At 70.8% G+C, this 56,184-nt stretch carries 55 protein-coding genes; 41 read left to right on the top strand and 14 right to left on the bottom strand.

Annotation, left to right across the window (positions count from 1 at the left end; all coding sequences use genetic code 11):
* Positions 1-46: 46 nt before the first annotated feature.
* The 9 genes from LHJ74_RS06750 to LHJ74_RS06710 all read right to left on the bottom strand — a co-directional run bounded on the left by LHJ74_RS06750 (position 47) and on the right by LHJ74_RS06710 (position 11,260).
* On the bottom strand, positions 47-364 hold the full coding sequence (locus LHJ74_RS06750) for a DUF2087 domain-containing protein (RefSeq protein ID WP_260216629.1): 318 nt from the start codon (positions 362-364) through the stop codon (positions 47-49).
* A 13-nt stretch (positions 365-377) separates the two neighbouring features.
* Positions 378-1,196: an SAM-dependent methyltransferase gene (locus tag LHJ74_RS06745; RefSeq protein ID WP_260216628.1), complete on the bottom strand. Its 819-nt coding sequence runs from the start codon at positions 1,194-1,196 to the stop codon at positions 378-380.
* 52 nt (positions 1,197-1,248) lie between these two features.
* Positions 1,249-2,238, bottom strand: coding sequence for a Sco1979 family transcriptional regulator (locus LHJ74_RS06740; protein WP_260216627.1), 990 nt, complete (start codon positions 2,236-2,238; stop codon positions 1,249-1,251).
* 617 nt (positions 2,239-2,855) lie between these two features.
* The gene (locus LHJ74_RS06735) at positions 2,856-4,229 is read right to left on the bottom strand and encodes a protoporphyrinogen/coproporphyrinogen oxidase (protein ID WP_260216626.1); all 1,374 of its coding nucleotides are present in this window, start codon (positions 4,227-4,229) and stop codon (positions 2,856-2,858) included.
* 348 nt (positions 4,230-4,577) lie between these two features.
* On the bottom strand, positions 4,578-6,185 hold the full coding sequence (locus tag LHJ74_RS06730) for a class I adenylate-forming enzyme family protein (RefSeq protein WP_260216625.1): 1,608 nt from the start codon (positions 6,183-6,185) through the stop codon (positions 4,578-4,580).
* Between the two features lie 51 nt (positions 6,186-6,236).
* A complete protein-coding gene (locus tag LHJ74_RS06725; protein WP_260216624.1) occupies positions 6,237-7,304 on the bottom strand; it encodes a UbiA family prenyltransferase in 1,068 nt (355 codons plus the stop codon).
* On the bottom strand, positions 7,301-8,917 hold the full coding sequence (locus tag LHJ74_RS06720; RefSeq protein ID WP_260216623.1) for a class I adenylate-forming enzyme family protein: 1,617 nt from the start codon (positions 8,915-8,917) through the stop codon (positions 7,301-7,303). Before LHJ74_RS06720 ends, LHJ74_RS06725 begins: the two co-directional genes overlap by 4 nt.
* Before the next feature lie 19 nt (positions 8,918-8,936).
* Positions 8,937-10,112, bottom strand: coding sequence for a DegT/DnrJ/EryC1/StrS family aminotransferase (locus LHJ74_RS06715; protein ID WP_260216622.1), 1,176 nt, complete (start codon positions 10,110-10,112; stop codon positions 8,937-8,939).
* Complete coding sequence (locus LHJ74_RS06710) at positions 10,109-11,260, bottom strand: DegT/DnrJ/EryC1/StrS family aminotransferase (protein ID WP_311203268.1); 1,152 nt, start codon at positions 11,258-11,260, stop codon at positions 10,109-10,111. Before LHJ74_RS06710 ends, LHJ74_RS06715 begins: the two co-directional genes overlap by 4 nt.
* A gap of 244 nt (positions 11,261-11,504) precedes the next feature.
* Here LHJ74_RS06710 and LHJ74_RS06705 point away from each other — a divergent pair, with 244 nt between their 5' ends.
* The 27 genes from LHJ74_RS06705 to LHJ74_RS06575 all read left to right on the top strand — a co-directional run bounded on the left by LHJ74_RS06705 (position 11,505) and on the right by LHJ74_RS06575 (position 36,311).
* A complete protein-coding gene (locus LHJ74_RS06705; protein ID WP_260216620.1) occupies positions 11,505-12,863 on the top strand; it encodes a M20/M25/M40 family metallo-hydrolase in 1,359 nt (452 codons plus the stop codon).
* A 267-nt stretch (positions 12,864-13,130) separates the two neighbouring features.
* A complete protein-coding gene (rfbB, locus tag LHJ74_RS06700; protein ID WP_260216619.1) occupies positions 13,131-14,135 on the top strand; it encodes a dTDP-glucose 4,6-dehydratase in 1,005 nt (334 codons plus the stop codon).
* Complete coding sequence (locus LHJ74_RS06695; protein WP_311203267.1) at positions 14,057-15,436, top strand: beta-ketoacyl synthase N-terminal-like domain-containing protein; 1,380 nt, start codon at positions 14,057-14,059, stop codon at positions 15,434-15,436. The genes rfbB and LHJ74_RS06695 overlap by 79 nt, the downstream gene beginning before the upstream one ends.
* Positions 15,433-16,380, top strand: a complete 948-nt coding sequence (locus tag LHJ74_RS06690) for a beta-ketoacyl synthase N-terminal-like domain-containing protein (protein ID WP_260216617.1) — start codon at positions 15,433-15,435, stop codon at positions 16,378-16,380. Before LHJ74_RS06695 ends, LHJ74_RS06690 begins: the two co-directional genes overlap by 4 nt.
* A complete protein-coding gene (locus LHJ74_RS06685; protein WP_260216616.1) occupies positions 16,377-17,402 on the top strand; it encodes a recombinase family protein in 1,026 nt (341 codons plus the stop codon). Before LHJ74_RS06690 ends, LHJ74_RS06685 begins: the two co-directional genes overlap by 4 nt.
* A complete protein-coding gene (locus tag LHJ74_RS06680; RefSeq protein ID WP_260216615.1) occupies positions 17,302-17,553 on the top strand; it encodes an acyl carrier protein in 252 nt (83 codons plus the stop codon). Before LHJ74_RS06685 ends, LHJ74_RS06680 begins: the two co-directional genes overlap by 101 nt.
* A gap of 33 nt (positions 17,554-17,586) precedes the next feature.
* A complete protein-coding gene (locus LHJ74_RS06675; RefSeq protein WP_260216614.1) occupies positions 17,587-18,117 on the top strand; it encodes a hypothetical protein in 531 nt (176 codons plus the stop codon).
* On the top strand, positions 18,114-18,440 hold the full coding sequence (locus LHJ74_RS06670) for a DsrE family protein (protein WP_260216613.1): 327 nt from the start codon (positions 18,114-18,116) through the stop codon (positions 18,438-18,440). The genes LHJ74_RS06675 and LHJ74_RS06670 overlap by 4 nt, the downstream gene beginning before the upstream one ends.
* On the top strand, positions 18,440-18,850 hold the full coding sequence (locus tag LHJ74_RS06665; RefSeq protein ID WP_260216612.1) for a DsrE family protein: 411 nt from the start codon (positions 18,440-18,442) through the stop codon (positions 18,848-18,850). Before LHJ74_RS06670 ends, LHJ74_RS06665 begins: the two co-directional genes overlap by 1 nt.
* Complete coding sequence (locus tag LHJ74_RS06660) at positions 18,850-19,242, top strand: hypothetical protein (protein WP_260216611.1); 393 nt, start codon at positions 18,850-18,852, stop codon at positions 19,240-19,242. The genes LHJ74_RS06665 and LHJ74_RS06660 overlap by 1 nt, the downstream gene beginning before the upstream one ends.
* Entirely contained in the window at positions 19,239-20,252 is a 1,014-nt protein-coding gene (locus LHJ74_RS06655; RefSeq protein WP_260216610.1) for a hotdog family protein, read from the top strand. Before LHJ74_RS06660 ends, LHJ74_RS06655 begins: the two co-directional genes overlap by 4 nt.
* Before the next feature lie 142 nt (positions 20,253-20,394).
* The gene (locus LHJ74_RS06650) at positions 20,395-21,588 is read left to right on the top strand and encodes a nucleotide disphospho-sugar-binding domain-containing protein (protein ID WP_260216609.1); all 1,194 of its coding nucleotides are present in this window, start codon (positions 20,395-20,397) and stop codon (positions 21,586-21,588) included.
* A 33-nt stretch (positions 21,589-21,621) separates the two neighbouring features.
* Positions 21,622-23,205: an MFS transporter gene (locus tag LHJ74_RS06645; RefSeq protein ID WP_260216608.1), complete on the top strand. Its 1,584-nt coding sequence runs from the start codon at positions 21,622-21,624 to the stop codon at positions 23,203-23,205.
* A gap of 272 nt (positions 23,206-23,477) precedes the next feature.
* Positions 23,478-23,741 (top strand): acyl carrier protein, encoded by a 264-nt coding sequence (locus LHJ74_RS06640; RefSeq protein ID WP_260216607.1) that lies wholly within the window; start codon positions 23,478-23,480, stop codon positions 23,739-23,741.
* A gap of 5 nt (positions 23,742-23,746) precedes the next feature.
* Positions 23,747-24,952: a beta-ketoacyl-[acyl-carrier-protein] synthase family protein gene (locus LHJ74_RS06635; protein WP_260216606.1), complete on the top strand. Its 1,206-nt coding sequence runs from the start codon at positions 23,747-23,749 to the stop codon at positions 24,950-24,952.
* Positions 24,949-26,070: a beta-ketoacyl synthase N-terminal-like domain-containing protein gene (locus tag LHJ74_RS06630; protein ID WP_260216605.1), complete on the top strand. Its 1,122-nt coding sequence runs from the start codon at positions 24,949-24,951 to the stop codon at positions 26,068-26,070. Before LHJ74_RS06635 ends, LHJ74_RS06630 begins: the two co-directional genes overlap by 4 nt.
* Entirely contained in the window at positions 26,048-27,148 is a 1,101-nt protein-coding gene (locus LHJ74_RS06625) for a beta-ketoacyl synthase N-terminal-like domain-containing protein (protein WP_260216604.1), read from the top strand. Before LHJ74_RS06630 ends, LHJ74_RS06625 begins: the two co-directional genes overlap by 23 nt.
* On the top strand, positions 27,141-27,986 hold the full coding sequence (locus LHJ74_RS06620) for a beta-ketoacyl synthase N-terminal-like domain-containing protein (protein WP_260216603.1): 846 nt from the start codon (positions 27,141-27,143) through the stop codon (positions 27,984-27,986). Before LHJ74_RS06625 ends, LHJ74_RS06620 begins: the two co-directional genes overlap by 8 nt.
* Entirely contained in the window at positions 27,983-28,813 is an 831-nt protein-coding gene (locus LHJ74_RS06615) for an alpha/beta fold hydrolase (RefSeq protein ID WP_260216602.1), read from the top strand. Before LHJ74_RS06620 ends, LHJ74_RS06615 begins: the two co-directional genes overlap by 4 nt.
* Positions 28,810-29,757: a thioesterase family protein gene (locus LHJ74_RS06610; RefSeq protein WP_260216601.1), complete on the top strand. Its 948-nt coding sequence runs from the start codon at positions 28,810-28,812 to the stop codon at positions 29,755-29,757. The genes LHJ74_RS06615 and LHJ74_RS06610 overlap by 4 nt, the downstream gene beginning before the upstream one ends.
* Positions 29,754-30,464, top strand: coding sequence for a DsbA family protein (locus LHJ74_RS06605; RefSeq protein WP_260216600.1), 711 nt, complete (start codon positions 29,754-29,756; stop codon positions 30,462-30,464). The genes LHJ74_RS06610 and LHJ74_RS06605 overlap by 4 nt, the downstream gene beginning before the upstream one ends.
* The gene (fabG, locus tag LHJ74_RS06600) at positions 30,451-31,239 is read left to right on the top strand and encodes a 3-oxoacyl-[acyl-carrier-protein] reductase (protein WP_260216599.1); all 789 of its coding nucleotides are present in this window, start codon (positions 30,451-30,453) and stop codon (positions 31,237-31,239) included. Before LHJ74_RS06605 ends, fabG begins: the two co-directional genes overlap by 14 nt.
* Positions 31,236-32,234 carry an NAD-dependent epimerase/dehydratase family protein gene (locus LHJ74_RS06595; RefSeq protein WP_260216598.1) on the top strand — a complete coding sequence of 333 codons (999 nt, stop codon included), beginning with the start codon at positions 31,236-31,238 and terminating at the stop codon, positions 32,232-32,234. Before fabG ends, LHJ74_RS06595 begins: the two co-directional genes overlap by 4 nt.
* A complete protein-coding gene (locus LHJ74_RS06590) occupies positions 32,231-33,340 on the top strand; it encodes a DegT/DnrJ/EryC1/StrS family aminotransferase (protein WP_260216597.1) in 1,110 nt (369 codons plus the stop codon). The genes LHJ74_RS06595 and LHJ74_RS06590 overlap by 4 nt, the downstream gene beginning before the upstream one ends.
* A gap of 17 nt (positions 33,341-33,357) precedes the next feature.
* Entirely contained in the window at positions 33,358-33,969 is a 612-nt protein-coding gene (locus tag LHJ74_RS06585; protein ID WP_260216596.1) for a dTDP-4-dehydrorhamnose 3,5-epimerase family protein, read from the top strand.
* The gene (gene rfbA / locus LHJ74_RS06580; RefSeq protein WP_260216595.1) at positions 33,966-34,832 is read left to right on the top strand and encodes a glucose-1-phosphate thymidylyltransferase RfbA; all 867 of its coding nucleotides are present in this window, start codon (positions 33,966-33,968) and stop codon (positions 34,830-34,832) included. Before LHJ74_RS06585 ends, rfbA begins: the two co-directional genes overlap by 4 nt.
* Positions 34,833-34,835: 3 nt before the next feature.
* Positions 34,836-36,311 carry an NDP-hexose 2,3-dehydratase family protein gene (locus LHJ74_RS06575; RefSeq protein ID WP_260216594.1) on the top strand — a complete coding sequence of 492 codons (1,476 nt, stop codon included), beginning with the start codon at positions 34,836-34,838 and terminating at the stop codon, positions 36,309-36,311.
* 116 nt (positions 36,312-36,427) lie between these two features.
* On the opposite strand, the gene LHJ74_RS06570 is transcribed toward LHJ74_RS06575, so the two are convergent.
* Positions 36,428-37,690, bottom strand: a complete 1,263-nt coding sequence (locus LHJ74_RS06570) for a nucleotide sugar dehydrogenase (RefSeq protein ID WP_260216593.1) — start codon at positions 37,688-37,690, stop codon at positions 36,428-36,430.
* A 227-nt stretch (positions 37,691-37,917) separates the two neighbouring features.
* On the opposite strand from LHJ74_RS06570, the gene LHJ74_RS06565 reads away from it, so the two are divergent.
* The 5 genes from LHJ74_RS06565 (at position 37,918) to LHJ74_RS06545 (ending at position 42,847) form a co-directional block, all read left to right on the top strand.
* Positions 37,918-38,583: a PQ-loop repeat-containing protein gene (locus LHJ74_RS06565; protein ID WP_260216592.1), complete on the top strand. Its 666-nt coding sequence runs from the start codon at positions 37,918-37,920 to the stop codon at positions 38,581-38,583.
* 145 nt (positions 38,584-38,728) lie between these two features.
* On the top strand, positions 38,729-40,288 hold the full coding sequence (locus LHJ74_RS06560) for a DHA2 family efflux MFS transporter permease subunit (RefSeq protein ID WP_260216591.1): 1,560 nt from the start codon (positions 38,729-38,731) through the stop codon (positions 40,286-40,288).
* Positions 40,285-40,827 (top strand): ester cyclase, encoded by a 543-nt coding sequence (locus LHJ74_RS06555; RefSeq protein ID WP_260216590.1) that lies wholly within the window; start codon positions 40,285-40,287, stop codon positions 40,825-40,827. Before LHJ74_RS06560 ends, LHJ74_RS06555 begins: the two co-directional genes overlap by 4 nt.
* 26 nt (positions 40,828-40,853) lie before the next feature.
* On the top strand, positions 40,854-41,456 hold the full coding sequence (locus LHJ74_RS06550) for an ester cyclase (RefSeq protein ID WP_260216589.1): 603 nt from the start codon (positions 40,854-40,856) through the stop codon (positions 41,454-41,456).
* Positions 41,453-42,847, top strand: coding sequence for an FAD-binding oxidoreductase (locus LHJ74_RS06545; protein ID WP_260216588.1), 1,395 nt, complete (start codon positions 41,453-41,455; stop codon positions 42,845-42,847). The genes LHJ74_RS06550 and LHJ74_RS06545 overlap by 4 nt, the downstream gene beginning before the upstream one ends.
* Positions 42,848-42,920: 73 nt before the next feature.
* Here LHJ74_RS06545 and LHJ74_RS06540 read toward each other — a convergent pair whose 3' ends face one another.
* The 4 genes from LHJ74_RS06540 to LHJ74_RS06525 are packed head-to-tail and all read right to left on the bottom strand — an operon-like array spanning position 42,921 to position 47,063.
* Positions 42,921-43,934 carry a UbiA family prenyltransferase gene (locus tag LHJ74_RS06540; protein WP_260216587.1) on the bottom strand — a complete coding sequence of 338 codons (1,014 nt, stop codon included), beginning with the start codon at positions 43,932-43,934 and terminating at the stop codon, positions 42,921-42,923.
* A complete protein-coding gene (locus LHJ74_RS06535; RefSeq protein WP_260216586.1) occupies positions 43,931-44,749 on the bottom strand; it encodes a class I SAM-dependent methyltransferase in 819 nt (272 codons plus the stop codon). Before LHJ74_RS06535 ends, LHJ74_RS06540 begins: the two co-directional genes overlap by 4 nt.
* Positions 44,750-44,775: 26 nt before the next feature.
* Positions 44,776-45,894, bottom strand: coding sequence for a DegT/DnrJ/EryC1/StrS family aminotransferase (locus LHJ74_RS06530; protein ID WP_260216585.1), 1,119 nt, complete (start codon positions 45,892-45,894; stop codon positions 44,776-44,778).
* Positions 45,891-47,063 carry a DegT/DnrJ/EryC1/StrS family aminotransferase gene (locus LHJ74_RS06525; protein WP_375546679.1) on the bottom strand — a complete coding sequence of 391 codons (1,173 nt, stop codon included), beginning with the start codon at positions 47,061-47,063 and terminating at the stop codon, positions 45,891-45,893. Before LHJ74_RS06525 ends, LHJ74_RS06530 begins: the two co-directional genes overlap by 4 nt.
* A 414-nt stretch (positions 47,064-47,477) precedes the next feature.
* On the opposite strand from LHJ74_RS06525, the gene ispH reads away from it, so the two are divergent.
* From ispH to LHJ74_RS06480, 9 genes are all read left to right on the top strand, one after another.
* Positions 47,478-48,431, top strand: a complete 954-nt coding sequence (gene ispH, locus LHJ74_RS06520; protein WP_260216583.1) for a 4-hydroxy-3-methylbut-2-enyl diphosphate reductase — start codon at positions 47,478-47,480, stop codon at positions 48,429-48,431.
* Positions 48,428-49,516, top strand: coding sequence for a polyprenyl synthetase family protein (locus LHJ74_RS06515; protein ID WP_260216582.1), 1,089 nt, complete (start codon positions 48,428-48,430; stop codon positions 49,514-49,516). The genes ispH and LHJ74_RS06515 overlap by 4 nt, the downstream gene beginning before the upstream one ends.
* 22 nt (positions 49,517-49,538) lie before the next feature.
* Positions 49,539-50,597, top strand: coding sequence for a Gfo/Idh/MocA family protein (locus LHJ74_RS06510; protein ID WP_260216581.1), 1,059 nt, complete (start codon positions 49,539-49,541; stop codon positions 50,595-50,597).
* On the top strand, positions 50,587-51,504 hold the full coding sequence (locus tag LHJ74_RS06505; protein ID WP_260216580.1) for a sugar phosphate isomerase/epimerase family protein: 918 nt from the start codon (positions 50,587-50,589) through the stop codon (positions 51,502-51,504). The genes LHJ74_RS06510 and LHJ74_RS06505 overlap by 11 nt, the downstream gene beginning before the upstream one ends.
* Before the next feature lie 39 nt (positions 51,505-51,543).
* Positions 51,544-52,716, top strand: coding sequence for an Ldh family oxidoreductase (locus LHJ74_RS06500; protein ID WP_260216579.1), 1,173 nt, complete (start codon positions 51,544-51,546; stop codon positions 52,714-52,716).
* Positions 52,713-53,666, top strand: coding sequence for a Gfo/Idh/MocA family protein (locus LHJ74_RS06495; protein WP_260216578.1), 954 nt, complete (start codon positions 52,713-52,715; stop codon positions 53,664-53,666). The genes LHJ74_RS06500 and LHJ74_RS06495 overlap by 4 nt, the downstream gene beginning before the upstream one ends.
* Positions 53,663-54,121, top strand: a complete 459-nt coding sequence (locus LHJ74_RS06490; protein ID WP_260216577.1) for a DUF6917 domain-containing protein — start codon at positions 53,663-53,665, stop codon at positions 54,119-54,121. Before LHJ74_RS06495 ends, LHJ74_RS06490 begins: the two co-directional genes overlap by 4 nt.
* Before the next feature lie 2 nt (positions 54,122-54,123).
* Positions 54,124-56,025, top strand: a complete 1,902-nt coding sequence (dxs, locus tag LHJ74_RS06485) for a 1-deoxy-D-xylulose-5-phosphate synthase (protein ID WP_311203266.1) — start codon at positions 54,124-54,126, stop codon at positions 56,023-56,025.
* Positions 56,025-56,184, top strand: a 160-nt coding sequence (locus tag LHJ74_RS06480; RefSeq protein ID WP_511262217.1) for a flavodoxin-dependent (E)-4-hydroxy-3-methylbut-2-enyl-diphosphate synthase, incomplete at its 3' end; no start/stop codon positions are given. The genes dxs and LHJ74_RS06480, both read left to right, overlap by 1 nt.

The following is a 56,184-nucleotide window of genomic DNA, read 5'->3' as shown; positions in this document are numbered from 1 at the left end:
TCGTCGATCTTCCGCAAGCCCGCAGGAGCGCGCCGCTACGGCCGATTCAACAACGGAATTCGGCGCACTCTTCCCTGGGCGCACCGGCGTGTCGCGGTCGCCGGTAGCTGCTGCCGTCCTTGGTGCGGGCCAGCAGGCCCGAGGTGATCAGGTAGCGGCGCAGTGCCGCACAGTCCTCGTGCACCGTCAGCAGTGCCGTGTTGACCTCGGGCTCGCTGTAGGCGCGGTCCGGCTCGAACAGCGTCTCGGCGAGGTGCTTGAGCAGTTGCTCGCGGCGGGCGGTCTTCCGGGGGATCGCCGTCAGTCTTCCCTGGGAGAAGAGTGCGGCCACGCCCTGCGAACTGCTCGATCCGTTGTCGGCCATGGGCGGAAGCCTCTCAGCCGTCCGCCTCCGGGACAACGCGTTTTGCCAGGCCGCCGTAGAGGGCGATGCCGACGGAGGGGTCGGAGAGGTCCGCCGCCTCGGGGCGCCAGTGCGGGCAGGGCAGCACGCCGGGCTCGACCAGCTCCAGGCCGTCCAGGAACCCGGCGATCTGCTCGGGGCTGCGCAGCCGGTACGGGACGGCGCCGCTCTTGTTGTAGCCCTCGATGGCCGTGCGGTACGCCGGGTCGGTGTCCGCTCCGTCCCGGACGGCGAGGAAACTGCCGGGCGGCAGCTCAGCCATCAGCCGCCGTACGATCGACCGCGCCTCGCCGTAGTCCTCGACGTGCGCCAGGATGCCCATCAGCAGGACGGCTACCGGCTGTCCGGGATCGAGGGTCTTCCACGCCTCCCGCAGGATGCGCTCCGGGTCGTGGACGTCCGCGTCGACGTAGGCGGTACGGCCCTCGGGTGTGCTGGTGAGCAGGGCCTCGGCGTGGGCGAGGACCAGCGGGTCGTTGTCCACGTACACGATCCGTGCACGCGGCTCCAGCCGCTGGGCGACCTCGTGGGTGTTGTCGACCGTGGGGAGTCCGGTGCCGATGTCCAGGAACTGGGTGACCCGCTCCTCCCGGATCAGGTGCCCCACGACACGCCCGATGAAGTACCGCCCCACGCGGGCGAGATCCACGATCTCGGGAAAGGCCGCGCGGAATCGGTCACCGGCCTCCTCGTCCACGGGGAAGTGGTCCTTGCCGCCCAGCCAGTAGGTGAAGATACGGGCCGAGTGCGGCACAGTGCTGTCGATCTTCGGCACGGGGGTCTGGTCTGCCATGGGTTCTCTCCTGAGACGGACGGAGGCGCGGAGGTACGGCGAGTGAGGCCCGTCAGCCCCAGCCCTGTTCGCAGATGCCCCGCAGCAGTTCTCCCGTACGGGCCGGAGGTTCGGCCGTGGTGACGAGCCGGTCGATGACCTGCCGGTAGTACCTGATGTCCTCGGGGTCCTCCGGATAGTGGCCGTCGAGGAGTTGTTCGAGGTACACGCGGTCCGGCAGGCCCTGCTGCGGCATTCGCAGCAGTGCCACCGGGCCGCCCGCGGCGGAGTGGCCGCCGGCTGCGAAGGGGAGCACCTGGAGGGTGATGTGCGGGAGTTCGCTTACTGCGATGAGGTGTTCCAGTTGGTCACGCATGACCTGCGGGCCACCGATGGGGCGGCGCAGCGCGGCCTCGTCGATCACCGCCCACAGATGGGGCGGTCGCGGGCGGCGCAGTATCCGCTGCCGCCGGGCCCGCAGTTCGGCGCGGCGCCGCAACTGCCGGTCGGAGGCGTCTCCGTGGCCGAGCACGATCACGGCACGGGCGTACTCGGGCGTCTGCAGCAGTCCGGGGACGAACTGCACCTCGTAGCTGCGGATGAGGCCGGCGGCCTGCTCCAGCCCCAGGTAGCTGTGCAGCCAGCCCGGTGTGACGTCCCTGAACGGCGCCCACCAGCCTGGGGCGTTGGCCTGCTCGGCGAGCGAGAGCGCGGTGGAGCGGTCGGCGTCGTCGTGGACGTCGTACGCGGTGAGCAGGTCGCTGACATCGCGCGGGCGGAAGCTGGTCCGGCCGACTTCCATCAGGCCGAGGCGTGCGATCGGGAGGCGGATCGTCTCTGCGGCCTCTTCGAGGGTGAGGTACTGGGCTTCGCGGAGGCGGCGCAGCCGCTCTCCCAGCAGCAGCCGGGGCACCGAGTGCCCGGCATGCGCGGTGTCCGGGCCGGGCCCGGCCGCGGACAGTGACTCCGGTTGCGTTTCCGGCTCCGCCCTCCGCGCTGCCGCAGGTCCGGTCCACGGTTCGGTGCTGACGGATGGGTCGTCAGTGAGCCTGGTTATCCGCATGGTCCGTTCTCCGTCTGGCTTCGGCCGCTCCACGGTACGGCCTTTGCACGGTATTTCGCACCACTGCGAGGCCGCACTACTGGCGCCTTCGGATTCAGGATCCCCCGGTGAGCCCCTTCGCACACCCTCACGACCACTCCCTGTGGCGGGCGAGGTCGTCACGTGATCACCACTTGTCGCGGACCTCACCCGTCCCGGCAGCACACGGACTTCCGGGACGGGTGAGGAGTAGGGGGCACCCGCCCGCGCCAACAACGGGCGGGCGCCCCGCGGTTCGCGGGAGGGACGGCACGGGGACGGACGGCACGGGGACGGACGGCACGGGGACGGACGGCGCGGGGACGGACGGCGCGGCGCGGCCGACGGTGGTCGTGGTCGGGGCGAGGCCGCGGCCGGGACTGCGGCCCGCCGTCGTGGTGAGGACACGGCGGCCGCGCCGCATGGGGGTGGTGGGGGGACCTCCTGAGTCGTTCAGCCTGCCTCGCGGAGTGCGTGCCCTGGTCGACCCGCCGCTACTCGGGATCGTCCGGAAGTTCGCCGGTGTAGGTGAACCACCGTCTGCGCGTACCTTTCCGGCGTCCTCCGTGTGGCCGCCCCATCGCCCCTTGCCATCGCGGCTACCGCGCGCCGGTGATGCGGGCCACCGCCAGGTCCGCCGACTGGACCGCCGCCTCGCTCGTAGGGCGCTGGTAGACCCAGTCGCCCGCGTACTCGATGGTGCGCGCTGGCCGCCGCAGGAAGGCCGCCTGCTCGCTCGCGGACTCCGGTGTCGCCTCCGCCGCCGCGTACGGGAAGCGGTGCACCAGCGTGCTCCGGAGCGCCTTCCCGAAGCCGGGCAGGTACTTCTCGGCCCCCGGGAGCAGGGCCGAGAGGACGTCGGAGTCGGGGCGTTCCATCAGTTCGGCGGTGACTCGCGGTGTGGTGAGCAGGGTGACGAGCCCCTTGCCCGCCGGGGCGCGGTTGCCGGTCTTGTTGTGCTCCAGGGTGATGCCGCTGAGGGTGTCGTCCTCGCAGCTGGGGAGGAGCAGGGTGTAGGTGTGCGGGGTGATGCCCCGGCGGGCGAATTCCAGCGGCTTGTCCAGCAGGCAGGAGACGCGGATCATCGGCGCGTATCCGGCCGCGTCCACGAACGCCTTCTCGTCCTCCGGCATGGAGGGGTACAGCCGGCGTGCCTGCGGGGCGGGCAGGGCGAGCAGGACATGGCGGGCGGTGAGCCGGTCTCCGTCGGCGAAGACGAGCTCGGCCCCGGTCGCGAGTTCCTTGACCTCGCGCAGCTCCCGCCCGTAGGTGACGGAAACGCGTTCGGCGAGTTTGCGGGCCAGTGCGTCCATGCCGTCCCGGTAGGCCCGCCAGCCCATCAGACCGCGGGTGGCGATCATGGTGGAGAGCAGCGGCGCGGCGCAGGTGCGTTCCGGGTCCCAGCCCCAGGCGGTGCCGACGCCGGGCTGGAGCACATAGTCGGTGACCTCCTTGCCGTACGGACGGCCGAACTCGGCGACCGTCTGCACCCCCACCGGGGAGTCGGCGGGGCGGCGCACGTCGAACTTCTTCGCCTTGGGCAGCAGTCCCATGGTGGCGCGGGTGAGTGCCATGCTGCCGCGCATGGTGAGGCCGCCGCCGCTGAGCGAGCCGTACCAGTGGCCGACGCCGGGGTGGGCCTTGCCGCCGCGCCACAGTGAGACCAGGCTCTTGATCTTGACGACTTCGCCGGAGTCCATGCCCAGGTCGCGGATCAGCTGCCAGGTGGCCGCGTACCCGTGCTGGGAGAGGGTCTGGGTGCCGGCGTCGATGACATAGCCGTCCTGGCGGTGGGTGCGCATCCGGCCGCCGGGCTCGTCCTCGGACTCGAAGAGCTGGACGGTGCGTCCGGCCTCTTGCAGCCGGTAGGCGGCCGAGAGGCCGGAGATGCCGCCGCCGATGACGGCGACGTCCACATCGAGTGCACCGACGGCGTCGGGTGTGTCGGATGCGGCGGGATCGAGCTCGGTCATGGGTTGTCCCTAGGGTCTCTCGTTTGGATCTTGCTGGATCAGTGAGCGGGGTCTGGTGCCGTAGATCGCAAGGCGGAGAAGGGAGTCAACGCGGAGCGTTCCCGACCGACGACAACGCGGCGAGGTTCGCGTGCCGGGGCACGCGAACCCGGCACTAGGGCGTACTGCGAAAGTAGCGCCGGCCGCCCGGAGGGCGGGTCTCGCGAGGTCCGGTGCGTGCGATCGCAAGGCAGACGGAGGAGAGCGCAGCGGGCTGCGCCGACGACGGACAACGCAGCGAGCGTGCGTGCCGGACCCCGCGAGACAGGCGGGACTTCTCCAACACGCCCCAGGCCCAACGACAGTCCCTCAAGTCCACTGGCCGGTGCTGAGGGTGGACGCGTTGTCGAGGTAGCGGCTGCGCAGGACGTTGCGCGGGATCTTGCCGGAGCCGATCCTGGGCATCTCGTCGTAGGTCATCACGATGGGCTCCGCGAGTGGCGGCAGGTCGGCGACCGCGGCTCGCCACTCCTCCGGGTCGAGGGTGCCGTCGTCGGTGCACAGGAAGGGGACCGGACTGCCGTCCGGCCTGCTCAGCACGGCGGCCTCGCGGACGGCGGGGATGCGGTCCGGCAGTACGTCCTCCAGTTCGATGCAGCTCATGTCGGGAACGCTGTCGACCTCGCGGTCCATCAGCACGAACGCGCCGGACCGGGTCTTCACGCCCCAGTCCCCGGTGTTCCACCACTTGCCGGAGACCTTCGCCTTCCAGCGGTCCAGTTCGCCCAGGTAGGTGAGGCAGTGCCCGGAGGTCTGGGTCATCAGGAGCCCCGGTTCACCGGTCTTGGCGTCCTTCATGGTGTCCGGGTTGACCACCTTCAGCTTGGTGATGCCGGGCATCGGCCGCATGTGGCGGGTGCTCGGATGCCGGGAGCCCGCCTCCCCCAGCGACTGGCGGGTCACCAGCTTCGTTGCCATCGGGCCGGTCTCGGACTGACCGTAGCCGTGCAGCCACACCGCCGTACGCACCTTGGTGGCGTTGAGGAACTTGCGCATCGTCGCCGGGTGGGAGGCGTCGAAGGTGTTCAGGAAGAGCCGGGTGCGGGCGAAGACGGTGTCGGGGCCGGAGGTGATGTCCTCCCAGATCTGGTAGGTGCTGGGCAGTGCCTCCACATAGGTGGGCATGTGCGGGCGCAGCACCCGCTCCGCGATCGCCGGGTCGGAGTCGGCGATGATGATCTGCTTGGCCGGGGCGAGCCGCAGCATGCCGCCGGCCCAGGGAATGCAGCGCATGTGCGCGAACGCGGTGGCGTGGCAGGCCACATCGTGGCGGGTGGCGCCCGCGATGGGCAGCCGTACGGCCTCGATCTTCCCCATTCCCTGCAGGATCGTACGGGCCGAGTGCACGACCAGCTTCGGCGTTCCGGTGGTGCCGGAGCTGTGCGAGATGAACATCGGCTGCTGGTCGGTACGGACCCGGGCGGGCGGTACGGGGGCGCCGCGCAGGTCGTCCAGCGGGGTTGCCGACTTGGCCGGGCCGTCCAGGCAGATCGTCCGGGGCACCAGACCGGCCAGGTCCACGCCGCTCTCGTCGGCGGCGGCCAGGATGTCCGTCTCGGTGATGAGCAGCGCGGCGTCCAGCCGCCGCAACAGCACCGCCAGGACTTCGGGTTCGGCCATACCGGAGAGCTGGGCCGGGATGGCGCCGATGCGGGCGGCGGCGGCGGAGAGCAGCACGTAGTCGAAGTGGTTCTGCTTGCACAGGGCGACGCGGTCGCCCGCGCGGACGCCGGCCGCGTGCAGCCAGCCGGAGGCCTCCCGGACGAGAGTGGCCAACGAGTCGATGTCGTGGGCGACTCCGCTGTCCGGTGCGATGTCGAACGGCCGGTTCAGAAAGAACTTGGTGGGCTGCCTGCGGTCTGCGTAGGTCTCGAAGATCGCGCCAAGACCCGGTAGGTCCCGGACCAGTCTGGACATGTGTGTCTCTCCTTAATCGTGGCCCGTGCTCTCAGGGACGAGCCCGTGCTCTCAGGGGACGAGGTTGATGAGCAGCAGGAGCAGGACGCCCGTGCGCTGGATGTGCACACCGCGTCTGCGGGCGAGCAGAGGGTTGTCGCTGCGGACGAAGCCGCTGTACTGCCGCACCCGGAGTGCGACCAGCGGGGCCAGCACCACCGCGAACCACCACGGCGTCAGGCCGACGGCGGACGAACCCAGGATCAGGACGATGTCGACGGCGGTGAGCGTGCCGATGAACGCCTTGTTGACCGGCGCGGACACGGTCGCGGCGATGGTGCGGCGGCCGACGGCGCGGTCGCCGTCCACGTCAGCGCTGTTGGAGTAGGCGGAGACCAGGATCGGCCACATGCCGAAGAGCGCGACCTGCACCATCACCGATCCGCCCAGTCCCCCGGTGAGCAGCCCGTAGGGCACCGCGACGTACAGCATCGGGCAGCCCGCGATGACCAGTTCACCGAAGCCGTGATAGCTGAGGTTCAGGCCCCAGGAGTACTGCACGCTCATCGCCAGCGCGACCGGTGCGAGCAGCACCGCCCACAGCGGGCGGTGCGGGGCGACGGCTACGGCCGCCGTCCACATCAGCGAGCCCCACACCAGGCCGCCCCAGGCGAAGACGCTGGCCTGCCGAAGGGTGAGGGTGCCCGCGAGGAGCGGCTTGCGGTCCAGCTTGCGCAGCCCGTCCGCCGCCGCGTAGTTGGCCGCGTCGCTGCCGTCCTTGTAGCCGGTGATGTCGTCGAAGGCCATCACCGCGGCCAGCACTCCGGCGAGCCCGGCGAGGAACAGGCCGAGGGTGGCCAGCTCCACGCCGCCCAGGCGCAGTTCGGTGGCCAGCAGGGTCCATACCAGCGGGACGCAGAGGTAGAAGTCGAACATGTCCAGCTTGGCCAGCCGCCCGTAGGCGGCGAGCCTGGCCCGCAGGCCGGGCCGGGCCGCCGGACCGGTCTGCGGTGCCGGGTTCGGGGGTGCCGGACTGCGGTATTCGGTGTCTGTCCGGGATTCGGTGTCTGTCCGGGATTCGGTGTCTGTCAGGGATGCCGCGTCGGTCAGGGGCGCCGGGTCGGTGAATCCTCTGCTCATGTCCAGCGACCCGTCCCGTAGGTGTCGTCGCTGCCGAGCAGGCTGCTGCGCAGCTCGTGCCGTCGCACCTTCCAGGTGCCGGTGCGCGGGAACTCGTCCCAGCCGATGAGGATCGGCTCCTCCATCGCGGGCAGGTCGCCGGTGGCGCGCGCCCAGTCCGAGGGCCGCAGTTCACCGTCGTAGGTGGCGATGACGGGCACCGGGCGGCGGCCCTGCGAGGAGAGGATGATGATCTCGGTGGCCCGCTCCAGCCGGTCCAGCAGCACGCTCTCCAGCTCGATGCCGCTCATGCCGGGGATGGTGTCGACCTCCCGGTCGACGAGCCGGATCACTCCGGTGCGGCTGCGGGTCCCGATGTCGCCGGTGTTCCACCAGCCGTCCCAGTCCTTCTCCTGGAAGCGGTCGTTCTCGCCGAGGTAGGTGAGTGCCCGGAAGTCCGTCTTCGCCAGCAGCAGGCCGGGCGTGCCCGCGGGCAGCGGCTGCCGCGTCTCCGGGTCCACCACGGTGAACTTCGCCACCCGTGGGACACCCCGGCCGACGTTGCTGGTGACCGAGTCCGGCTTCCCGCGCGCCCGGCGTACGGCGCGCGCGGTCAGTACGCCCATGGTGAGCGGGCCGGTCTCGCTCTGCCCCCACGCCTGGCCCCAGATCGGCCGCTTCCGCTCCGAGCAGTCCAGGAACTTGCGCACGGTGCCGGGATGGATCGCGTCGAAGGTGTTGATGAACATCCGGGTACGGGAGAACAGCTTCGAGTGGGTCTCGGTGAGCGGCTCCCAGCGCTGGTAGATGTTCGGGCTGGCGTCCACGAAGGTCGGCGGGTGCCGGGTGAGGTGTGTGGCGACGCTGGACGGCTCCGGGTCGGTGAGCACCAGCACCTCGCTGCCGGGCCGCAGCAGTGTCTCGCCGATCCAGGCGAACGCCCGCGCGTGCACATAGGCGATGCAGGAGGCGATGACCTCGTCCTTCTGGGTGCCCAGACCGGGCAGCTTCATCATCGCCGCCATCCGCGCCAGCACGCCCATCATCGACTGCGCGGAGTGCACGACGAGCTTGGGCACACCGGTGGTTCCGGAGGTGTGCGTGCAGATCATCGGCTCGTGGTCGGGGCGCGGCGTGGCGGGCGGCACCGGCGCGCCCGTGTACTCGGTGAACAGCTCGGCGCCCGGGGGCGCTTGACCGGCGCCGGCGGCGAGGACGGTGACACCGGGCTCGACGAGCGCGACCGCGGCCTCCGCGGCGGCCGACAGCACCGATGGTGCGGCCACCAGCGCTTTGGGGCCCAGCCGTTCCAGCATCACGGCGAGGTCTGCTGAGGGCACGGTGGCCGAGATCAGCGCGGGCAGCGCACCGACCCGCGCCGCGGCGGCGGCCAGCAGGATGATGTCGAGGTGGTTGTCCTTGACGACCGCCACCTGGTCGCCGGGCCCGACTCCCGCTTTGGCGAGCGCCCCGGAGGCCCGCTTCACCTGCTCGTCCAGGGCCCGTACGGTGAACCGGGTGCCCTCCTCGGGGGCGATGTCCAGCGGCCGGTCCAGGTGGAACACGGGCCGGGGGGAGTCGGCGAAGTGCTCGAAGAGCATGCCGATGTTCTGCGGCCAGGTCTGACTGCCCATCAGGTCCGTCCTTCCGGAGCTAGGCGAAGAAGGCACACACCGTGTCGGCGATGTGCTCGATGTCGTGCTCCGAGAGGCGTGGCCACAGCGGGATCGCCAGGTTCTGCGCGCTCGCACGCTCGGCCCCCGGCCAGCTGTCCCCCTCGGCGGCGTACCGGCCGAACGCGCCGGAGAGCGGCAGCGGCACCGGATAGTGCACCTGCGTGCCGACCCCCGCCGCCGCGCAGTGCGCGCGCAGTGCGTCCCGCTCCGGGGCGAGCAGGGCGTAGGCGTGGAAGCAGCGCCCGTCGCGTCCCGGCGGCGGGGTGACGACTCCCTTGTCGCGCAGCGGTGCGAACCGCTCGGTGTAGTAGTCGACGATCCGCGCGCGCCGCTCGACGCGCTCGGCCAGGCCGGGGAGGCGGTGCAGCTGGAACGCGGCCTGCACCTCGTCGTAGCGTGAGTTGTGCCCCACCCGGTGGTGCAGGAAGCGGTGTATGCCGTCCTGCCCGTGGTTGCGCAGCATGCGTACGTCGCGGGCGGAGGCGGGGTCGTCGGTGAGCACCACGCCGCCCTCGCCGGGGCCTCCGAACGCCTTGATCGGAAAGAACGAGTAGACGCCGAGGTCGCCCCAGCGGCCCGCCGGAACTCCCCCTTGGACCGCGCCCTGAGCGACGGCGGCGTCTTCCACGACGCTGGTGCCGTGCCGCCGGGCGATCTCCATCAGCCGCGGCATGTCCGCCATCGTGGTGAACAGGTGGGCGGGGATGATCGCCTTGGTGTCGGGCGTGATCAGCTCCTCCACCCGCGCCGGGTCCAGCACCATGGTCTCCGGGTCCACGTCGGCGAAGACCGGGGTGGCACCGGAGTTCACGACGACGGCGGCGACGGCGGCGAAGCAGTAGGCGGGCACGATCACCTCGTCGCCCGGGCCGGTTCCCAGCGCGCCGAGCGCGAGCGCGAGTCCGCCGGTTCCGCTGGCGCAGGCCACCACCTCGCGGGCGCCGGTCCGTTCGGCCAGCTTCCGCTCCAGCTCGGCGGTGCGGCGTCCCAGGATGAACTTCTGCTCGGGGTCGGTCCCCACCTCGCGCAGTCCGGCCAGGAAGGCGTCCCGGTCCTCGACGAGGACGCCGGGGTCGAAGAAGGGAATGCCTTCCGGAGCCTGTGCCTGACCCTGGGTCTGGGCCTGTGCGGAAGCGGAAGCGGATGGGGTCATCTGTCGCCCTCCAGGAATTCGCGTATCGCCGCGCACGTGCGGTCCACCGCCGACGGCACCAGGTCGGGGTAGAAGGGCAGGCCCAGCGTGCGCGCCGACGCCGCCTCGGCGACCGGGAAGTCGCCGGGCCGGTGGCCGAGCGAGGCGAAGCAGGGCTGGAGGTGCAGCGGCGTGGGGTAGTAGGTCTCGGTGCCGATGCCGCGGGCGGCCAGATACGCCACGAGCTCGTCCCGGCGTTCGACCTCGATGAGGTAGACGTAGTAGACGGGGTTGCTGCTGTCCGCACGGACGATGGTGGGCAGCGCCAGGATGCCCGGCACGCCCGTCAGCCCTTCGGTGAAGCGCTCGGCCAGTTCGGCGCGACGGGCGATGTCCCCGTCGAGTCCGGCCAGCTTCGCCAGGAGCACGGACGCCTGGATGTCGTCCATCTTGCTGTTGCCGCCGACGGTCAGCGGGTCCCGCCCGGTTTCCGTACCGGGGGTGCCGGAGCGGCCGTGGTTGCGCAACGCACGGAGACGTTCGGCGAGTTCATCGTCGTCGGTCAGCAGCATGCCGCCGTCGCCGAGTGCGCCGAGGGTCTTGGCGGGGAAGAACGAGAGTACGCCGCCCGCGCCGAGCAGTCCGGCGTGCACGCCGTTCCAGCGCATGCCGATGGCCTCGGCGCTGTCCTCGAGCACGGTGATGCCGTGCCTGTCCGCGATCTTGCCGAGCGCGTCCATGTCGGCCATCTGGGAGAACAGGTGCACGGGCATCACCGCGCGGGTCGCCGGGGTGATGGCGCGCTCGAACGAGTCCGGGTCCAGGGCGTAGCTGACCGGGTCGATATCGGCGAACACCGGCCGCGCCCCGGCCAGCACGACCGACGTGCCCGAGGCCACGAAGGTGAAGGCGGGGACCACGACGTCGTCGCCCGGCCCGATGCCGCTGCCCCGCAGGAGCAGGGTGAGCGCGTCGGTCGCGTTGCTCACACCGATCGCGTGCCGGGCTCCGGTGTAGGCGCACATGGCGTCCTCGAATTCGGCGACCTTCCCGCCGTTCGAGAACTGCCCACTGTCGAATACTTCACTGACGTGCCGGAATATCTCGGGCCACTGCTCTTCGAACGAAGCGGCCTGCGAAAAGAACGGGACGGAGGCGGGTTCGTTCACGGGTCCCCTACTTCGTCGAGGCGGGGTCATTGTCGACCGAAGCTAGGCAGTTTGCACCCGGAGCGGCAATAGCAAGCGGATAGCAAGGTGCCATGCCGGATAGCAGGATTCAGCCGGTGGACACGTCGGCGGGAAATATCTTGCCGACAGGCCCGGCCAGCCTTGACGCCGCTGTTCCGGCACGGCCAGCCTGGCGGCTGACCGTAGGCCCGGAGAACCGGGCGGCGAGTGGAAGGAGCCGCAGTTGAGAGCGCCCGCCACCGGCCTCGGCCGGGCCGACCGAGACCTGCTGCTCGCCCTGCTGGAGATGCCCACCGCCGGCCCGCTGGAGGAGAACGCCGGCCGGCCGGTGCAGCTGTGGGAGGCCCAGGGGGCGTACGCCGAGGCTGCCGCCGCGGTCGGCTTCACCGTGGTACGCCACTCGGCCGCCGACCCCGCACTGGTGACCGGAGCGCAGGTGCCCCTCGCCGTACGGGAGGCTGCGGCGGACCCCGGCTTCCTGGCCTGCCAGCCGTCCCTGCTGCTGCGGCTCGGACCGGAGTTGCCGCGCGAGCGTACCGTAATGTTCAACGTTCACCTGGATACCGTCGCGGGCCTCGGGGAGGTCGGTTTCGACGGTGAGCGTTTCACCGGCCGGGGTGCCATCGACGCCAAGGGACCCGCGGTGGCGCTGCTGGCCGGCATCCGCGCGGCCCTGGAGACCGTCCCCGGACTGGGCACCCGGATCGGGGTGCTGATCCAGGCCGTCGCCGGTGAGGAGGGCGGCGCGATGGGCGTGTTCGGCACCAAGCCGCTGGTGGAGGCCGGACACGTGGGGCGGCTGAACGTGTTCTGCGAGCCGACAGGGCGGCGGGTGCTCGCGCGTTCCACGGCGGCGATGACCGCGTGGATACGGGTGGACGGGCGGGACGCCATCGACGACGATCCCGGCCGCGGCCACAACGCCAGTGTGCTGCTGGGGTTCCTCGCCCAGCACCTGGCCGAGACGCTGTCACCGCAGTCGGCGGACGGGCAGGTCTGCATCGGCGGCCTGCACACCGGCACCATGCACAACAAGGTCTACGGCACCGGTCATCTGGCCCTGAACCTCTCCTACGCGACCCCCCGGAGCGCGCAACTGCTGGAGACCGCGCTCGCCGAGGCTCTCGCGACGGGGCTCGACACGTTCACGCGGCGCTTCGCGGACAGCCGGGACTTCCGGGTCACCGCGGCGGAAGCGGCCGGCATCGTCCGGCTGGAGTGGCGCAAGCGGGGACTCCCGGCGCTGGCGGAGGGCGAGCCCTGGGCGGCCGAACTGCTCACCGAAGGGGCCGGGCTGTCCCGGTGGCCGACGGCCGAGCCGTCGTTCACCTGCGACGCGATCTGGCTGGAGGGCGTGCCCGGCGCCTCCGCCGTGATCTACGGGCCGGGCGACCTGGGAAGGAACAACGCCCACGCGGCCGGGGAGTTCGCCGAGCTGGACGAGCTGGAGGGATTCGCCCGGGACGTGGTCGGCATCCTGGCCGCGTTCGGCCGGGACAGGGAACCGTCCGGGCCCTCCCACGCGTCGGAAACAGTCACCTCGGCAGACGCCCCGAACCCACCGCAACGGGAATTACCCTAACCGACCAGCGCGACTTGACAATTACTCAGAAGCCTAGGCAGGCTGACCGCGCTGAAGAAACGGAATCAGGTAGTCCTGGTCCGTGCAGAGCAGTCCGAGCACATCCAGAATCCGCATGCACAAACAGTTCTGCGGATACATCGGCTGGCCATCACCTCGCCGTCGTGAGTTCACTTCGCGAGAGATCGAAGAATTCGCCAGCGGTACTCGGTGGCCGGATTCGTCCAGCAGCTTTAACGAGCACTGTTACCAAGCCGGGGGAAGTCCATGAAGATCCTTGTTACCGGTGGCGCCGGTTTCATCGGCTCGCATTACGTACGCCGTCTGCTGGCGGCGGGCGACAGCCCGGTGACAGTCCTGGACAAGCTCACCTACGCGGGCAACCGGGCCAACCTGCCGGAGAGTGACTCCCGGCTCACCTTCGTCGAGGGCGACATCACCGACACGTCCCTGCTGGCCGACCTGCTGCCCGGCCATGACGCGGTGGTGCACTTCGCGGCCGAGTCACATGTCGACCGCTCGCTGCAGGGTGCCTCGGACTTCGTCCTGACCAACGTGCTCGGCAGCCAGACGGTCTTCGACGCGTGCCTGCGCGCGGGGATCGAGCGCGTCGTGCACGTTTCCACCGACGAGGTGTACGGCTCGATACCCAAGGGCTCTTCGGTGGAGGAGGACCCGCTGCTGCCGAACTCCCCCTACGCGGCGTCCAAGGCGGGCAGCGACCTGCTCGCACGCTCCTACTTCCGCTCCCACGGGCTGCCCGTCATGGTCACGCGCTGCTCGAACAACTACGGGCCGTACCAGCATCCGGAGAAAGTGATCCCGCTGTTCGTCACCCGGCTGCTGACCGGCGGGCGCGTCCCGCTCTACGGGGACGGGCTCAACGTCCGGCACTGGCTGCACGTGGACGACCACTGCCGCGCCCTGCAACTGGTGCTGGAGCAGGGAACGCCCGGCCAGATCTACAACATCGGCGGCGGTCCGGAACTGAGCAACGTCGAACTCACCGGCCGACTGCTCGAACTGTGCGGCGCGGACGAGAGCCAGATCGAGTACGTCGCCGATCGCAAGGCGCACGACCTGCGCTATTCCGTGGACTATTCGAAGATCGAAAGCGAGCTGGGATACCGGCCGCTCAAGCCCTTCGACGACGGCATCGCCGAAGTCGTCGACTGGTACCGCGAGAACCGCTGGTGGTGGGACCCGGCGGCCGGGACGGTCGGCGGCCCCTCCGCCGGGTCAGCGCCGCTTCCCACGCACCAGCCCAACTGACGTACCGCCGGCCGGGTCCGAGAGCTTCAAGGGGGATCATCTTGCCAACCGATCACGAGACGTCGCCTCAGAAGCTGTTGTCCTACCCCTCGGCCCCCGACCGGGGTAGGACAACAGCTCCTCAGGTCGTGATAAGCGGCCTGGGCGCGGTGAGTTGCCTCGGAGGCTCGGTCGACGAGCTGTGGAAGGGCCTGCTGCGCGCGGACGCACGGCCGGCTGCCGCGCCGGACGACTGCGGGCTGCCTCAGCAGGCGCCGGTGTACCGGGTGCTCGACGGCGCGGGCTCGGCCGCCGATGACGGGGAGGCAGCGGGAGCGGGGCAGGGCGGCCTGCCCGGCCGGGCCAGTGGACTGGCGATCCGGGCGGTCGGCGAGGCGTTGTCCGACGCGGGCCTGCCGGACGGACTGCGGGCGGAGACCGGAGTGGTCGCGGGCACCACGCTCGGCGACCTCGACATGGCCGAGTCGGGCACCGACTACCCCGGCGACGGATCCTCCTCGTCCTTCCGGGTGGCTGCGGCGGTCGCCCGGGAGCACGGGCTGGGCGGGCCCAACCTCAGCCTCAGCACCGCCTGTTCGGCGGGGGTCTACGCGATAACGGAAGCAGCGGACCTGATTCGCGACGGCGAGGCGGAGGTCGTCGTCGCGTGCGGAGCCGACGTGTACTCGCGGGTCGCGCTCGTGTCCCTGGTCCGGTTCGGGCTGCTCGACCCGGAGCTGTGCCGTCCGTTCGACACCGCCCGGCAGGGCATGGTCACCGGTGAGGGTGCGGCGGCCGTGGTCATCGAGTCCGCCGAGCACGCCCGCCGACGCGGTGCCACCGTGCTCGCGGTCCTCGAAGGAGCGGGGTGGAGCTGCGACGCGCACCATCCGACGGCGCCGGAGCCCGGTGGACAGCAACTGCTCAGAGCCATGTCGGCCGCACTGGACGAGGCGTCCGGACCGCCGGGAGCCGTGATCCTGCACCGCGCGGGTATCGCCGTGAACGACAAGGTGGAGAGCGCGGCGGTCGCCGCCGCGCTGGGCGCTTCGGCCGCGGACGTGCCGGCGTACGGCATCAAGGGAGTGATCGGGCACACGGCGGGCGCCGCCGGGCTCTTCGGCGCGGTCGCCGCGGTCCTGATGCTCGGCCACGGTATGGTGCCGCCGAACCCCCATGTCAGCACCGTGGACCCGGAGTTCCCGCTGCGGGTTCCGGTTCCGGCGGACGGCCCGGAGCGCCTTGCCGAGCCTCGCGTCCTGGTCTGCGGGACCGGCTTCGGCGGAAACAACGCCGCCGTCGTGCTGGGGGCCGCGTCATGAGCGTCCGAGTCAGCGGCATCGGCGTGATCGCGCCGGGGGTGCGCGAGGTCGCGGACCTCGGCAGCGTCGCCCCCGCACCCGCGGTGGGCGAGGACTGGTTCGATCCCGTCCCCTACCTCGGTGCGCGGGGCTGGAAGTACCTCACCCCCGCCACCCGTCACCTCCTCGCCGCGGCCAACACGGCCGTCGGCCGCCGCCCCGGCGAGCCTGCCCCGTCGTGGCGGCGGCCGGAGCGCGTGGGAGTCACCACCGGTACGCACCACGGAATCGGCGCGCTGCACGCGCGGCTGGACCGCACCTTCCAGGAGGAGGGACTCAGCGGGCTCAGCCCGGCCGAGCTGCCCGGCTTCTCGGTGAACATTCCGGCCAGTCAGCTGGCGATCGCCCTCTCCTGCCAGGCGTTCTCGGTGACCTTCACCAACCCGGTCGTCTCCGGTCTGGAGGCCGTCTCCCACGCGGTGGCGGCCATCCGGCGCGGCCGGGCCGACCGGGTGTTCGCCGGTGCCACCGAGGATGCGGCGCCCAACGGCAGCACTCTGGGCGGCGCCGCCGTCCTGCACCTGGAGGCGTCCTCGGAACCGGGACCGGAGATCATCGGCGGCGCCTCCCGGTTCCTGCCGGTGCGGGCCGGCGGACAGCCCGATCCCTCGGCACTCGCGGCCGCCGTGCAGCGGGTGGCGAAGCTGGCCGGCGCGAGCGAGAACATCCGGTACGCGTTCTGCGGTCCGGATTCGATGGCGGCGGCGGACGAGGCTGTGCGCGGGGAGCTCGCCGGCCGCCTCGTCGAAGACGGCCCCGCCGTGGGCGCCGACGCCGGCTTCGGTGCGGTCTCGGCGATGCTCCAGCTCGCCTGGATCCTGCGCGATCCGGGGCCGGGCCTGGTGCTCGCGGCCTCCGAGGACGGGCACCTCGTCGCGGTGGCCACCCGTGGGGAGGCGGCATGACGGACACGTTGACGGCGCCGTCCCCCACGATGTGGCTGCGGGGCCGCCCTCCGTACGGCTACCGGCTGATCACCACGCTCGACGGGCGTCCCGCTCGCTGGCCCGTGCCGGACGAGCGCACCGCACCCGTGGTGCGGCACATCTTCCGGGAGTACCTCGACGGCAAAGGGCTGCAGACGATCGCCGAGCAGCTGACCGCCGACGGCGTGCCGAGCCCGGGGGCAAGCGGCGGGACCACGGCGTCGGACACCCCCGCCTGGTCCAAGAGCGCGGTACGGACGATCCTCGTCAACCCGCGCTACGGGGGCTTCAGCACCGCGGTCGGCCGGCCCCGTCCCGCCTCGGGCGAACCGGAGCCGATCGTGCCGCCGGAGGAGGTCGCGCGAGTACGCCAGATGTTCGCGAGCCGTAAGGCGGGGTCGCGCAGCGGCGTCAGCGCACTGCCGCGGCATCTGATGCAGGGCCTGGTGCGCTGCGCGAGGTGCAAGCGCGTCATGGACGGGACCTTCAACAACGCGGAGCCTTACTACCGTTGCCGGATTCCGGCCGAGTACGCTGCCGCCAACAAAATCGACCACCCGCGGAACGTCTATCTGCGTGAGCGCGTCGCCGTGCACCTGCTGTACCGCTGGCTAGGGTCGATGTGTGCACCGCGCCACCTCATGCGGCTGGACGTGCCCGGCCTCGCCCAGCCCGACCGGCTGATGACGGTCGAAGCGACCGCCCGCCGCCTGCGGGCCCTGAACCAGGGCCCCCGGGAACAGTCCGCCGCGCTTCAGGCACTCGGCCTGCGCCTCTGCTACTCCGCTGCCGACCGCACGCTCCGCGTCAAGGCGGTGCTCGAACCTGCGGGCCTGGTGGTCCGCGGGGTCCTGGACATCCAGCCCTCCCGAGAGTGGCTCTACAGAGAAGGATACAGCGATGACAGCTTCCCCGGTGAGCAGGACGGAACTGCGGGAATTGATCGCCGATGTGCTGGACATCGAGACCGCCTCGCTGACCGACGAAGTGCGGTTCGTTGAGGATCTCCACGTGGATTCACTGATCGCACTGGAACTCGCGGTGACCCTGGAGCGCCGGTATCAGATCAAGGTCGAGGAGGCGGAGGTCGTCGGCCTTCACAAGCTGCCGGACGTGTACCACCTGCTGGACACGAAACTGGCGTCGGCGTGAGCCGCCGCGCACCCGGTCACAGCAGGAGGCACCATGCTCAACGATGACCGGAGGTGGGGCGCGACGGACGCGGACGCGGCTGCGTCCTATCCGTGCGACCGGTATCTGGACAAGCCGTACAAGAGCTACCACCGGGCCGTGGACGTCGATGCGTCGGTGCCCTTGACGTACCGCTGGCTGTGTCAGCTGACGACCGGCGACTACACCTACGGCCGGATGTGGCGGTGCAGCCGTACGCTGACGCCCGGCGCGGACGAACTCGCCGTCGGGCAGCGCTTTCTGGCCTTCGAACTCGTCGACTTCGCCGCCGGCGACCACATGACCGGGGTGACCTTCCCGCTGACCCAGCGGCTGTACGGAACGCTCGCCGTCACCTACCGCGTGGTGCCGCGCGAGCCCGGCGGCAGCCGCATCGTGGTGCGGCTCAACGTGCCCGGGGACCGGGGCCTTTCCCGGTGGATTCGAGGACCGCTCGCCTTGGCCGACGCCGTCATCATGCGCAAGCAGCTGCTGAACCTCAAGGAGCTCGCGCAGCGGGACCAGGAGGCGCAGTCATGCCAGTGAAACGCTATCTGCTCATCGAAAGCCAGGGCACCTGGGCGGGGCCGAACGCCGCGCGTTTCATCGAGGACGCCTGCGTGCTCGCCGAGGCGGGGAACGAGGTGTCGCTGTTCCTCGTCCAGGACGGCGTGTTCGCGGTGGCGGACGGCGCCTCGGAACTGCTTAAGCGCCTCGCCGAATCCGGCGGGAACGTCCTCGTCGACGACTTCTCGACGGCTCAACGGGCCCTGCCCGCACGCTCTTTGCCAAGCCATGTGAAACAGGTGGGGATGGACACGGTGGTCCAGGAATTGTTCGCCGACGGATGCCAAGTGGTGTGGCACTGATGGCCGTCATCGCACAGCGCCAGTGGGACCTCCTCCTCATCGTCACCGCTGCGCCGCACTCCAACGACGTGATCACCACCGCGCTCCGCCTCGGCCAGGCGGCGCTCGACCAGGAGAAGACCGTGCGGGTGTGGGCCTGCGGCTACGCGAACATGCTCACCCAGAACGCGCACGGCACGAGCAAGCCGGTCAACACACGCGACACGCAGGGCACCTACCCGTCGAGCGCGGAGATCGTACGCCGGATGCTCGCGGAGAACCCCGGACGCCTCTCCTGGATCGCCTGCACCGCGTGCAGCGCGGAACGCGGCGCGACGGACCACATCAGCGAGATCCGCTACCGATCGCCCGCGAGATTCCTCTCCACCATCCAGGCGTCGCGGCGAACCGTCTTCATCGGAGGCTGCTGATGTCCGGTTACCGGGTTCTCGGAGTCGTCGACCGCGCCTACCGGGGCGCCGTCGAGGTGCAGTTCTTCGACACGCTGTACGGCATCCTCGACTTCCAGCAGCAGTTCCCCGGCATGGAACTCGCGCTCCGCGGTGCGGCGGTGACGCTGGCCGTGGACGAGAGCGACTACCAGCCCGTGGTGACATTCGGCACGGTGCGCCTCGACACGCTGCCGGACTACCGGAACTCGGTGCGCCAGCTGGTCGCCGACGGGGTCCCGGTGATGGCGGACGAGCGGGATCTGGCGGTCTTCGGCCTCGGCCCGGACGATCTGGTCCCGGGCGTGCGGTGCGTCGACACCAACGAACTGGCCCAACGGTGGCCTGAGTTCGACGGAGTGTGGTTCCTGTGACAGACGCCGTCACCGCGCCTGGCAGGCAGGAACGACGCGCACCGCGTCCGTACGCCCCGCCCTACGCAGCCCCCCTGGGTGCGGTCGACGAGGTGGAAGTGACCACGGCCCCCACGGGCTTCCGGCTGCGCGCGACCAAGACGGTCTGCGCCCAGGACCCGTACATGGCCGGGCACTTCCCCAAACTGATCATGCTGCCCGCCGTGTTCCTGCTGGAAGGACTGCGGCAGGCGGTGGCCGTGGCGTTCCCTTCGGCGGATCCGCCGGAGCTGCTGCGGATCCTGTCGGCCCGGCTGCTGGCACCCATGCTCGAAGGCGACGAGATCACGCTGGACGCGGTGGGCGAGCAGGCCGCCGGCGGCCACCATGAGCTGCGCGTGCGGTGCACGGGCCGGGACGGGCGGGATGTCGCGACCCTGCGGGTCCTCATCGGCGTGGACCAGGACCAGGACCACAGCCAGAACCAGGACCAGAGCCGGGACCGGCTCGACCCGCCGCCGCCCCCCGTTCCCGCCGCCGGGGACACGGTGTTGGACCATGCGCGCATCCGGGAGCTGCTGCCCGTACGGCATCCGATCCTGCTCGTCGACCGGGTGATCGCCCTGAGCCCCGGCGAGGAGCTCTCGTCCGTCAAATCGATAACCGGCAGCGAGCCGTGCTACCAGGGCCTGCCCGAAGGGCTGCCCGCCGGGCGGTACGCCTATCCGCGCTCGCTGATCTTCGAATCCTTCGGGCAGTCGGCGGCGCTCCTGTGGCTGTCGAGCGCGGAACTCGCCACGGACGACGGTGTGCTGATGCTGGGCGCCCTCCGGAACTGCCGGTTCAACGGCCCGGTCTTCCCGGGCGACCGCCTGCGGCATGTCGTACGGCTGGAACGGATGATCGCCGGAAACGCCTTCGTCTCCGGTGAGATCTTCTCCGACGCCGGTCCGGTCGCGACGGTGGAGTCCCTGATCGCGGTCGCCCGCCCACGCGGCGCCGTCGCTCCAGCAGGCGTGCCGCCGCGATAGCCGGCCCCGAAGCACCCGGGCCCGAAGCACCCGAAGACCCCGAAGCCCCACACCCCAGAAACCCGCTCGCCACGCCACCGACGGAGGAACTGTGCTGCGCGTCCTTTTCACTCCCGCTCCCATCAGTGCTCACATCACACTCATGGCGCCGCTCGCCTGGGCGCTGCGGACCGCCGGGCACGATGTCCGAATAGCGGTCCCACCGAACTTCTCCGAGCAGGTAACCGACTTCGGACTGACACCGGTACCGGTGGGTGACAGCATCGACCTCATGGGCGCGGCGGCCCAGTCCGACCCCGCCGCCCTCTCCGCCCTGACCGGGCTGCACGGCGGCGGCACCCCCAGGGCGGAGTCGATCCGGTTCCGGACCACCTGGCTGTCCGCGCTGTACTTCACGACGGACCTGCCGGGCGGCAGCCTGCGTGGCTCGATCGAGGACATGGTGGACTTCGCCCGTTCCTGGGAGGCCGACCTGGTGATCTCGGGCTTCTTCCACGGCGGCGTCGTGGCCCGCGCCTCCGGCGCCGCCCACGTCCGGATACTGACCGGGCTCGACCAGATCGGCCGGATGCGCAGCGAGTTCCTCGCGAGCCGTCCGGACGGCGGGAGCGACAGCCTGCGCGAGATGGTGGAGGAAACCCTCCAGCTCTTCGGCTGCTCCTTCGACGAGGAGGTCCTCACCGGACAGTGGGCGCTCGACCCGATGCCGCAGGCCCTGAGGCTGCCGCTGGACCTTCCCACCATCCCGGTGCGCCAGATCCCCGTCAACAAGGCCGGTATTCCGCCGAGCTGGCTGCAGGAGCCGGTCAAGCGCCCGCGGGTCTGCCTGACGCTCGGCCTGTCCGGGCGGGAGGCCTACGGCGAGCACTCCGCCGCGACCACCTTCCTCACCGCGGCCGCCGACCTCGACATCGAGGTGGTCGCGACGCTCACGGCCGACCAGCTGCCGCCGGACATCACCGTCCCGGACAACGTGCGCCTCGTGGACTTCGTGCCGCTCGACCAGCTGCTGCCGACGTGCTCGGCCATCATCCACCACGGCGGTCTGCTCACGGCGTTCGCCGCACTGCAGCACGGAGTCCCGCAGATCGTCGTGCCCGCCTCCGTCTGGGACGAGAGCGAGGTAGCCCAGTATCTGCAGGACGGCGGAGCGGGTCTGGCGCACGATCCGGCGGAGACCACAGCCGAGCGCTTCGTGGAGGCGCTTCACCAGGTGCTGGACGACGCGAAGTTCACCGAGGGCGCCAGGCGCCTCAACGCCGACCTGCTGGCCATGCCCACGCCCGCCGAGGTTGTACCGACGCTCGAGCGGCTCACCGCGCAGCGGACCCGCTGACGCCTGCGCCTCAAACAGAAACGGGCCGATCACATGGCGACGACCGCACCCCGCAAGGCCGGCACCCGGGAGTGGACAGGGCTGGTTGTGCTTGCCCTGCCCACTCTGATCCTGGCGATGGACAACTCCGTGCTGTTCCTGGCACTGCCGCACCTCGCTGAGGATCTGGAGCCCAGCAGCACCCAGATGTTGTGGATCATGGATATCTACAGCTTCCTGGTGGCCGGCTTCCTGATCACCATGGGTGCGCTCGGCGACCGGATCGGCCGACGCCGGCTGCTGATGATCGGCGCGTTCGTCTTCGGGGTCGCGTCGGTCCTCGCGGCCTACTCCACGAGCGCCGAGATGCTGATCGTCACGCGTGCGCTGCTCGGCATCGCCGGCGCGACCCTGATGCCGTCCACACTCTCCCTCATCCGCAACATGTTCCCGGATCCGGAGCAGCGCACGGCTGCCATCGGCGTGTGGATGGGCTGCTTCATCATCGGGGTCGTGCTCGGCCCGATCGTCGGCGGGTCGCTCCTCGAGTTCTTCTGGTGGGGCTCGGCGTTCCTCGTCGCCGTGCCGGTGATGCTGATTCTGCTCGTGCTCGGCCGCCCGCTGCTCCCCGAATACCGCAATCCGGAGGCCGGGCGGCTCGACGTGCCCAGCGTCGCCCTGTCGCTGGCGGCCGTGCTTCCGGTGATCTACGCGCTGAAGGAGATCGCCAAGGACGGCTTCGCGTGGATACCGGCGCTGTGCGTCGTCGCCGGGCTCGCCTCCGGCGCCCTGTTCGTCCGGCGGCAGGGCAGGATCGCCGATCCGCTGATCGACCTGGGGCTGTTCAAGAGCCGTGCGTTCAGCAGTTCGCTGCTCGTCATGACACTCAGCATGTGCGTGATGGGTGGCACGTACTACTTCTTCACGCAGTACCTCCAGCTGGTGGACGGGCTCTCGGCGCTGCGGACCGGACTGTGGCTGCTGCCCGTGGCCGCGGTGATGATGCTCGGCGCCGGCGTGGTGCCCCAGCTGGCGCGCACGGTACGGCCCGGCCGCCTGGCCGGCGCAGGTCTGCTGCTCTCCAGTGTGGGCCTGGTGGTCCTCGCCCAGGTGGAGACCGATTCCTCGCGTGTGCTGCCGGTCACCGCGTTCCTGATCGTGATGGCCGGTCTCACCCCGATGATGATCCTGGGCACGGACATGATCGTGGGGATCGCTCCGCCGGAGAAGTCCGGCAGCGCTTCCGCGCTCTCGGAGACCGGCGGGGAGTTCGGCATCGCTCTCGGCCTGGCGGCTCTCGGTACCTCGGGGAACCTTGTGTACCGCGATGAGCTCAACGACACGCTGCCGTCCGCCACACCCCCGGAAGCGCTCGACGCCCTCCGCGACACCCTGGCCGGCGCCTTGGCCGTCGCGGAGGAGCTTCCCGGGCCGCTGGGCGGCGAGGTCGCGAACGCCGCGCGCGCGGCGTTCGTCTCCGGGATGCAGGTGAGTGCCCTGATCGGGGCCGCCGTGGTGGCGCTGAGCGGGGTCCTGGCCCTGGCCCTGCTGCGGCGGGTGCCGCTGGTGGCCGAACTCGGCGGCGATGCCACGGCTCCGGACGCCGACACCCGGCAGGACGATCCCGCCGGCCTCTGACCCTGGGTCAGCGGCCGTTACCCCACGTTCGACGCACATACACACCGCGGTCGCCCCGGACGTTTGCCTGCCGTCGCGATCGCACATTCTCTGCGGTGCAGAGCGCATCAGAATGCCCTAAAACAGAGTTACTGCGAGCACCGGTGCAGCACCGGAGACGGCACTGCGAACCCCCATCTACGGTCGGGTTCACAAGCGGACCACTCGTAGCCTGAAGTAAGCGAAACCACTGTCGGCACGGATTGTGCCCGCACTGACCGGAGGATGAATCAATGACTGCCGCCGCGACGAAGGAAGCAAAACTCGAAGAGCTCCGTGAGCTCATCTCCGAGGTCCTGGAGATCGAGCCCGAAGAGCTGACGAATGACGGCAACTTCGTCAACGAATACGAGGCGGACTCGCTTCGCGCGATCGAGATCCTGGCCCGTCTCGAGAAGAAGTACAAGGTCGAGATTCCGCAGGGGGAGCTGCCCAGGATGGAGAACCTCAACGCGGTCTACGAAGTCCTGGCCGAGTTCACCAACGAGCAGGTCTGACCCGCATGCGCCGGGTAGTGGTCACCGGTCTCGGGCCGGTGTCGAGCATCGGGATCGGGGTGTCCGCCTACAGTCAGGCACTGCAGGAGGGGGTGAGCGGCGTCTCGCCCATCACCTCCTTCGACGCGACCGGCTTTCCCTACTCCATCGCCGGCGAGGTGCACGACTTCGATCCGGAGCAGCTGGTCAAGCGCATCGAGACCGAGGAGTGGGGGCGGACCAGCCTCTTCGCGGCGTCCGCCGCACGGCTCGCGGTCGCCGACGCCGGGATCGACGAGGACGAGCTGGCGCGCTCCCGGGCCGGGTCCTGCATGGGCACCACGGCCGGTGAGTCCCAGGTGCTCGAGCGCATGGCGGCGGATCGCCTGTCGGCTGGCTATGCGGAGCTGGACCCCCGGCTCTCGCGCAAGCTCTCCGCCGCCCGCGTATCTCAGGCGGTCAACCGGGAACTCCGTCTCACCGGGGACGCGGTGACACTCTCCACCGCGTGCTCGGCGAGTAACTACGCACTCGGCTACGCCTTTGACCTGGTGCGCTCGGGCGAGGCCGACTACATGCTCGCCGGGGGTGCGGATTCCGTCTGCCGTTGGGCTCATGCCGGTTTCTACCGGCTCGGTGCGCTCACCGAGAAGGCGTGCTCTCCGTTCGACGCGAACCGTTCCGGAATCATCACGGGCGAGGGCGGTGCGGCACTTTTCCTGGAAACCCTGGAATCGGCAACCGCACGCGGCGCACGCATCTATGCCGAGGTATTGGGATACGGCCTGAACTGCGATGCCACGCATATGGTCGCGCCCGACAAGGACAGCATTGCCGACTGCATACGCCTGGCCCACAAGAACGCGGGGATCGAGGCATCCAGCGTGGACTACATCTGCGCACACGGAACCGGCACCCAGTCGAACGACGCGGTCGAGGCGGGTGCGGTTGCCGAGGTCTTCGGTGAGCAGCCTCCGCCGATGAGCTCCATCAAGTCGATGCTCGGCCACACCATGGGAGCGGCCAGCGGGCACGGCGCGATCGCGTCGGCCCTGGCCATCAACGAGTCCTTCCTGCCGCCCACGATCAACTTCAGCACCCCCGATCCGGCGCTGCCCGCAATCGACCCGGTGCCCAACTGGGCAAAGGCGGCACGTGTGGACGTCGCCCAGGTCAACGGCTTCGCCTTCGGCGGCAACAACGCCATCGTCGTCCTCGGGAGCGCGGCATGACAGACACCATGGCGATCACGGGCCTCGGCGTGCTCTCCGGCGCCGGTATCGGCGCACCGGCCCTGGCCGGGGCGCTGTCCGCGCCGCAGACCACGGACGTCAGCGAGATGTTCGAGGAGCCGCTGCCCGGCGGGCAGGCCCACGCGCTCGCGGACTTCAAGGTGCGCGACCATCTGGGGCGCAAGGGCACCTCCTTCTACGACCGCAGCACCGCCTTCGGGGTGGTCGCCTGCCAGGAGGCACTGGCCGACTCCGCCTTGGAGGTGGACGACGAGAACCGCACCCGCGTCGGGATCGTGCTCGGCACCACCGCCGGCAGTGTCAAGTCCAGCTGGGACTACACGACGGAGACGCTCACACAGGAACGCCCCTACCTGGTCAACCCGGTGCTGTTCCCCAACGCCGTGATGAACTGCACGGCCGGGCAGGCGGCGATCCGCCACAACCTGCGGGGGCCCAACGCCACCGTGGCCGGTGGCCCCCTCGCGATGCTCAACGTGCTGCGCTACAGCCGCAACCTGCTCAACTGCGGATACGCGGACGCGTTGCTGAGCGGTTCGATCGAGGAGTTCGGGCCGCAGGAGGCCTGGCGGGTGCACCACGCCCAGTCGCTGGAAGGCGGTGACCTGCTGCCCGGCGAGGGCGCCGCGGTCTTCGTGATCGAGAGCGCCGAGGCCGTACGGGCCGCCGGTCGGACACCCGACGTCGAGGTGCTCGCGGTGGAGACCGGCGTCTTCGATCCCGCCTCCGCGGGATCGGGACTCGCCGACGGCCTCACCCTGTGCCTCTCCCGCGCGCTTGAGCGGGCCGGTGTCACCGCCGGCCAGGTCTCCACGGTGGCGACCGCCGCCAACGGGATGACCCGCCTCGATGAGGCGGAGGAAGCCGCGATCAACGCGGTACTCGGCAGCGATGTGCCGAGGCTGGAGGTCAAGGAGGCGACCGGCGAGACGTCGAGTGCCTCCGGCGCGCTCCAGCTGGCGGCCCTCCTTGCCCGGCACCGCGGCGGGGAGGCCGGAGACGGCGACATCTCGGTCATCACCAGCCGTGACGAGGAAGGGGCAGCGGGCGCTGCCGTCATCCGGGGGTGGAACCGTGCGCACGGCGATAACGGGTAGCTCCATGCTCACCTGCCTCGGTGATCTCGACGCCACGTACAAGGCGTTGATCGCGGGGCAGAGCGGGGTCGGTCCGCTGCGCATCGGTGACCCGGCCAAGCTCAACGTCTCCCGTGGCTACCACGTCGGCGGGGACGGGCCTGGCGCCTGGCTGGGCGACACCGTCGCCGCGGCGCTGGCCGCGGCGGGCGTGGACCCGGCACGGCAGCGCGTCGCGGTGGTCGTCGGCACGGGTCTGCGCGAGCTGCGCGCCGTCGAGCGGTGGCACGGGGACGGCGCCCCCCTCGAACTCGCCCAGCTGCACTACGGCGCGGCGGTTCGCGCCGCCGCGCCGGGCGTCACCGAGGTGCACACGCTGGCCAACGCCTGTGCTGCCTCCGGCTATGCGCTCGCTCTGGCGACGGATCTGCTGGAGCTGGACGAGGCCGACGCGGTCGTGGTCTCCGGCTGCGACACGATGACCGAGAGCATGCTCACGATGATCGGCAGGGTCGGTGACACCAGCGCCGACATGGTGCGGCCCTTCGACGCCGACCGGCAGGGCGTCCTGCTCGGCGAGGGGGCGGCCTCCGTGGTCCTCCAACGCGCCGATGACCGGCCCGTACTGGGAATTCTTCGTGGTGTCGGCGTGAACTGCGACGCCTACCACGAGACCGCTCCGAGCCAGGCAGGCATCGTCGCCGCCATGCGCGACGCGCATCGGCGAGCCGGGGTCGACCCGGCGGAGATCGGTCTCGTCATGGCCCATGGCACCGGCACCGCACTCAACGACCCGACCGAGGCCTCCGCGCTCGGGGAGGTCTTCGGCTCCGCAGGCCCGCCGGTCACCGGCATCAAGGGCGCCATCGGGCACACCTCGGGTGGTGCGGCACTGATGAGCATGCTCGTGGCTCTGACCTCGATGGCCGAGGGGGCCGTGCCCCCGACGGCGGGTCTGCGGACACCGATCCCCGAGGCCTCCGGCCTCGACCTCGTCCAAGGCGGGCCGAGGACGGTACGGCCCCGCCTCGCCCAGGTGAACGCCTTCGGGTTCGGCGGGGTGAACGCGGTGGCGATCGTGGAGGCAGGCGATGAGTGACGTAATGCTGGCCGTCGACGGCTGGGCGGTGCACTTGCCGGGACGGTCCCTCGCGGACCTGCCCGGATCCCCGCCCGAGCCGGCCTGCCCGCCCGAGAACGCCAAGGAAGTCCTGGGCCGCAAGGGCCTGCTGGGTAAGGAACCGTCAACCCGCCTGGCCCTGTGCGCGGTGCACCGGGCGCTGGGCCTGCCGCCGGGGCCGCTCGCCGAACCGCTGCCGGACGTGGACGGCACGGCCGTGGTCGTGGCCTCCAACCTCGGCAACGTGCAGACGGTCTGCAACGTGCTCTCCGACATGCGGGAGCGGTCCGGTTCCGTCGTGAGCCCGATGGACGCGCCCAACGCCTCCAGCAACGTCATCGCCAGCAGCATCGCGATCCGGTACGGCTATGCCGGGCCGAACCTGACGGTGTGCAGTGGTGCCACCGCCGGACTGGACGCGGTGCGGCTCGCAGCGCTCGTGCTGCGGTCCGGTCGGGCCAAGCGCGCGGTCGTCGTGGGTGTGGAGCCCGCCGATCCGGTGGCGGTGGAGCTGGCGGGACTGCGGCCCGGCACCCCCAAAGAGCTGACAGCCGGGGCGGCCTGCGTGCTCCTCAGCCTCCCCGGCGGGGCCCCCGCCGCATCCGGTCTTCGCTGCGGCCCGGTGACCCGGCACGGCCAGCGGCCGCCCGCCGCCGAGCCGGATACCGGCGAGCTGTACGGCGCGGCGGGGGTGGTCCAGCTCGCGGCAGCGGCCGCCCGTATGTCGGCGAGCGCGGACTCCGCACCGTCGACCCTCAGTTGCGGTGACACCGTGGACGGCTGGTCGAGCCTCGAACTGTGGAGGACGGCGGCATGACGGACGGTCCCTGGGTGAACGTGGCCGCGGCGGACGGCCTCCAGGTGTGGCGCGGGCCCGGCAGCGGACCGCCGATGGTGGCCCTGCACGGGCTGGAGGACACCTGGGCCAACTGGGGACCTCTGACAGCCCGGTTGCCCGGCTTCACGCCCTACGCGCTCCAACTGCCCTGGCACAGCGGCACCGACTACGGCTGGCGCGCGCAGGGTACTCCCGCGCAGTGGCTGAGCCGGGCGCTCGCCCTCGTCCCCGAGCAGCCGGCGGTGATCCTCGCCCACTCGTTCGGCGCGACGGTGCTCCTCTCCCATCTGGCCCCGGGGCCGGGCCCAGGGCTGTCCGCCGTGGTGCTCGTCGCCCCGGTCTACCGGCCCGCCGAACTCACCCTCACCGACGAGCTGCGGGACCGGTCGCGCAGCGAATACCGCGAGGTGCTGCGCCTCGGCCTGGGCAAGGCCCTGGGCGCGAAGGCCGCACGCATGGACCCGGAGATCCGGGGCCTGATGGAGCAGAAGGTCCTCGACCGGGCCGTACCCGCCGGATTCCCGGTGTTCTACGAGCAGTTCGGCGAGTCGGGACTGCAGGACCTGACCGGCTTCGACGTCCCCACGCTGGTCCTGGCGGGAACGCGGGACGCGGGACTGACCCCGGAGCGCGCCGCGGCCCTGAAGCGGGCCATGCCGGTGGCGCAGGTCACGTTGCGGCCGGAGTACGGGCACTTCTGCCATCTCGAACAGGTCGCGGACGTGAGCAGGGACGTGGACGCGTTCCTGAGTTCCAGCTCCGCCACCCATCGAATCGATCATCACGAGGCTAGGAACCCAGCATGACCTCACTTCTCGACGGCGAGCCCGCGACCCGTGTCAGCACGGCGGGGTACGAGGGCGCCAACATCCGTACCTGGATCGGGTTCAAGCACTTCATGTACCTGGTGGAGGAGGCGGTACTGCAGTACTTCCGCGACCGGGGCATAGGCGCCCACGACCTCTACCACCAGTACGGACTCGGCCTGGAGATCATCGATTCCTCGGTGCAGCTGCCCAGGGCCCTGGAGCTCGACGAGCAGGTGACCGCGACGATCACCGCCGGCCGGCCCAAGCCCGGCAAGGGCGCACCGTTCACGGCCACGCTGAGCGTGCGACGCGACGGCGAGGACGTCAACGTGCTCCGCGGCAAGGTCCGGGTCGCCCTGGTGCCGGTCAAGGACGGATCGGGCGGGGAGCCGGTCCCGGCGTTCCTGGAGCCCTATGTCACCCCGGAGGCCGAAACCCGGCCGGACAGCAGCGAGAGCCTCACCATCGCCGCCGGGCAGGACGTCTCCGACGTGCTCGCGCCCGCCGGCTCCGGGGCCTATCTGTGGTCCTGGAGGGCTCCGTACTACTACTGCCACTTCTCGGACCGGCTCCAGCACTCCGCGTACGTGCGCACCCTGGAGGAGGTCGTGGACCGCTGCCTGGCCGACCGCGACCTGGCCATCGGGCACCTGCTCGTGGAGCGCGGATGGATCCCGGTGGTCTCCCGCGCCCGGGTCCAGCTCCACTCCGACCTGTGGATGGAGGAGACCGTGCACACGGTCTTCAAGGTCGAGGACATTCTGAGCAACACGATGTTCACCGCCCGGATGGACTGCTACGTGCGCCGGGGCGACGTACTGGAGAAGACGGCGAGCGGCACCATCATCCACGGCTACGCCATCAGCCGCGGTGAGCAGGCCGGAACCGTCGCGGTGCTGGACAAGGAAACCCAGACCGCGCTGCTCGGGGTCACGGCATGAGGGCGCCCAAGCCTCCGCGCCTGTACTTCTCGCTGCGCAGCCCGTTCAGCTGGATGGCGCTGCGGCGGCTGGAGGAGCGTCTGCCGCAGGCGGCCGAGCTGATCGAGTTCGTGCCGTTCTTCCGCCCCGACGAGAAGTCCGAGGCGGCGCTGGAGGAGCAGGGCGGCGCCTTCCACTACACCGAGATGAGCAAGGCCAAGCACCTCTACATCCTGTACGACACCAAGCGCCTCTCCGCCAAGTTCGATTACCAGATGTCGTGGCCTCTCGACACCGGTGCCGAATGGTGGGAGCTGCCGCACCTGGCGTGGCTCAAGGCCAGGGAACTCGGCGTGCACCGCGCGTACTACGCGGCGGTGGCCGCGGCCCGCTGGGAGCGCGGTGAGGACATCTGCACACCCGCGTCGCTGGAGCGGATCTGCGACGAGGCCGGCCTGGACGGCGCGGCGCTCGTCGCCGCCCCCGACGAGTCGCGCTACCGCGAACTCGGTGTCCAAGCCCTGATGCAGGCCTACGAGGACGACGTCTTCGGCATCCCGTACTTCAAGCTCGGCAGGCAGCGCTTCTGGGGCCTCGACCGCCTCGACGACTTCCTCTCGGCGCTGGAGAACACCCTCCCGGCGGCCGAGCCGCCCGGGGACGTACCGGCGCCCGTGCTCGACCGCGTCGGCGCCATGGACCAGGACACAGCGGGTGGCTGCGGATGACGCGGCGCCCGGCATCAGCAGAGAGGACGGCACAGTGAACGAACGGCGGGTGGCGGTCGTCACGGGCGGATCACGCGGCATCGGGCGGGCGGTCGCCCTTCAGGCGGCAGCCGACGGCTACGACGTCGCCTTCTGCTACCGCAGCGGCACGGATGCTGCCGCGGAGACCGAGAAACTCCTGCGCGAGCAGGGCGCGCAGGTCTTCCACGCACCCTGCGACGTCGTGGACTACGGGGCCGTCGAGGAATTCCTGAAGAACGCCGCGGCCGAGCTGGGCCAGCCCCACGCCCTGGTGAACTCGGCGGGGATCGTACGCGACAACCCCATGGCGCTCATGCCCGTCGAGGACTGGCACTCGGTCATCGACACCAACCTCACCGGCATGTTCAACGTCTGCCGGTCGGTGGTGTTCGGCATGATGAAGCGCAAAGAGGGCGTCATCGTCAACCTGTCGTCCATCGCCGGTGTCTACGGCAACGCCACGCAGACGAACTACGCAGCCTCGAAGGCCGGCATCCAGGGCATGAGCCTCTCGCTGTCCAAGGAGGTCGCGCGCTACGGAATCCGCGTCAACGTCGTCGCCCCGGGGTTCATCGAGACGGACATGACGACCGACCTGCCGGAGAAGCTCAAGGCCAAGGCGCTCGCCTCCATCCCGATGAAGCGGTACGGCCAGGCCGAGGAGGTCGCCGACCTGGTGTCCTTCCTGATGTCCGACAAGGCCGCCTACATCACCGGCGAGGTCATCGAGATCGACGGCGGAGTCGCGCTGTGAAGCCGGTGGTGACCGTACTGGGCGCCTCCGGCTTCATCGGCTCGGCCGTGACGGCGGCGCTCTCGCAGCGCCCCGTGCACCTGCGGGCGGTGGCACGCAGGCCCGCCCAGGTGCCCGCGAACGGCCTCGCCGACGTGGAGATCCGCACCGCTGACCTCACCGACCCGCACGCGCTCGCGGAAGCGGTGGCGGGCTCGGACGCGGTGATCCATCTGCTGCTGTACACCGGCGGCTGGCGCGCCGCCGCGGAGGACCCGAGCAGCGAGCACGTCAACGTCGGCGTGATGCGGAACCTCATCGGGATTCTGGAGGCCAGCCGGGAGAAGGGGGCCACCGGGCCGCCCCCGCTGGTCGTCTACGGCGGCGCTGCCTCGCAGATCGGGGTCCCGCCCGACCGCCCGATCGACGGCACCGAGCCGGACGAGCCCGGGACCGTCTACGACCAGCAGAAGCTCGCCGCCGAGCAGGCTTTGATGGCGGCGACCGCGGCCGGCACGGTGCGCGGTGTCAGCCTGCGCCTGCCCACGGTGTTCGGGCATGTGGCGGGCACGGACACCTTCGACCGCGGCGTGGTCTCCACCATGATCCGCAAGGCTCTCGCGGGCGAGGACCTGACCATGTGGCACGACGGCACGGTCAAGCGCGACCTCGTCCACGTGGACGACGTGGCACGCGCCTTCCTGGCCGCACTCGACCACCCGGAGCCGCTCAACGGCCGCCACTGGCTGCTCGGTTCGGGCCTCGGCGAGGAACTGGGAGCGGTCTTCGGGACCATCGCCGATGCCGTGGCCCGGCACACCGGCAAGAACCCCGTGCCCGTGGTGTCCGTGACACCGCCGGACCACGCCCCGGCGACGGATTTCCGGAGCGTGACGATCGACTCCTCCCGCTTCCGGTCGGTAACCGGCTGGGCCCCCGAGGTACCCCTGCGCACAGCGGTGGAGCGCACCATCGCGGCACTCGACGCACGCCACACGGAAGGAACGAGCGCATGACGACTCGCGTTTGGGACTACTTGCCCGAGTACGAGAAGGAACGGAAGGACATCCTCGACGCCGTCGAGAAGGTCTTCGCCTCCGGTCAGCTGGTCCTGGGCGAGAGCGTCCGGGGCTTCGAGAGCGAGTTCGCCGCCTATCACGGCCTCAACCACTGCGTCGGGGTCGACAACGGCACGAACGCGATCAAGCTCGGCCTGCAGGCGCTGGGCGTCGGTCCGGGCGACGAGGTCATCACGGTGTCGAACACCGCCGCGCCCACCATCGTGGCCATCGACGCCGTCGGCGCGACCCCGGTGTTCGTGGACGTCCGTGACGAGGACTTCCTCATGGACACCACCAAGGTGGAGGCCGCGGTCACCAGCCGCACCAAGTGCCTGCTGCCGGTGCACCTCTACGGCCAGTGTGTGGACATGGCCCCGCTGAAGGAGATCGCCGCACGGCACGAGCTGGTGATCTTCGAGGACTGCGCCCAGGCGCACGGTGCCCGGCACCACGGCGCGCAGGCCGGAACCATGGGCGCCGCCGCCGCCTTCTCCTTCTATCCGACCAAGGTCCTCGGTGCCTACGGCGACGGCGGCGCCACCGTCTCGGACGACGAAGCCGTCGACCGCAAGCTGCGGCGGCTGCGCTTCTACGGCATGGACGACGTCTACTACACGCTCGAAACCCCCGCGCACAACAGCCGCCTGGACGAGGTGCACGCCGAGATCCTGCGGCGCAAGCTCACCCGGCTCGACGAGTACACCGCCGGCCGGCGCGCGGTCGCCGCGCGCTACGCCGAGGGCCTGGGCGACACCGAGCTGAAGCTGCCCCAGCTCGCCGAGGGCAACGACCACGTCTACTACGTCTACGTCGTACGCCACCCGCAGCGCGACAGGATCCTCGAGGCGCTCAAGTCCTACGACATCCACCTCAACATCAGCTACCCGTGGCCCGTGCACACGATGCCCGGCTTCGCCCACCTCGGCTACGAGACCGGTTCGTTCCCGGTCACCGAGGCCCTCGCGGGCGAGATCTTCTCCCTGCCGATGTACCCCTCGCTCCCCGTTGACCAGCAGGACAAGGTGATCAGTGCGGTGCGGGCCGTCCTTGCCACGCTCTGAGAAAGGACTGAACCAACATGGACGCACGCAAGCTCGCGGTGGATGGCGCACTGGAGTTCACCCCCAAGGTCTTCCCCGATGACCGGGGCCTGTTCGTCTCACCGTTCCAGGAGGCCGCGTTCACCGCCGCGCACGGCCGCCCGCTCTTCCCCGTACGGCAGACGAACCACAGCAGGTCCCAGCGCGGCGTGGTGCGCGGCGTGCACTTCACGGCGACACCGCCCGGCACCGCGAAGTACGTGTACTGCGCCCAGGGCGAGGCCCTGGACATCGTCGTGGACATCCGCGTCGGCTCGCCGACCTACGGCAAGTGGGACGCCGTCCTGCTCGACCAGCGGGACTTCCGGGCGATGTACTTCCCCGTGGGCACCGGACACGCCTTCGTCTCGCTCCAGGACAACACCGTGATGTCGTACATGCTCTCGGAGCCGTACGTCGCGGAGAACGAACTCGCCCTTTCCGTACTGGACCCGGCGCTCGGCCTGCCGGTGCCCGACGACATCGAGCCGATCATGTCGGACCGCGACACCGTGGCGATCACCCTCGCGGCGGCGGAGGCGGCCGGCATGCTCCCCGACTACGCGCGCTGCCAGGAGATCGAGAGTGCGGCCGGGCGGGCCCGGGAATGAAAGGCATACTCCTGGCCGGGGGCGCCGGCACCCGTCTCTACCCGGCCACGCTCGCCACCTCCAAACAGCTGCTTCCGATCGCGGCCAAGCCGATGATCTTCTATCCGCTGTCGGTGCTCATGCTGGCCGGGATCAGGGACGTCCTGATCATCAGCAGCCCGTCCGAACTTCCGCGGTTCCAACGGCTGTTCAAGGACGGGTCACACCTCGGCCTGAACATGACCTACGCCGAGCAGCCGGAGCCGAAGGGCATCGCCGAGGCCCTGCTCATCGGGGCCGAGCACATCCGCGACGAATCCGTGACGCTGGCACTCGGCGACAACGTCTTCCACGGGCACCACTTCTCCGACACGCTCCAGGACGCCGCGCGCGACGTCCAGGGGTGTGTGCTCTTCGGCTATCCGGTGCCCGACCCCGAGCGCTACGGCGTCGGGGAGACCGACGGTACCGGCAAGCTGATCTCCATCGAGGAGAAGCCGCAGGCTCCCCGGTCCAACCGGGCGATCACCGGCCTCTACATGTACGACAGCGAAGTCCTGGACATCGCCAAGAACGTCCGGCCGTCGGCCCGCGGCGAGCTGGAGATCACCGATGTCAACCACCACTACGTGCAGCGGGGCAAGGCCCGGCTCGTCGACCTGGGGCGCGGCTTCGCCTGGCTGGACACGGGTACCCCGGAGGCGCTCATGCAGGCCGGCCTGTACGTGCAGACCATGGAGGAGCGTCAGGGTGTGCGCATCGCCTGTCTGGAGGAAGTCGCGCTGCGGATGGGCTTCATCGACCTGGAGCAGTGCCACCGCCTGGGCCGCGAGAACGCCGGCTCCGCCTACGGGCAGTACCTACTCAGCCTCGTCCCGGCCTGACCCGTGGGCACGTCGACCCCGGCGCTGACCGCCGACGACCAAGGACCGACCGCCGTCCGCCTCGCCACCTCGGCACAGTCGCCCGGGCGCGAGCCGGCGGACCCGGAGACACTGCGCAGCTGGCTGGCCGACTTCGGGCAGCGCGCCTACACAACGGTGGAACGCACCGCACTCGACCGTCTCGACGGCTGGGAGTGCGAAGCGGGCACCGGCAACCTGCGGCACCACAGCGGCAAGTTCTTCCAGATCCAGGGCCTTGAGGTGCACGCGCCCGGCGGGCCGGTCGAGCAATGGCACCAGCCGATCATCCGGCAGCCGGAGGTGGGGATACTCGGCATCCTGGTCAAGGAGTTCGACGGGATCCCGTACCTCCTGATGCAGGCCAAGGTCGAGCCCGGCAACCGCAACGGCCTCCAGCTGGCACCTACCGTCCAGGCGACCCGCAGCAACTACCTGCGGGTGCACGGCGGCAGACCGGTGCCCTACCTCGACTACTTCCGTCAGCTCACCGGGCGGCGGGTCATCGCGGACGTACGCCAGTCCGAGCAGGGCTCGTGGTTCCTGGGAAAGCGCAACCGGAACATGGTCGTGGAGGTGGCCGACGAGGTGGAAGTCCTCGACGGCTTCCGCTGGTTCACCCTCGGCCAGGTGCACCGCCTGCTGGCCGCCGACGATGTGATCAACATGGACGCCCGTACGGTGCTGTCCTGCCTGCCGTACACGGGCGGTGAGCTGGCGGGCGCCCTGGGCGCGCACGGGTACCAGGACGGGGCTGGGGACGCGGACGGGGACGCCGACGGCTTCCGGGCCTCACTGGTCCGTTCCTGCGCCGCGGACCAGGCCCGGCACAGCACCGCCGAGATCCTCAGCTGGATCACCGACACCCGTGCGCTGAGCGAGCTGCACACCCGCTCCGTCCCCCTGGACGCGGTGACGGGCTGGCGCCGCACGGACGGCGGCATCTCGCACGAGAGCGGGAACTTCTTCAGGGTCATGGGCGTGACGGTCACCGCGGGCGGCCGGGAGGTCGCCCAGTGGTCACAGCCCATGATCGAACCGTGCGGTACCGGTGTCATCGCGTTCGTGGTGCGCCGGTTCGCGGGGGTGCTGCACGTACTGGTGCGGATCCGGGCCGAGCCCGGCTTCGTGGACGTGGCCGAGTTGGGGCCGACAGTCCAGTGCACCCCGCAGAGCTATGCGCGGCTGCCCCGGCCCCGCCTCCTGGACGTGGTGCTCGAAGCAGCCCCGGAGCAGATCCGGTTCGACACGATGCTCTCCGAGGAGGGCGGTCGCTTCTACCACGCACTCAACCGGTATCTCATCGTCGAAGCCGAAGTCGAGGAGGACTCGCCCGAGTTCCGCTGGCTGACGCTCAGCCAGCTCTCGGCTCTGCTCCGGCACAGCAACTACCTGAACGTGCAGGCACGCAGTCTCGTCGCCTGCCTGCACAGCCTCTCCGGACAGCACCCGCAGCACTGACCGTCCGCGGCGCGGGGCCGGGCCAGGGTCCGGGCCCGGGCCGCCCCGGGGGCGCGCCCGGTCCCTGGCCCGGCCGCGGCCCCCCGCCGCGTTTCGGGGTGCCGGGCCGGGCCGCGTCAGAGCACGTCGACCGTCTCGCTCGTCGTGAGCCGGTTGCGGCAGTCCAGGACGTACGAGGCGTGCCGGGCCACCGCCTCGTAGTCGAACTCCTCGTGGTCGGAGAGCAGCACCACGGCGTCGGCCGAACGCAGTTCGTCCTCGGTGAAGTCGACCCGGGTCACCCCGTCGGCGAGCGGGCCTCGCTCCACCACATGCGGGTCGGCCGCCCTCACCTGCGCGCCCAGTTCCAGCAGCAGATCGGCGACGCGCAGCGATGGCGCCTCCCGTACGTCCCCGGTGTTCGGCTTGTACGACAGGCCGAGCAGCAGTACGCGGGAGCCGTTGACGGGCAGCCGGCGCGCGTTGAGCCCGGTCATGAGCCGCTGCACCACGTAGTCCGGCATGTGCCCGTTGATGTGGTTGGCCAGTTCCACGAACCGGAACAGCCGCCCCACCTTGCGCTGCACCTGCCAGGAGAGATAGACGGGGTCGATGGGCAGGCAGTGCCCACCGACGCCCGGCCCCGGCGTGAACCGCATGAAGCCGAAGGGCTTCGAGGAGGCGGCGTCGACCGCTTCCCAGATGTCGATGTCCAGCGCGTGCGCGTACATCGCCAACTCGTTGACGAGGGCGATGTTCACATGCCGGAAGGTGTTCTCGATCAGCTTCGCCAGCTCGGCCACCTTCGGCGAACTGACCGGCACGGTGGTGGAGACGAAGCCGCCGTAGAAGCCCTGGATGGCGCTGGTGGACGCGGCGTCGATGCCCGCCATGACCTTGGGCGTCTCCTTCAGCCCCCAGGTCTTGTTGCCCGGGTCGATGCGCTCCGGGCTGTAGCCGAGGTGGAAGTCCTCCCCCGCCGTCAGGCCCGATCCGCTCTCCAGCAGCTTCCGCAGCAGGTCCTCGGTGGTGCCGGGATAGGTGGTGGACTCCAGCACCACCGTCGCACCGGGCCGCAGATGTGCGGCGAGCGCGACCGCCGCCGACTCGATGTACGAGAGGTCGGGTACGCCCTCGCGCAACGGTGTGGGGACGGTGATGAGTGCGCAGTCGAAGCCGGCCAGCTGCGCCTCGTCGTCGGTGGGGATATAGCTTTCCGACCCGAGCACCTCCGCGAGCATGGCGTCGGTAATGTCCTCCACATAGGACTGGCCTGCCTGGAGTTGTTTGATCCGGACGTGGTCGATGTCGTATCCGACGACCTGGTGCCCGGCGTGCGCGGCCCCCATAGCCAGGGGCAATCCGACATATCCTTGTCCGAGGATGACTATCCTGCCCACGGCGAACGCCCTTCTTCCTGAAGTGATCAACGTCCCGCCCCCCTGTCGCGGGGGAGGTCGTAAGCTCGCTGCGGGCATGGGAACGCGTCAGTGCGACCGGACTCAACAGTTCCCCCGAAAGAGGGCGCATTGGTGCCAGCGGTGACTCACCACTTCTGCCATGAACGGCCGCCGGATTACACGGAATTGCTATGTACACGGCTGGCCGCTTCCCCAGGATAGGGGGCATGCCGGAGAATTCCTTTGTCGCGGATCTGTGTGGGCTGCTGGGCGGCGGACTGCTGGCGGCGATGGTGTGGCCGCAAGCGTGGCGGCTGTGGCGGCATCGTCTGCACCACGGGGTGTCACTCGCCTATGTGGTGCTCAACCTGCTGATGGTGGGCGGCTGGGTCGCCTACGGCATCGGCAAGGCGAGCATCGCCATCATCCTGCCCAACGTGCTGGCCGCCGTCGCCGCGCTCGCCCTGCTGGTGGGCTTCGTACGCCAGGCCCGTCCCTCGCCGCGCTTCTGGCCCGCCGCGCTGGCCGTGGGCACCGCCCTGCTGGCGGCCACCGCGGCTGCCGGCGGGTGGACGGCGCTCGGCTCGGTCGTCGGCCTGATGACCGTCGCGGTGATCCTGCCGCAGGTGACGACGCTCGCCACCCGGCGGCGCGCCGGTGACCTGGACGCCTCCGGCGTCTCCCGTGCGTCCTGGATGCTGTCCGCCGCCGCCAACGTGCTGCTCGCGGGCTACGGCCTCTTCGAGCCCGACGCCGTGATCCTGGTGACGGCGGCGCTCTCCGCGGCGCTCTCCGGCGCGGTCCTGACACTGACGGCCACCGCGCCCGGCGCGGACACCGGCCTGAGCACCGGCCAGGCCGCCCGCCCTGCCGAGGGTGCCGAAGTCGCCTGAGGGCGTGCCGGGTGGCAGAGAGCTGTCACCTCTTCGGCGCCGGTTGCTATGTACGTAGTGTGCGCAGCGCACCTACCTTCGTGGTCATCTGCCGCCTGGCCGCTACCAACCGAGAGAGGTCCGTCCGTTGGAGCAGAACAGCAGTGTGTACCAGCGCAGATGGCAGATTCTCGGAGTCCTCTGCCTCAGCCTCGTGGTTGTCGGCATGGACAACCTCATCATCATCCTCGCGCTGCCCACCATTCAGGCGGAGCTGAGCGCCTCCGGCAGCGAACTCGCCTGGACGGTCGACGCGTACGCGCTGGCCTTCGGTGGCCTGCTGCTCTCCGCGGGCGGGCTTGCGGACCGCTTCGGCCGTAACCGCATCCTGTCCGTCGGCCTCGGCACCTTCCTCGTCTTCTCGGTGGCCGCCGCCTACGCCTCGAACGTCGAACTGCTCATCCTCTTCCGCGCGTTGATGGGCGTCGGCGGCGCGCTGATCATGCCCGCCACGCTCTCCATCATCAAGCACGTCTTCCCCGCCGACGAGCAGGGCAAGGCAATCGGCATCTGGGCCGGTGCGGCCTCACTCGGCATCCCCCTCGGCCCGGTGGTCGGCGGCGCGCTGCTGGAGCAGTTCTGGTGGGGCTCGATCTTCCTGATCAACGTGCCGCTGGTGCTGCTGGCGCTCATCGTCGGCCGCCTGATGATCCCGGAGTCGCGGGACGAGAACCACCCCGGCCTGGACTACGTCGGCGGGCTGCTCTCCATCGCCGGGCTCTCGGTACTGGTGTACGGGCTGATCGAGGCGCCGCGCGAGGGCTGGAGCTCGCCGCTGACCCTCTCGCTGCTGACCGGCGGCGTGCTGCTGATCGTCCTCTTCGGGCTCTGGGAACGGCGCGCTCCGAACGCGATGCTGACCGGCTCGCTCTTCCGGGACCCGCGGTTCGGCGGTGCGGCGGCGGCACTGTCGGCGCTGGCGTTCGTGCTGTTCGGCGTGCTGTTCACCGTCACCCAGTACTTCCAGTTCGCGCTGGGCCAGGAGCCGTTCGAGGCCGGGACACGGCTGCTGGCGTACGCCGCCGTGCTGCTGTCCGCACCGGCCGCGCCACAACTTGTCGAGAAGCTCGGGCTGAAGGGCAACGTGACCTTCGGCATGGCGCTCATCGCCGTCTCCACTTTCCTGGTCGCCACGGCGGACACCACCCAGGAGGCCCTGGTGGTGACCGGCCTGGCCATCCTGGGCTTCGCCCTCGGATTCGCCATGGCACCCTCGGCCACCGCCATCATGGCGGCGGCCCCCGCTCATCAGGCGGGCGCCGGTTCCGCCTCGGCCGACGCGGCGATCCAGATCGGCGGTTCGCTGGGCATCGCGGTGATGGGCAGCGTGCTCACCACCTCCTACCGGGACTCGATGGGTGATCTCGAGCAGTTCCCCGCACCGGTGGCCGAGGGAGCCAAGGACTCGATCGGCGCCGCGAACGGCATCGCCGAGGGCCTCGGCGAGCGCGGGGACGCGCTGGCCGCGACCGCCAACGACGCCTTCATCGACGGCATGAGCAACGCCCTGCTGGTCGGCACCGGAGTGGCGGCCGCCGGTGCGCTGGTCGCCCTGTTCTTCCTTCCGGGGCTCAAGCGCACGCGTGAACTGCTCGCCGAGGACGCTGCGGCGGGCACCGCCGCCGGCCTGTCGGCCGACCCCGTACAGAAAGGAAGTGTGCAGTGACTGAGCTGGACCCTCAGCCGGATTCCGAGCTGGACCTCAAGGCACACGCGCTCGACATCCTGGAGCGCGTGTGGAACGGCCAAGAGCACGATCTCATCTACGAGTTCTTCCTGCCGGACGTCGTCTGCCACTTTCCGACGATGCCCCCGAAGCACGGGCGGGAGATCGTCTACGAGCTGGGTGACGCCTTCCGCCAGGCCCTGCCGGACTACCACAACAACATCATCACGGTGCTGCGCGACGGCGACTGGGTGTTCCTCCGGGACGAGGTGACCGGCACCCAGGACGGCGTGCTGATGGGCATCCCCGGCACCGGCCTGCCGATCGTCTTCCGCGAGATGTGGATGTTCCGGTTCGAGGGCGACAAGATCGCTGAATTCTGGCAGCAGGGCGACTACTTCGGGTTCCTCCAGCAGATCGGCGTGGCGCCGCCCCTGGGTGCGGGGGCGCTCGAGTCGGTCGGGGCGACGCTGAAGACGATGGGCCGCTTCGCCGCTCTCCAGGCCGCGAGCAAGCGTCGGGCCAAGGCCGCCGCGTGACGGCCACCGGAGAGGAGAGAGGCAGCATGAGCGAGCCGAAGAGCGGGACGAAGGCTGAGCCGAAGGGCGAGACGAAGGCCAAGAAGGCAGGCGGGCAGCAGGCCGCTCCCGCCGGACCGGATCTCAAGGCGGCGGCGACCGAGCTGGTCACCCGGGCGTTCAACAAGCAGCAGCCGGGCGTCGTGGACGAGCAGGCGCACGCCGACTGCGTCTTCCACATCCCCGGTGCCGGCGAGGGCGCGATCGACAAGCGCACGCTGGACGTCGCGGGCTTCAAGAAGTTCCTGCGCGCCCGGTACTCCGCGCTGCCCGATATGCAGCTGGAGATGTCCGACCTGATGCGGGACGGCGACCAGCTGGCCGCCCGCACCGAGCTGACCGGCACCCAGCAGGGCCGGATGTTCGGCGCGCCGCCCACCGGCCGCTGGATACAGGCCGAGGGCATGCTCATGTTCACCTACGACGCGGACGGCAAGCTCATCGAACTGCGCCAGGACTTCGACGACGTCGAGGTGATGGTGCAGCTCGGCATCATGGCCCCGGCCCGCACCGGCCCCATGGGCATCCTGACCCACTCGGTCACCAGCGCGGCGCGCTTCGCCGGGCTGCGCCGGAAGGCCCGCAGGTGACGGCGGCTCCGGCGGCAGCGCCGGTGCACCAGCGCCACCCGGCCTCCCCGGACCACGAGAGGGCGGTGGAGGCGCTGCGCACCTCGTACGCCGCCATCCCGGAAGGCACTCTGATCCGGCTGGAGAAGGCGAAGCGGAACGTCTCCCGCTTCCGCGCCCCGCTGCCGCGGCCGGGGCTGGACGTGAGCGCGTTCGACCGGGTGCTGCATCTCGACACTCAGGCGCGCACCGTCTCCGTCGGCGGCATGATGACGTACGAGGACCTGCTCGACGTCACGCTCATGTACGGCCTGAAGCCGAAGGTGGTGCCGTCCTTCCGGACGGTCACCGTCGGCGGTGCCGTCGCCGGGCTCGGCATCGAGGCCAGCTCCTTCCGGGCGGGCATGCCGCAGGAGTCGGTGCTGGAGATGGAGATCCTCACCGGCGGCGGCGAGGTGGTGACGGCCCGGCGCGACAACGAGCACGCGGCACTCTTCCGCGCCTTCCCGCACTCCTTCGGCTCGCTGGGCTACGCGCTGCGGCTGACGATCGAGCTGGAGCCGGTGAAGCCGTACGTATGGCTGCGCCGGGTGAGGTTCGGCTCGGCCACCGACTGCTCGGCCGCCGTCGCCTCCATCACCGAATCCCGGCAGTACTCGGGGCAGCAGGTCGACTTCATGGACGGCTGGGCCCTCTCGCCGGAGGAGCTCTACCTCACGCTCGGCACCTTCGTGGACGAGGCGCCCGCGGTGTCCGACTACACCGGCAGCCAGATCTACCACCGGTCGATCTCCCGCCGCAGCTCGGACCACATGCGGGTGCAGGACTTCCTGTACCGCTTCGACACCGACATGTTCTACTCGGCGAAGGATCTGGGCCTGGCCAATCCGGTGGTGCGCGCGCTGTGGCCCCGGGCTAAGCGCCGCTCCGACGTCTACTTCGGCATCGTCGCCGCGGACGCCCGCAAGGGCATCAGCGAGCGCCTGGGCCGGTGGACGGGCCGCCGCATGGACATGGTCTTCCAGGACCCGAACGTGCCGCTGGCGCGGCTCGGCGAGTTCCTCCAGTTCGTGGAGGGCAAACTCGGCATCATGCCCGCCTGGTTCTGCCCGCTGAAGCCCGCGGAGCAGTGGTCGCTGTATCCGGTGGAGCCGGGGTCGCTGAACGTCACGGTGGGCTTCTGGGGCCAGGTGCCGCTGCGCAACGAGCACGAGGCCGGTCACTTCAACCGCCTGGTGGAGGAGAAGGTGACCGAACTGGGCGGCCACAAGCCGGTGATGAGTTCCGGGCACTACCCCGAGGACGAGTTCTGGTCGATCTACGGCGGCTCGGAGTTCTGGCGGGTACGCGAGACCTACGACCCGCGCGGCCGGCTGGTGAACCTCTACGACAAGTGCGTACGCGCCTTGTGAACGACCCTGCCCGCGCCGGGTGACACCGATACGAACCGGTGTCACCCGGCGCCGCTCTGTGCGCCGCGCCCGCTCAGTTGCCGTGCACGAGCAGGAGGTTGGCGACGACGAGCAGAGCGACGCCCCAGCGGTGGATGGTGATGCCCTGCCGCCGCGCCGCCAGCTCCTGCCCGGCGAGCAGCCCCGCGTACGCCTGCCGGGCGCGCAGGCAGACGACCGGCAGCAGGAAGGCGCAGAACCAGAGCGGCACCGCGCCGACCGCGGCGGCGAGCACGATCGCCCCGGACTCGGCGAGCGAGAGCACGGCGATGAACCACCGGTAGACGCCCGGTGGGACGCTGGTGGCGAGGTTGCGCCGCCCGGCCTCCCGGTCGCCCGCCACATCGTTGATGTTGGAGTAGACCGACACCATCAGGCTCCACAGCCCGAAGAGGAAGCACTCCAGCCAGGCCGCCCCGGTCATCCCGCCGTTCAGCAGCCCGAACGGAATCAGCACGCACAGGCCGGTGCTGATCCAGATCACCGCCTCCTGGCCGCCCCGGTAGCTGAGCTTCAGGCCGTAGGAGTACTGCACGCTGATGACAAGGGACCCGGCCGCGGCGGTCCACACCCACCAGGGCGTGTGCGGCGCCGCCACCGCGGCCAGCGCCCACAGCGCGGCCCCCGCGACGGCACAGCCCCAGCCGAAGCGGAGCGCCTGCGGCAGCGGGATGCGGCCGTCCAGCAGCGGCTTGCGGTCCCGGGCGCGCAGCGTCTGCCGCGGGTCGTAGTTGCGTGCGTCGCTGCCGTCGCGGAGACCGGTGACATCGTCCAGGGTGACGGCGGCGGCCACCACCCCGACCCAGCCCAGGTCGAAGAGCAGCAGGACGAGCCAGCTGCGCGGCTCGGAACGCACCGCACCGGGCGACAGCGACGCGACGACCAGCACGCACAGGTAGTAGTCGAAGAAGGAGAGCTTCGCCAGCTTGCCGTACGCACGGGCCCGCTCGACGCCCCGGGCTCGCGGCGGCGGCTCCGACTGCGACGGTGACGTGGACGTGGACGGCGACGGTGACGGTGACTCTGACGGTGACCGGGCGAGGGTCATGCGCCCGCCACCGCACCGGGCTTGCGGGCGACGGTGCTGATGAGTACCTGGCTGAGCCAGTAGTGCGCGGGGTCGGCCATCTCCGCGAGCGCGGCCTCGATCCGCGCCTCGTCCACCAGCCCGGCGGCAACGAGGCGCGGGCGCATGAACTCCAGCCACAGCATGTAGTGCCGTGCCTGTACGGAACCGCCCCGCACCATCACCGTGCGGCCCTCCGCACTCGCCTCCAGACCGGCAGCGAGGGCCAGTTGGAGGTCGACGTGGCCGCCGCGCGGATCGTGGCCCGACGCGCGCATCAGCCCGTATCCGGCCTCGCGGACGTCCCTGAGAAAGTCCTCGGAGAGGAAGGTGCGGAAGAGGGTGGAGGAATCGGTGTCCTCGAGGAAGAGCACCCCACCCGGCCGCAGTGCCGCCACCATGCGGGCCACCACCCCGGCCCGGTCGGGGAGATGCTGGAGCGTCATCCGGCTGTGCACCAGGTCGAAGGCTCCGGCGGGGAGTTCGTCGGTGCGCAGATCCGTGACGGCCAACTCGACCTGGGGCGCCTCCTCCAGGTGCCGGAGCCGCTCGATCTCCAGATCGGCGGCGAGCACCCGCCCTCCGGGCCCCACCCGGTCGGCGAGCCAGCGCACCATGGAGCCGGACCCGGCGCCCGCCTCCAGGCAGGCCCAGCCGGGGCCGACGCCCAGCTTCTCCAGCCGTTCCACGGTGCCGGGGTCCCAGATCGCCTCATTGGTGCGCAGGCGCTCGGTCTCCCTCTCCCATGCCGGGTCGAAGACGTACTCGGCGGGGGCTGACTCGGTCTGCCGTGTCACGGCACCTCCTAGGGTCTGCCGCGCGGTCACGCGACGAACGCGCAGACGGAGTCGGCGATGTACTCCACGTCGCTGTCGGTCAGATGGGGCCAGATCGGGATGGCCAGGTTGGTCGCCGAGACCCGCTCGGCATGCGGCCAGCGGGCGCCCTCGGGGGCCCAGGGTGCGAAGGCGGGCTGGAGCGGAAGCGGGACCGGGTAATAGACATGGGTGCCGATCCGCCGCTCGGTCAGCCAGGCACGCAGCTCCTCGCGCCGCTCGGCGAGCAGCGAGTAGACGTAGTAGCAGCGCCCGTTGCGGCCCGCCGGCGGGGCCGCCACCCCCCGCGTGCGGAGCGGCTCGAAGCGTTCGGCGTAGTAGTCGGCGATCCTCGCCCGCCGCTCCAGGCGGTCCGGGAAGCCGGGCAGCCGGTGCAGCTGGAAGGCGGCGAGCACCTCGTCGAACCTGCTGTTCAACCCCACCCGGTGGTGCAGGAAGCGGTGCACGCCGTCCTGGCCGTGATCACGCAGCATCCGGCAGGCGCGGGCCAGTTCGGCGTCGTCGGTGAGGACCACGCCGCCCTCGCCCGCCGTGCCGAACGACTTGACCTGGAAGAACGAGAACACGCCCAGATCACCCCAGCGTCCGGCCGGGCGCCCGTCCAGCACCGCTCCCTGTGCGACGGCGGAGTCCTCGATCAGGGCGAGCCGGTGGCTGCGCGCCAGCTCCCGGAGCCGCCCCATGTCGGCCATCACCGAGAAGACGTGTGCGGGCAGCAGCGCCTTCGTGCGTGCGGTGATCAGCGGTTCGACGGCCGCCGGGTCCAGCACCATGGTGTGCGGGTCGACGTCGGCGAAGACGGGGGTGGCGCCCGTGCCGGCGACGGCGCTGGCCACCGGCTGGCAGCAGAAGGCAGGCACGATCACCTCGTCGCCCGGCCCGATCTCCAGTGCGCGCACGCACAGTTCGAGTGCGCCGGTGCCGCTCCCGCAGGCGATGACATGCTCGGCGCCGGTCGACTCCCGCAGCGCCTGCTCCAGCCGGGCGGTCTGGTCACCGAGGACGAACCGCTGCTCGCTGCCGGTGCCCAGCTCGTACACGAGGGAGAGCAGCTTCTCGCGGTCCTCCTCGAAGACGTCCGGCGGGAAGAAGGGCAGGGCCTTCATGAGGCGTTTGCCGCGTAGAAGCGCCTGATGGCGTCGCAGACCCGGTCGACCGCCGCCGTGCTGAGGTCCGGGTAGCAGGGGAGCGCGACCGTGCGCTCCGCCGCCGCCTCGGCGTGCGCGAAGTCGCCGAGGCGGTTACCGAGTCCGGCGAAGCAGGGCTGGAGGTGCAGCGGGGTGGGGTAGTAGACCTCGGTTCCGATGCCCTGGGCCGTGAGGTGCCCGACGAGCGCGTCCCGTCGATCGGCCTCGATCACGTAGGCGCAGCAGACCGGGTCGGCCGGGACGTCCCGCTCCACCACGGCGGGCAGCCGCAGCACACCCTCCACGCCCCGCAGCCGCTCGGTGTAGGCGCGGGCCAGCTCGGCGCGGCGGGCGATCGCCGCGTCCAGCTGCGGCAGTTTGCCCAGCAGCACGGCGGCCTGGAGGTCGTCCATCTTGCTGTTGGTGCCGGAGACTCCGGAGAGGTTGGAGATGCCGGCGATGTTGTCGACGGTCTGCCCGATCCGGCCGTGGTGGCGCAGGGTCGACACCTGCGCGGCGATCTCCGGGTCGTCGGTCAGCACCGCCCCGGCGTCGCCGAGCGCGCCGAGCGTCTTGGCGGGGGAGAACGACAGGACACCGCCGCTGCCCAGCAGCCCGGCATGCACCCCGTCCCAGCGCATGCCGATGCCCTCCGCGCTGTCCTCCACGAGCGTCAGTCCGTGCCGCCGCGCGACGGCGCCGAGCGAGGTCAGGTCGGCCGGCCGGCTGAAGAGATGTACGGGCATGAGGGCCCTGGTCCGGGGGGTGACGGCGGCCTCGGCTGCCCGCGGGTCGAGCGTGTGGCTTACCGGGTCGATGTCGGCGAAGACGGGCGTGCCGCCCGCCAGGACGACGGAGGAGGCCGTGGCGACGAAGCTGAAGGCCGGCACGATCACCTCGTCGCCCGGCCGGATACCGCAGGCGCGCAGCAGCAGGACGAGCGCGTCCGTGCCGCTGTTCACCGCGACCACGTGCCGTGCACCGGTGTACTCGGCGAGGGCCCGCTCCCACTCGGCGACCTTGCGCCCGTGCGAGAACTTGCCGCTGTCGAACATTTCGTCGAGGTGGCGCGAGATGTCAGGCCAGCACTGCGCGAAGCCCTCGGCCCCGTTGAAAAACGGAATCCCTAATTCAGTGGCGGCGATCACTCAGCGATCCCCCGTGTGGCGACGGAGATACGGATGTGCGGCAAGCATGGGACAGTTAATACCATCCCCCCGATAACCAGCAATAGCAATATCTTGCCATGGCCTGAAGAAGCCGTGCTGACAAGCTTCAGCTAGGGAATTTCAGAAAGGACTGCACACTACCAGTTCAGGGGGTATTGACTGCCGGGTTCCCTGGTCCGCCGCCGCCCTCAGACCAGGGATAGTGCTTGACATGAGAAGGCCCGGGGGATCAGATTCGAGCTGCATCGCCCTTCCACGTTCCCACAGGGTGCGGAGAATCCGAATCCAAGAATCCGGCCCGTGCGCGGGTGCGCCGAATTATCGGCGGCGACAGAGGATGTGCTGGCTTTGATACCGGAAGAGATACCGGTGAAAACGGGTGGCTCGACGAAATTGCCTGACCGGACCGTCAAGACCGTGGTACTGGCCGAACCCCGCAGCTTCTGCGCCGGTGTGGACCGCGCCATCGAAATCGTCGAGGTCGCGCTGGAGCGCTTCGGCGCCCCTGTCTACGTGCGGAAGCAGATCGTGCACAACCACCATGTCGTACGCGATCTGGAGGAGCGCGGTGCCCGCTTCGTGGACTCCGAGGCCGACGTGCCGCAGGGCGCCGTCTGCGTCTTCTCCGCCCACGGCGTCTCGCCCGCCGTACGCGAGGGCGCCGCGCGCCGCGAACTGACCGTTGTCGACGCGACCTGTCCACTGGTGGCCAAGGTCCACCAGGAGTCCCGCCGCTACGCCGAGGCCGACCGCATCATCCTGCTCATCGGGCACGAGGAGCACGAGGAGGTCGAGGGCACCTACGGCGAGGCACCCGAGCACACCCGCGTGGTCGCCACCGTCGAGGAGGTGCACGCGCTCGACCTGCCCAGGGACGCCCCGGTCTCCTATCTCACCCAGACCACCCTCTCGCTGGACGAGACCCGCGACATCGTCGAGGCCATGCAGGAGCGCTTCGACGACCTGCGCGGCCCCGGTACCGACGACATCTGCTACGCCAGCCAGAACCGCCAGAACGCCGTGAAGGCCGTCGCCGCCCGCACTGATCTCGTGCTGGTCATCGGCTCGGAGAACTCCAGCAACTCCATTCGCATGGTGGAGGTCGCCGAGGACGCCGGGACCCCGGCCCGCCTGCTGCCCGCCCCGGACGACCTGGACGTCAGCTGGCTCGCCGGCGTGGACGCCATCGGCGTCAGCGCGGGAGCCAGCGCCCCGTCCACGCTCGTCAACGAACTCCTGGTGCGGCTTGCCGGCCTGGGCTACGGACGGGTCGAGACCGAAGTGACCGCGACCGAGGACATCGTCTTCGGCCTGCCCTCCATACTGAAAGGGGCGGACAGCCCGTGACCGTGCAGACCACCTCGGCCGCCCCGCCCAGCAGCGCCCCGGCCGCCACCGCCACCGCCCCCGATGACGCGCTGAGCACCGCACTCGCGGAGGTGGAGCGCCGTATCGCCGCCGTGCTGACGGCCGAGCGGGACCGCTGGGCCGCCGTCGACCCGCGCTGCGCCGCCCTCGTGGAGGCCGTGACCACCCTCAGCCTCGCGGGCGGCAAGCTGCTGCGGCCCCGCTTCTGCCTGCTGGGCTACCTCGCGGCAGGCGGCGACCCGGAGTGCCCGAAGGCCGTGGACGCGGCCGTCGCCCTCGAACTCCTCCACAGCTTCGCCCTGTTGCGGGACGACGTGCTGGACGACGCACCCACCCGGCGCGGCACCGTCACCGCGCACGAGCGGCACATCGGCGACCACACGGAGCGCGGCCTGCGCGGCGAGGCGCGCCGCTACGGCGAGGGCATCGCCAACCTCGCCGCCGACCTCGCGCACATCTACGCGGACCGGTTCACCCGCGGCCTCGAAGACGAGGCCCGTGCGGTGTGGGACGAGCTGCGCATCGAGGTCACCTTCGGGCAGTACCTGGACATCGCCGTGGCCGCCGAGGGCGTCGCCGACCCGGAGCTGTCCCGCTGGATCGCGGTATGCAAGTCGGGCCGCTACACGATCCACCGCCCGCTCCAGCTGGGCGCCGCCCTGGCCGGACGCACCGACCTCGCGGACGTCTTCGAGGGGTACGGGCTGCCGCTGGGCGAGGCGTTCCAGTTCCGCGACGACATGATCGACGCCTTCGGCACCTCCGCCGACACGGGCAAGCCCGCCGGGCTGGACTTCGCGCAGTTCAAGATGAGCTACCTGCTGAGCCTGGGGGTGCGCCGGGACGACCGCATCCGCGCCCTCGCCGCCCATCCGGCCGGGCCGGAGCAGGCCGACCGGATGCGCGAGCTGCTGGTCGAGACCGGCGTGGCCGAGGACGTCGAGCAGCGCATCGCGCAGCTCGTCGAGGACGCCCGCAAGGCGCTGGCCGACGCACCCCTTGTCGACAACTGGCGCACCCGGCTGACGGAACTGACGACCTCCGTGGCCTACCGGGACCGCTGACGAGCCGAAGGGCACCACAGACATGCTCCGGACACTGATCATCGGTCTGGGACGGGCGGGCTTCGGGCTCCACTGGGCCGTACTGGACAAGCTCCGGGCCGCCGGCCGCCACCCCGGCCTCTTCGCCGAGGCACCGGTCCTGGCCCTCGACCCGATGGCCGTGACGCCGCCCTCGACCGCCGACGGCCTGCGCCTGGTGAACTCCCTCCAGGAGGCACGGGCGCTGCTCGACCCGGACGAGACGGTGGTGCACCTGTGCACCCCGCCGGTCGCCCGGCTGGGGCTGCTCCGCGAACTTGCCGACGCCGGCTTCCATCAGGTGATCGTGGAGAAGCCGCTGGCCGCCGAGCGGGCCACGGCGCACGAGATCGTCGACTTCGCCGCCGACCGGAAACTCGAAGTCGCCGTCGTCGCACCCTGGCTGGCCAGCACGCTCACCACCCGGCTGGCCCAGCTGGTCGCCGACGGCACGCTGGGCGAGCCCCGCTCGATCGACATACGCCAGTTCAAGCCGCGGATGCGCCGGACGCTTGCCGACACCGGTCACCCCACCGCCTTCGACATCGAACCACCGCACTCCCTCGGCGTCTGCCTGCGGCTGGCCGGGGACGCCCGCGTGATCTCCGCCGAGCTGGCCGACATGCACATCGGGGACACCGTGATCCCGGAGATGGGACGGGCCGAGCTCGTCCTCCGCCACTCCGGCGTCACGAGCCGCATCATCTCCGACCTGACCGCTCCGCTGCGGGAACGGCGGATCGCCATGGAGTTCTCCGGCGGCCACCTGGTGGGGCACTACCCCAACACCGCGGACGACCACTACGCCCAGCTGCGGATCAGCAGGCCCGGCGCCCCGGAGGAGTGGGAGGTCTTCCAGGACGACGCGCTCTCGGCCCAACTCGTACAGATCTACCGGGACTACCAGGACGGCGTGGAGCAGAGTGCCGAACTGCACCTCGCCGCACGGGTGGTGGACCTGCTGGCCGACGCGAAGCGGATGAGCCGCGCCACCCCTACTCCCGCCGCACCACGCCCCGACGACCGGCCGCACAGCGGCAGGAAGGTCTCCCATGTCGCCTGACACCGGCCATCCGCCGCCACCCGGAATCCGCTTCGCCGGAATCGGCGACGAGGCGGCGCCGGCCCTCGGTGAACAGATCCGCGCCCATCAGGAGCTCGGATGGTCAGCCATCGAACTGCGGAACATCGACGGCACCAGCCTCGCCGACCTCGACGACGCCGCGTTCGACCGGGCGGCGGCGGCCCTGCGCGAGGCGGACCTCGAAGTCGTCTGTGTGGACTCCCGGATCGCCAACTGGGCACGCCCCATCACCGGTGACTTCGCCCTCGACCTGACCGAGCTGGAGCGGCTGGCGCCGCGCTGCGCCGCACTCGGCACCCGCTACATCCGCGTCATGTCCTACCCCGACGACCCGGAGGGCGGGCTGGACGAGGAGGAGTGGGGCCGCCGGGTGCGGCACCGGATGAAGCAGCTCGCCGAGCGGGCCGAGGACGCGGGCGTCGTCCTGCTGCACGAGAACTGCGCCGGCTGGGCGGGCAGCGACGCCGCGCGCGCCCGTCGTCTGCTGGAGGAGGTGGACAGCCCGGCGCTCCGGCTGGTCTTCGACACCGGAAACGGCCTGGCGTACGGCTACGAGGCGTACGACATGCTGACCGGCCTGCTGCCGTGGGTCGAGCACGTCCAGATCAAGGACGCCCGCCGGGAGGCGGGAGCTGCCGGAGAGGGCGGAGAGATCGTCTACACCCTGCCCGGCGACGGCGTCTGCCGCGTCGCCGACTGCCTGCGGCTGGTGCTCGACAACGGCTACACCGGCTTCTGGTCCATCGAACCGCACCTCTTTGTACGGCCGCACGAGGGCCGTGCGGACGCAGCGCCCGACGGAGTAGCCCAGTTCGTGCGCTACGGCCGCCAACTCGAAGCGCTGGCCGCCGGGCTGACCGCCGCCGCACCGGCACCCACTCACTGACTCGCCGACTCGCTGACCGACATCGTGAGGAGCACCTCTGTGCCGAACCCTTCCGGGGGCCACACCCCACACGCGACGCCGGCGTCCCCGTCCGGCCGGCCGGACGACGTGACCGTCGGCTACGAGGCGCTGGTCGCCTTCACCGCCGAGGTCTTCGGCGACCGCGGCGTGCCCGCCGGCCGCGCCCGTACGGCGGCCGAGGCGCTCGTCTACGGCGACCTGACCGGGCTGACCTCGCACGGCCTCACCAATCTCACCCGCCTCTACCTGCCCGCGATGGACGACGGCCGCATCGACCCGCTCGCCGAGCCCGAGAAGGTCACCGACACCGGCCCGGCCGTGCTCCTGGACGGCCGCCGCTCGCTGGGCCTGTGGTCCGCGGCCGAGGCGCTGACGCTGGCCGCCGACCGCGCCGAGACCACCGGCATCGCCATGGTCACCCTGCGCAACGCCACCCACTTCGGCTGCGCCGGATTCCACACCGGCCGGATAGCCGAGCGCGGCATGGTCGCCTTCCTCGCCTCCAACTGCGGCGGCCAGCGCATCCTCCGGCCGCCGGGCGGCCGGGCCGCGATGCTCGGCACCAACCCCTTCAGCGTCGCCGCGCCCGCGGGCGAGCACGAGCCGTACATCCTGGACATGAGCACCAGCGTGGTGCCCACCGGCCGGGTACGCGCCGCCGCCCGCGAGGGGCGGCCGGTCCCGGAGGGCTGGCTGGAGGACGCCGAGGGCCGTACGGTGACCGACCCGCACACCCTCGACGAGGGGACCGGCTATCTGCGCTGGCTCGGCGGCGACCCGTCGACCGGCGCCTACAAGGGCTACGGTCTCGGCCTGATGGTCGAGGTGCTGGCCGCCCTGGTCCCCGGCGCCGGATTCGGCCCCGCGCCCGAGGCCCTGGACGGCGACGGCCGACCCACCGGCCGGGACGACGACATCGGCATCACCGCACTGGTCCTCGCCCCCGGCACGCTGCGCCCCGGGCAGGACGTACGGGCCGACGCGGACGGGCTGTTCGGCTCGCTGCTCGACTGCCCGCCGATGGACCCGGCGCGCCCGGTGAGCTATCCCGGCCGCCCCGAGGCCGCCGCGGCCGAACGCAACCGCCGGGACGGGGTGCCGCTCGCCGCCGAACGCTACGAGGAGCTGCGGACCCTGGCCGCCGAACGCGGCCTCGACGCGCCCCCGCTGCTCACCGGAGGAGCCCGATGACCGCGACGACTCAGCCGACCCCGGCAACACCGCCGATCCGCATCGGCCTCATCGGGCTGGGCGTGATCTCGAAGTTCTATGTCGCCGCCCTGGAGCAGCTGCCCTCGCTCGACCTGGCCGCGGTCTGCGATCTGCGGCCCGAGGCCCTGGAGCCGTTCCGCGCCGGCACCAAGTGCTACACCAGCCACACCGAGATGCTGGCCGACGCGGGCGTGGACGCGGTGGTCGTCAACGTGCCCAACGACGTGCACGCCTCGGTGTGCGGGGACGCGATGGAGGCCGGGCTGCCCGTCTGTGTGGAGAAGCCGCTCGCCACCACTCTGGTGGACGGCCGGGCGCTCGCCGAGTTGGCCCACGTCCGGCGCGTGCCCCTCTTCACCTCCTTCCACCGGCGCTACAACAGCGAGGTGCTGCGGCTGCTGGAGGAGCTGCGGACCACGCACGCCGCAAATCCCGTACGTGCGCTGACCGTCCGCTATCTGGAGCGCATCGAGGAGCACGCCGGAAGCGACCGCTGGTATCTGGACACCCGCCGCTGCGGGGGCGGCTGCGTGGCCGACAACGGCCCGAACGCCTTCGACCTGGTGCGCCAGTACCTCGGGGACGTCGAGCTGACCGGCGCCCAGGTGACCCGTGACGAGCACGGCACGGACCGCGAGGCGATCGTCCGGCTGCGCACACCGGACGGCATACCGGCCCGGGTGGAGCTGGACTGGTCCTACGACGGCGAGGTCAAGGACGTCACCGTCGAACTCGCCGACGGGCAGCGGCTGGTGGCCGACATGCTCAAGGGCCACCTTGAGTTCAAGGGCTCGCTCTGGCACGAATACGTCGGCGTGCTCCAGGATTTCGAGACCAGGCTGCGGGCGGGGGCGGAGTCCACCCGCGGCGGGCTCGCCGCGCTCAACCTGGTCGACGCCGTCTACCGGTCGGAAGGAGTGGCCACGTGAACACCCACGAGGACGGCGCCAAGTGCGTCGTTGCCAGCACCGTGGTGAAGGTGCTCACCCACCGCAGGGAGGACCGCGGCATGCGGCTGGAGGAGTTCACCAGCCGCTGCGTACGCCGCGGTGAGGTGCACGAGCTGGTCACCACCGACCAGTTGGAGCAGCAGCCGGGTGCCCGGGTGGACCGGGTGGGCTTCCTCGGCTTCGTCGAGATCCACGCCGCCGGAGTGATCGACCGCGGTGACGAGGTCTGGTACGGCAACAGCCTGGTGGGCACCGTGCTGGGCTTCGACTCCTGCCACTTCCCGAACCACTACAACATCCTGATCGCCGCACCGCACCTGGTGACCGGCCCCGACCTGGACCTGAAGCCCGACGGGGCCCTCTCCTTCCGGCAGCGGACCGCGCGGGTCCCCGCCGGTGCGGGCGCCGGATCCGGAGCCGGGGCGGGAGCCTGACCATGGGACTCCTGGAGAGCATCGGCGGACCGGCCGATCTGCGCGCACTCGACGAAGACCAACTGGCTCCGCTGGCCCAGGAGATCCGCGAGCTGCTGATCGACCGCGTGACCCGCAACGGCGGACACCTCGGACCCAACCTCGGAGTCGTCGAGCTGACCCTCGCGCTGCACCGGGTGTTCGACTCACCCCGCGACCCGCTGGTCTGGGACACCGGCCACCAGACCTATGTGCACAAGCTGCTCACGGGGCGTGTGAAGAGCTTCGAGACGCTGCGCACGCCGGGCGGCATGTCGGGCTACCCCAGCCGGGAGGAGTCCGAGCACGATCTGGTGGAGAACTCGCACGCCTCCACCGCGCTCTCCTACGCCGACGGCCTCGCGCACGCGAAGAAGCTGCGCGGCCAGGAGGGCACCGTCGTCGCGGTCATCGGCGACGGCGCGCTCACCGGCGGCATGTCCTGGGAGGCGCTCAACAACATCGCCGCCGACCCGGACCGCCCGCTGGTCGTCGTCATCAACGACAACGGCCGCTCCTACGCGCCGACCGTGGGCGGCCTCGCCAGCCACCTCACCGCGCTGCGCGCCTCCCGCCACTACGAGGAGTTCCTCGGCCAGGTCAAGGAGACGCTGCGCGGTGCGCCCACCGTCTACCGGGCGCTGCACGGCGCGAAGAAGGGCCTCAAGGACTTCCTCACCCCGCAGGCACTGTACGAGGATCTGGGGCTGAAGTACCTGGGTCCGGTGGACGGGCACGACCAGCGCGCCGTCGAGTCGGTGCTGACGCGGGCGCGGGCGTTCGGCAGCTCCGTCGTCGTGCACTGCATCACCGAGAAGGGGCGCGGGCACGCGCCCGCCGAGCAGCACGTCCTGGACCGCTTCCACGCCGTACGGGCCGCACCGGCTCCCGGTACCAAGCCGGGCGCCGCCACAACCAGTTGGACCACGGCCTTCGGTGAGGAGCTGCTGGCCGTCGCCTCCGAACGCCCGGACGTCATCGCGCTGACGGCGGCGATGCCGGAGCCCACCGGAGTGCATCTGCTCCAGCAGGACCGGCCCGCGCAGGTCGTGGACGTCGGCATCGCCGAACAGCACGCGGCGACATCGGCCGCCGGGATGGCGATGGGCGGTCTGCACCCGGTGATGTGCGTCTACGCCACCTTCCTGAACCGCGCCTACGACCAGGTCGTCATGGATGTGGGGCTGCACCGGCTCCCGGTGACCTTCGTGCTCGACCGCGCGGGCGTCACCGGCGACGACGGCGCCTCGCACAACGGCATCTGGGACCTCTCCGCCTTCCGGTCCGTGCCCGGGATGCGCATCGCCGCACCCCGCGACGGGGACACCCTGCGGCGGGAGCTGCGCGAGGCGCTGGACATCGACGACGGGCCCACGCTGCTGCGCTTCCCCAAGGGCGCGCTGGGCCCGGCGCTGCCGGCCGTCGACCGGATCGAGGGCGCCGGAGGCGCCCCGCCGATCGACGTGCTGGTCCGTACGGGCGAGGACGTGCTGCTGATCGCCGTCGGGGCGATGGCGGGGCCGTGCGTCGAGGCGGCCCGGCTGCTCACCGAGCACGGGATCGGAAGCACCGTCGTCGACCCGTGCTGGGTCAGCCCGGTCCATCCCGGTCTGGCGGAGCTCGCCCGCGGGTTCGACGTGGTCGTGACCGTCGAGGACGGGCTGCGGGCGGGCGGCATCGGCGAGGCGACGGCCACCGCGCTGCGCGAAGCCGGTGTGACGCCCCCCGGACTGCGGGTGCTGGGGGTGCCCCTGCGCTATCTCGAACACAGCACGCGCGCGGCCCTGTTGGAGGAGTGTGGACTGACGGCCTCGCAGATAGCCAGCCAGGCGATGGAATCGATCGAGGCCCGGATGATGCGGTCCCCCCTCAAAGGAGTTGTGTGATGTCGACGACCGTGGAGCTCGGCACCCCGACCGTCCCGATCAAGCTCGCCGACCGGCGGAGGAGCAGGCAGATCCAGGTCGGCTCAGTGGCCGTCGGTGGTGACGCGCCGGTCTCCATCCAGTCGATGACCACGACCGTCACCTCCGACGTGAACGCGA

The sequence above is a fragment of the Streptomyces gossypii genome, from assembly GCF_025165795.1.
Classification (GTDB): Bacteria; Actinomycetota; Actinomycetes; order Streptomycetales; family Streptomycetaceae; genus Streptomyces; species Streptomyces gossypii.
The sequence above is the reverse complement of the archived record's forward strand: the minus strand, read 5'-3'. Positions and strand labels throughout refer to the sequence as shown.

Excerpts from the sequence above, each read along its gene's own strand:
- LHJ74_RS06640 (WP_260216607.1), top strand. The coding sequence starts at position 23,478 with ATGACTGCCGCCGCGACGAAGGAAGCAAAACTCGAAGAGCTCCGTGAG.
- LHJ74_RS06660 (WP_260216611.1), top strand. The coding sequence starts at position 18,850 with ATGTCCGGTTACCGGGTTCTCGGAGTCGTCGACCGCGCCTACCGGGGC.
- LHJ74_RS06540 (WP_260216587.1), bottom strand. The coding sequence starts at position 43,934 with ATGACCCTCGCCCGGTCACCGTCAGAGTCACCGTCACCGTCGCCGTCC.
- LHJ74_RS06720 (WP_260216623.1), bottom strand. The coding sequence starts at position 8,917 with ATGGGCAGTCAGACCTGGCCGCAGAACATCGGCATGCTCTTCGAGCAC.
- LHJ74_RS06740 (WP_260216627.1), bottom strand. The coding sequence starts at position 2,238 with ATGCGGATAACCAGGCTCACTGACGACCCATCCGTCAGCACCGAACCG.
- LHJ74_RS06615 (WP_260216602.1), top strand. The coding sequence starts at position 27,983 with ATGACGGACGGTCCCTGGGTGAACGTGGCCGCGGCGGACGGCCTCCAG.
- rfbA (WP_260216595.1), top strand. The coding sequence starts at position 33,966 with ATGAAAGGCATACTCCTGGCCGGGGGCGCCGGCACCCGTCTCTACCCG.
- LHJ74_RS06510 (WP_260216581.1), top strand. The coding sequence starts at position 49,539 with ATGCTCCGGACACTGATCATCGGTCTGGGACGGGCGGGCTTCGGGCTC.
- LHJ74_RS06650 (WP_260216609.1), top strand. The coding sequence starts at position 20,395 with ATGGCGCCGCTCGCCTGGGCGCTGCGGACCGCCGGGCACGATGTCCGA.
- LHJ74_RS06590 (WP_260216597.1), top strand. The coding sequence starts at position 32,231 with ATGACGACTCGCGTTTGGGACTACTTGCCCGAGTACGAGAAGGAACGG.
- LHJ74_RS06645 (WP_260216608.1), top strand. The coding sequence starts at position 21,622 with ATGGCGACGACCGCACCCCGCAAGGCCGGCACCCGGGAGTGGACAGGG.
- LHJ74_RS06565 (WP_260216592.1), top strand. The coding sequence starts at position 37,918 with ATGCCGGAGAATTCCTTTGTCGCGGATCTGTGTGGGCTGCTGGGCGGC.
- LHJ74_RS06685 (WP_260216616.1), top strand. The coding sequence starts at position 16,377 with ATGACGGACACGTTGACGGCGCCGTCCCCCACGATGTGGCTGCGGGGC.
- LHJ74_RS06495 (WP_260216578.1), top strand. The coding sequence starts at position 52,713 with ATGACCGCGACGACTCAGCCGACCCCGGCAACACCGCCGATCCGCATC.
- LHJ74_RS06505 (WP_260216580.1), top strand. The coding sequence starts at position 50,587 with ATGTCGCCTGACACCGGCCATCCGCCGCCACCCGGAATCCGCTTCGCC.
- LHJ74_RS06680 (WP_260216615.1), top strand. The coding sequence starts at position 17,302 with ATGACAGCTTCCCCGGTGAGCAGGACGGAACTGCGGGAATTGATCGCC.
- LHJ74_RS06715 (WP_260216622.1), bottom strand. The coding sequence starts at position 10,112 with ATGACCCCATCCGCTTCCGCTTCCGCACAGGCCCAGACCCAGGGTCAG.
- LHJ74_RS06585 (WP_260216596.1), top strand. The coding sequence starts at position 33,358 with ATGGACGCACGCAAGCTCGCGGTGGATGGCGCACTGGAGTTCACCCCC.
- LHJ74_RS06750 (WP_260216629.1), bottom strand. The coding sequence starts at position 364 with ATGGCCGACAACGGATCGAGCAGTTCGCAGGGCGTGGCCGCACTCTTC.
- dxs (WP_311203266.1), top strand. The coding sequence starts at position 54,124 with ATGGGACTCCTGGAGAGCATCGGCGGACCGGCCGATCTGCGCGCACTC.
- LHJ74_RS06630 (WP_260216605.1), top strand. The coding sequence starts at position 24,949 with ATGACAGACACCATGGCGATCACGGGCCTCGGCGTGCTCTCCGGCGCC.
- LHJ74_RS06610 (WP_260216601.1), top strand. The coding sequence starts at position 28,810 with ATGACCTCACTTCTCGACGGCGAGCCCGCGACCCGTGTCAGCACGGCG.
- rfbB (WP_260216619.1), top strand. The coding sequence starts at position 13,131 with ATGAAGATCCTTGTTACCGGTGGCGCCGGTTTCATCGGCTCGCATTAC.
- LHJ74_RS06735 (WP_260216626.1), bottom strand. The coding sequence starts at position 4,229 with ATGACCGAGCTCGATCCCGCCGCATCCGACACACCCGACGCCGTCGGT.
- LHJ74_RS06665 (WP_260216612.1), top strand. The coding sequence starts at position 18,440 with ATGGCCGTCATCGCACAGCGCCAGTGGGACCTCCTCCTCATCGTCACC.
- LHJ74_RS06725 (WP_260216624.1), bottom strand. The coding sequence starts at position 7,304 with ATGAGCAGAGGATTCACCGACCCGGCGCCCCTGACCGACGCGGCATCC.
- LHJ74_RS06605 (WP_260216600.1), top strand. The coding sequence starts at position 29,754 with ATGAGGGCGCCCAAGCCTCCGCGCCTGTACTTCTCGCTGCGCAGCCCG.
- LHJ74_RS06745 (WP_260216628.1), bottom strand. The coding sequence starts at position 1,196 with ATGGCAGACCAGACCCCCGTGCCGAAGATCGACAGCACTGTGCCGCAC.
- LHJ74_RS06530 (WP_260216585.1), bottom strand. The coding sequence starts at position 45,894 with ATGAAGGCCCTGCCCTTCTTCCCGCCGGACGTCTTCGAGGAGGACCGC.
- LHJ74_RS06690 (WP_260216617.1), top strand. The coding sequence starts at position 15,433 with ATGAGCGTCCGAGTCAGCGGCATCGGCGTGATCGCGCCGGGGGTGCGC.
- LHJ74_RS06620 (WP_260216603.1), top strand. The coding sequence starts at position 27,141 with ATGAGTGACGTAATGCTGGCCGTCGACGGCTGGGCGGTGCACTTGCCG.
- LHJ74_RS06635 (WP_260216606.1), top strand. The coding sequence starts at position 23,747 with ATGCGCCGGGTAGTGGTCACCGGTCTCGGGCCGGTGTCGAGCATCGGG.
- LHJ74_RS06550 (WP_260216589.1), top strand. The coding sequence starts at position 40,854 with ATGAGCGAGCCGAAGAGCGGGACGAAGGCTGAGCCGAAGGGCGAGACG.
- LHJ74_RS06675 (WP_260216614.1), top strand. The coding sequence starts at position 17,587 with ATGCTCAACGATGACCGGAGGTGGGGCGCGACGGACGCGGACGCGGCT.
- LHJ74_RS06730 (WP_260216625.1), bottom strand. The coding sequence starts at position 6,185 with ATGTCCAGACTGGTCCGGGACCTACCGGGTCTTGGCGCGATCTTCGAG.